This is a genomic window from Lutimaribacter marinistellae, assembly GCF_042648365.1.
GTDB classification, from domain to species: Bacteria; Pseudomonadota; Alphaproteobacteria; order Rhodobacterales; family Rhodobacteraceae; genus Lutimaribacter_A; species Lutimaribacter_A marinistellae.
In genome coordinates this window covers 69,633-110,403 of record NZ_JBHRXI010000016.1, presented here as the reverse complement: position 1 = coordinate 110,403, position 40,771 = coordinate 69,633, and the positions used below count along the sequence as shown (strand labels likewise).

General features: G+C 64.0%; 36 protein-coding genes and 1 tRNA gene. 16 read left to right on the top strand and 21 right to left on the bottom strand.

Annotated features, from left to right (window positions below):
• Positions 1-113: 113 nt before the first annotated feature.
• Positions 114-1,106, top strand: a complete 993-nt coding sequence (gene speB / locus ACFORG_RS14645) for an agmatinase (RefSeq protein ID WP_386736614.1) — start codon at positions 114-116, stop codon at positions 1,104-1,106.
• A gap of 60 nt (positions 1,107-1,166) precedes the next feature.
• Here the strand turns inward: speB and glnA are convergent, their stop codons facing one another.
• Together glnA and ACFORG_RS14635 are read right to left on the bottom strand one after the other, a co-directional pair.
• Complete coding sequence (gene glnA / locus ACFORG_RS14640; RefSeq protein ID WP_386736281.1) at positions 1,167-2,570, bottom strand: type I glutamate--ammonia ligase; 1,404 nt, start codon at positions 2,568-2,570, stop codon at positions 1,167-1,169.
• A 34-nt stretch (positions 2,571-2,604) separates the two neighbouring features.
• A complete protein-coding gene (locus tag ACFORG_RS14635) occupies positions 2,605-2,943 on the bottom strand; it encodes a P-II family nitrogen regulator (protein ID WP_386736280.1) in 339 nt (112 codons plus the stop codon).
• A 137-nt stretch (positions 2,944-3,080) separates the two neighbouring features.
• Between ACFORG_RS14635 and ACFORG_RS14630 the strand changes: the two genes are divergently transcribed.
• A complete protein-coding gene (locus tag ACFORG_RS14630; protein ID WP_386736279.1) occupies positions 3,081-4,676 on the top strand; it encodes an NAD(P)H-hydrate dehydratase in 1,596 nt (531 codons plus the stop codon).
• On the opposite strand, the gene ACFORG_RS14625 is transcribed toward ACFORG_RS14630, so the two are convergent.
• From ACFORG_RS14625 to ACFORG_RS14610, 4 genes are all read right to left on the bottom strand, one after another.
• Positions 4,613-5,092, bottom strand: coding sequence for a Hint domain-containing protein (locus ACFORG_RS14625; RefSeq protein WP_386736278.1), 480 nt, complete (start codon positions 5,090-5,092; stop codon positions 4,613-4,615). The genes ACFORG_RS14630 and ACFORG_RS14625 overlap by 64 nt on opposite strands.
• Before the next feature lie 116 nt (positions 5,093-5,208).
• Positions 5,209-5,673, bottom strand: coding sequence for a DUF1203 domain-containing protein (locus tag ACFORG_RS14620; protein WP_386736277.1), 465 nt, complete (start codon positions 5,671-5,673; stop codon positions 5,209-5,211).
• An 85-nt stretch (positions 5,674-5,758) separates the two neighbouring features.
• Positions 5,759-6,457: a GntR family transcriptional regulator gene (locus ACFORG_RS14615; RefSeq protein ID WP_386736276.1), complete on the bottom strand. Its 699-nt coding sequence runs from the start codon at positions 6,455-6,457 to the stop codon at positions 5,759-5,761.
• A complete protein-coding gene (locus ACFORG_RS14610) occupies positions 6,454-7,818 on the bottom strand; it encodes a formimidoylglutamate deiminase (RefSeq protein ID WP_386736275.1) in 1,365 nt (454 codons plus the stop codon). Before ACFORG_RS14610 ends, ACFORG_RS14615 begins: the two co-directional genes overlap by 4 nt.
• 117 nt (positions 7,819-7,935) lie before the next feature.
• Between ACFORG_RS14610 and hutI the strand changes: the two genes are divergently transcribed.
• Genes hutI through hutU form a run of 4 tightly spaced genes read left to right on the top strand, consistent with a single transcriptional unit; the run spans position 7,936 to position 13,062 of the window.
• Positions 7,936-9,090 carry an imidazolonepropionase gene (gene hutI / locus ACFORG_RS14605; protein ID WP_386736613.1) on the top strand — a complete coding sequence of 385 codons (1,155 nt, stop codon included), beginning with the start codon at positions 7,936-7,938 and terminating at the stop codon, positions 9,088-9,090.
• The gene (gene hutH, locus ACFORG_RS14600; protein WP_386736274.1) at positions 9,087-10,607 is read left to right on the top strand and encodes a histidine ammonia-lyase; all 1,521 of its coding nucleotides are present in this window, start codon (positions 9,087-9,089) and stop codon (positions 10,605-10,607) included. Before hutI ends, hutH begins: the two co-directional genes overlap by 4 nt.
• Positions 10,604-11,392 carry an N-formylglutamate deformylase gene (hutG, locus tag ACFORG_RS14595; protein ID WP_386736273.1) on the top strand — a complete coding sequence of 263 codons (789 nt, stop codon included), beginning with the start codon at positions 10,604-10,606 and terminating at the stop codon, positions 11,390-11,392. The genes hutH and hutG overlap by 4 nt, the downstream gene beginning before the upstream one ends.
• A complete protein-coding gene (hutU, locus tag ACFORG_RS14590; RefSeq protein WP_386736272.1) occupies positions 11,389-13,062 on the top strand; it encodes a urocanate hydratase in 1,674 nt (557 codons plus the stop codon). Before hutG ends, hutU begins: the two co-directional genes overlap by 4 nt.
• Positions 13,063-13,078: 16 nt before the next feature.
• Here hutU and betC read toward each other — a convergent pair whose 3' ends face one another.
• The 13 genes from betC to ACFORG_RS14525 all read right to left on the bottom strand — a co-directional run bounded on the left by betC (position 13,079) and on the right by ACFORG_RS14525 (position 27,521).
• On the bottom strand, positions 13,079-14,605 hold the full coding sequence (gene betC / locus ACFORG_RS14585; protein ID WP_386736271.1) for a choline-sulfatase: 1,527 nt from the start codon (positions 14,603-14,605) through the stop codon (positions 13,079-13,081).
• A gap of 167 nt (positions 14,606-14,772) precedes the next feature.
• Entirely contained in the window at positions 14,773-16,863 is a 2,091-nt protein-coding gene (locus ACFORG_RS14580; RefSeq protein WP_386736270.1) for a molybdopterin oxidoreductase family protein, read from the bottom strand.
• A gap of 64 nt (positions 16,864-16,927) precedes the next feature.
• Positions 16,928-18,091, bottom strand: a complete 1,164-nt coding sequence (locus ACFORG_RS14575; RefSeq protein ID WP_386736269.1) for an ABC transporter substrate-binding protein — start codon at positions 18,089-18,091, stop codon at positions 16,928-16,930.
• A gap of 27 nt (positions 18,092-18,118) precedes the next feature.
• Complete coding sequence (locus ACFORG_RS14570) at positions 18,119-20,002, bottom strand: AMP-dependent synthetase/ligase (protein WP_386736268.1); 1,884 nt, start codon at positions 20,000-20,002, stop codon at positions 18,119-18,121.
• Between the two features lie 15 nt (positions 20,003-20,017).
• Positions 20,018-20,791, bottom strand: coding sequence for an ABC transporter ATP-binding protein (locus ACFORG_RS14565; RefSeq protein WP_386736267.1), 774 nt, complete (start codon positions 20,789-20,791; stop codon positions 20,018-20,020).
• Positions 20,788-21,552, bottom strand: coding sequence for an ABC transporter ATP-binding protein (locus ACFORG_RS14560; protein WP_386736266.1), 765 nt, complete (start codon positions 21,550-21,552; stop codon positions 20,788-20,790). The genes ACFORG_RS14565 and ACFORG_RS14560 overlap by 4 nt, the downstream gene beginning before the upstream one ends.
• Complete coding sequence (locus tag ACFORG_RS14555; protein WP_386736265.1) at positions 21,549-22,646, bottom strand: branched-chain amino acid ABC transporter permease; 1,098 nt, start codon at positions 22,644-22,646, stop codon at positions 21,549-21,551. Before ACFORG_RS14555 ends, ACFORG_RS14560 begins: the two co-directional genes overlap by 4 nt.
• Before the next feature lie 4 nt (positions 22,647-22,650).
• The gene (locus ACFORG_RS14550) at positions 22,651-23,526 is read right to left on the bottom strand and encodes a branched-chain amino acid ABC transporter permease (protein ID WP_386736264.1); all 876 of its coding nucleotides are present in this window, start codon (positions 23,524-23,526) and stop codon (positions 22,651-22,653) included.
• Positions 23,527-23,613: 87 nt separating this feature from the next.
• Positions 23,614-24,642 (bottom strand): alcohol dehydrogenase catalytic domain-containing protein, encoded by a 1,029-nt coding sequence (locus ACFORG_RS14545; RefSeq protein ID WP_386736263.1) that lies wholly within the window; start codon positions 24,640-24,642, stop codon positions 23,614-23,616.
• Complete coding sequence (locus ACFORG_RS14540; RefSeq protein ID WP_386736262.1) at positions 24,639-25,307, bottom strand: TetR/AcrR family transcriptional regulator; 669 nt, start codon at positions 25,305-25,307, stop codon at positions 24,639-24,641. Before ACFORG_RS14540 ends, ACFORG_RS14545 begins: the two co-directional genes overlap by 4 nt.
• A 150-nt stretch (positions 25,308-25,457) precedes the next feature.
• Positions 25,458-26,255 (bottom strand): hypothetical protein, encoded by a 798-nt coding sequence (locus tag ACFORG_RS14535; protein WP_386736261.1) that lies wholly within the window; start codon positions 26,253-26,255, stop codon positions 25,458-25,460.
• A 209-nt stretch (positions 26,256-26,464) separates the two neighbouring features.
• A tRNA-Asn gene (locus ACFORG_RS14530) sits at positions 26,465-26,539 on the bottom strand.
• 67 nt (positions 26,540-26,606) lie between these two features.
• Entirely contained in the window at positions 26,607-27,521 is a 915-nt protein-coding gene (locus ACFORG_RS14525) for an MBL fold metallo-hydrolase (RefSeq protein ID WP_386736260.1), read from the bottom strand.
• Between the two features lie 41 nt (positions 27,522-27,562).
• On the opposite strand from ACFORG_RS14525, the gene ACFORG_RS14520 reads away from it, so the two are divergent.
• The gene (locus ACFORG_RS14520; RefSeq protein ID WP_386736259.1) at positions 27,563-28,882 is read left to right on the top strand and encodes an ATP-binding protein; all 1,320 of its coding nucleotides are present in this window, start codon (positions 27,563-27,565) and stop codon (positions 28,880-28,882) included.
• Between the two features lie 51 nt (positions 28,883-28,933).
• On the opposite strand, the gene ACFORG_RS14515 is transcribed toward ACFORG_RS14520, so the two are convergent.
• Together ACFORG_RS14515 and ACFORG_RS14510 are read right to left on the bottom strand one after the other, a co-directional pair.
• The gene (locus tag ACFORG_RS14515) at positions 28,934-29,950 is read right to left on the bottom strand and encodes a TRAP transporter substrate-binding protein (RefSeq protein WP_386736258.1); all 1,017 of its coding nucleotides are present in this window, start codon (positions 29,948-29,950) and stop codon (positions 28,934-28,936) included.
• 139 nt (positions 29,951-30,089) lie between these two features.
• Positions 30,090-30,881 carry a MarR family winged helix-turn-helix transcriptional regulator gene (locus ACFORG_RS14510; protein ID WP_386736257.1) on the bottom strand — a complete coding sequence of 264 codons (792 nt, stop codon included), beginning with the start codon at positions 30,879-30,881 and terminating at the stop codon, positions 30,090-30,092.
• On the opposite strand from ACFORG_RS14510, the gene ACFORG_RS14505 reads away from it, so the two are divergent.
• From ACFORG_RS14505 to ACFORG_RS14465, 9 genes are all read left to right on the top strand, one after another.
• On the top strand, positions 30,882-31,715 hold the full coding sequence (locus ACFORG_RS14505; protein WP_386736256.1) for a PDR/VanB family oxidoreductase: 834 nt from the start codon (positions 30,882-30,884) through the stop codon (positions 31,713-31,715).
• An 11-nt stretch (positions 31,716-31,726) separates the two neighbouring features.
• Complete coding sequence (locus tag ACFORG_RS14500) at positions 31,727-33,067, top strand: aromatic ring-hydroxylating dioxygenase subunit alpha (RefSeq protein ID WP_386736255.1); 1,341 nt, start codon at positions 31,727-31,729, stop codon at positions 33,065-33,067.
• Positions 33,064-33,543, top strand: a complete 480-nt coding sequence (locus tag ACFORG_RS14495) for an aromatic-ring-hydroxylating dioxygenase subunit beta (RefSeq protein WP_386736254.1) — start codon at positions 33,064-33,066, stop codon at positions 33,541-33,543. The genes ACFORG_RS14500 and ACFORG_RS14495 overlap by 4 nt, the downstream gene beginning before the upstream one ends.
• Positions 33,540-35,150 (top strand): AMP-binding protein, encoded by a 1,611-nt coding sequence (locus ACFORG_RS14490; RefSeq protein ID WP_386736253.1) that lies wholly within the window; start codon positions 33,540-33,542, stop codon positions 35,148-35,150. The genes ACFORG_RS14495 and ACFORG_RS14490 overlap by 4 nt, the downstream gene beginning before the upstream one ends.
• Positions 35,147-36,313: a thiolase family protein gene (locus tag ACFORG_RS14485; RefSeq protein WP_386736252.1), complete on the top strand. Its 1,167-nt coding sequence runs from the start codon at positions 35,147-35,149 to the stop codon at positions 36,311-36,313. The genes ACFORG_RS14490 and ACFORG_RS14485 overlap by 4 nt, the downstream gene beginning before the upstream one ends.
• Positions 36,313-37,551, top strand: coding sequence for an SDR family oxidoreductase (locus tag ACFORG_RS14480; RefSeq protein ID WP_386736251.1), 1,239 nt, complete (start codon positions 36,313-36,315; stop codon positions 37,549-37,551). The genes ACFORG_RS14485 and ACFORG_RS14480 overlap by 1 nt, the downstream gene beginning before the upstream one ends.
• A complete protein-coding gene (locus ACFORG_RS14475; protein WP_386736250.1) occupies positions 37,548-38,327 on the top strand; it encodes a cyclase family protein in 780 nt (259 codons plus the stop codon). Before ACFORG_RS14480 ends, ACFORG_RS14475 begins: the two co-directional genes overlap by 4 nt.
• Positions 38,324-39,049: an SDR family NAD(P)-dependent oxidoreductase gene (locus ACFORG_RS14470; protein ID WP_386736249.1), complete on the top strand. Its 726-nt coding sequence runs from the start codon at positions 38,324-38,326 to the stop codon at positions 39,047-39,049. Before ACFORG_RS14475 ends, ACFORG_RS14470 begins: the two co-directional genes overlap by 4 nt.
• 182 nt (positions 39,050-39,231) lie before the next feature.
• On the top strand, positions 39,232-40,771 hold a 1,540-nt coding region (locus ACFORG_RS14465; RefSeq protein WP_386736248.1), incomplete at its 3' end, for an arylsulfatase.

The window sequence follows — 40,771 nt, the reverse complement described above, 5'->3', positions numbered from 1 at the left end:
CCGGCTTGTCGAGCGGGCGCAACCGGTGGTCTGAGGCGCGCCCGGGCGTCGCCCCACCCACCCACCCGCGCCGCCCGGGCGCGGCACCAAGGATCCGGATACGAGAGGCTGCAATGGCTCTGGAAGATGCGAAACACAAGGTGGACGAGGCGTTCACCGACCGCGAATTGCGCGGCTTGTCATATGAAAACACATTTGGCGGCGCGGTCTCGTTCCTGCGGCGGCTCTATACCAAGGATCTGGCCGGGGTTGATATCGCCGTGACCGGCATTCCCTTTGACCAGGCGGTGACGAACCGGCCCGGCACGCGGCTGGGACCGCGTGCGATCCGCGAGGCAAGCACGCTGCAATCGCCCGACGAGCCCTATGGCTGGCCGTTCCGGCCGTTGAGCGAGTTGGCGATCGTGGATTATGGCGACCTGGCCTTTGATTATGCCGATGTGCCGTCCTTTCCCGGCGTGCTGACCGAGCATATTCGCGGGATCCTGGAGCATGACGTCGCCAGCGTGGCGCTGGGCGGGGATCACTACATCAGTTTCCCGATCCTGCGGGCCTATGCCGAGAAATACGGTCCGATGTCGCTGTTGCAGTTCGACGCCCATACCGACACCTGGCCGGACGACAACATGGAGCGCGTGGATCACGGCACCATGTTCTACAAGGCGGTGAAGGCGGGGATCGTGGACCCGGCCACCTCGGTGCAGGTGGGCATCCGCACCACGAACGAGGACACGCTGGGCGTCAACATCATCGACTCGCGCGAGGTCTACGAGGCGGGACCGGCGGCGGTGGCGCAGAAGATCAAGGCCATCATGGGCGACCGCCCGGTTTATCTGAGCTTCGATATCGACGGGCTGGACCCTGCATTCGCCCCCGGTACGGGCACGCCGGTCTGGGGTGGGCTGAGCTCGATCCAGGCGGCGATCATCCTGCGCGACATTGCGGGACTGAACATCAAGGGCGGGGACGTTGTCGAGGTGTCGCCGCCCTATGACACCTCGGGCGCGACAGCCATCGCGGGGGCGCATATCGCCACGCAGATCATCTGCCTGCTGGGCTACAAACGGCTGGGTCTTGGGCAGGGAGTGTCCGAAGGACCGGCGTGAACGGCTACGCCCCCGCGGTTTCCCGCGGGGGCGCGTCACGCTGGTACCTTTTTCAGGCGATCAGCAGCTGTAATACATGCCGTACTCGACCGGGTGCGGCGTGTGCTCGTAGGTTTCCACCTCTTCCATCTTCAATGCGATGTAGCCGGCGATCTGGTCCTTGGTGAACACGTCGCCCTGCAGCAGGAAGTCGTGATCGGCGGCCAGCGCCTCGAGCGCTTCGCGCAGCGAGCCGCAGACGGTCGGGATGCCGGCCAGCTCTTCGGCGGGCAGGTCGTAGAGGTTCTTGTCCATCGCCTCGCCCGGATCGATCTTGTTCTTGATCCCGTCGAGACCGGCCATCAGCAGCGCGGCAAAAGCCAGGTAGGGGTTTGCCGACGGGTCGGGGAAGCGGGCCTCGACGCGCTTTGCCTTGGGGCTTTCGGTCCACGGAATACGCACGCAGCCCGAGCGGTTACGCGCGGAGTAGGCGCGCAGAACGGGGGCTTCGAAGCCGGGGATCAGGCGCTTGTAGGAGTTGGTCGAGGGGTTGGTGAAGGCGTTCAGCGTCTTGGCATGCTTGAGGATGCCGCCGATGAACCACAGCGCCTCGTCCGACAGGTCGGCATACTTGTCGCCTGCAAAGAGCGGCTTGCCGTCTTTCCAGATCGACATGTTCACGTGCATGCCAGTGCCGTTGTCGCCGGCGATCGGCTTGGGCATGAAAGTTGCGGATTTGCCGTAGGCGTGGGCCACGTTGTGGATCACGTACTTGTATTTCTGCAATTCGTCGGCCTGCTTGGTCAGGCTGTCGAAGATCAGGCCCAGCTCGTGCTGGCACGACGCCACCTCGTGGTGGTGCTTGTCGACCTTCATGCCCAGACGCTTCATCGTCGAGAGCATTTCCGAGCGCAGGTCCTGTGCCTCGTCGATCGGGTTCACCGGGAAGTAGCCGCCCTTGACGCCCGGACGGTGGCCCATGTTGCCCATCTCGTACTCGGTATCGGTGTTCCACGAGGCGTCGGTCGCGTCGACCTCGTAGGAGACCTTGTTGATCGAGTTGGAGAAGCGGACGTCGTCGAACAGGAAGAATTCAGCCTCGGGGCCGAAGAAGGCAGAGTCGCCGATGCCGGAGGATTTCAGGTAGGCCTCGGCCTTTTGCGCGGTGCCGCGCGGGTCACGCTCATAGGCTTCGCCGGTGTCGGGTTCGACGACCGAGCAGTGCAGGCAGATGGTCTTTTCGGCATAGAACGGATCGACATAGGCACTGTCGAGGTCGGGCATCAGCTTCATGTCGGAGGCTTCGATCGACTTCCAGCCGGCGATCGAGGAACCATCGAACATGAAACCTTCTTCCAGGAAGTCCTCGTCGACCTGATCTGACATCACGGTCACGTGCTGCAGCTTGCCGCGCGGATCGGTGAAGCGGATGTCGACATAGGCCGCATCCTCGTCCTTGATCAGCTTCAGAACGTCATTGCTCATTCTCTTCAGTCCTCTTCTTGGAGAAATGTGTCGGTTACAGCGCGTCCGAACCGGTTTCGCCGGTACGGATGCGGATGGCTTGTTCGACGGTCGAGACAAAGATCTTGCCGTCGCCGATCTTGTCGGTCTTGGCCGCGCCGACGATCGCGTCGATGGCGCCATCGACCTGGTCATCATCGAGAACGACCTCGATCTTTACCTTGGGAAGGAAGTCGACCACGTATTCGGCACCCCGGTAGAGTTCGGTGTGGCCCTTCTGGCGACCGAAGCCCTTGACCTCGATCACGCTGAGGCCCTGGACGCCGACATCCTGCAGCGCCTCTTTCACCTCGTCGAGTTTGAAGGGCTTGATGATCGCTTCGATCTTTTTCATCGGGTGACTCCTCGCAACCTTGTCAGAAGGGGTGAGACCATGTCTGACTGAGGCGGACAATCGGATTGCGGAGCGGTCCGGGGAAGCACTGCCCGAAATCGGGCGTCAGGTCGAATTTTGGGCGACATGCACATAAAATGAGCGAAATTGAATCGGGTGCGATGAAAAAGGCGACGGAACTGCTGACCGCTGCCGAGATGCGGGCCATCGAAACGGCCGCGATGGACAGTGGCGCGGTCAGCGGGATCGAGTTGATGGAGCGCGCCGGGGCGGCCGTGGTCGCGGCGGTCGAAGAGGGGTGGCCGCAGCTGGCGCGCGGGGCGTTCCGGGTGGTCGTGCTGTGCGGTCCGGGCAACAATGGCGGCGATGGGTTCGTCATCGCGCGGCTGCTGCGCGAACGCGGCTGCGAGGTCGAACTGTACCTTCTGGGCGAGGCCGTAGGTTTGCCCCGCGATGCGCAAGCAAACTGCGACCGATGGCGCGAGATGGGAGCGGTACAGCCCTGGCCCGCAAAGCTGGATGGGCAGGCCGATCTTTATGTAGACGCGGTGTTCGGCGCGGGGTTGAGCCGTCCGGTCGGCGAAAGGGTCGTCGCGCCGCTGGCGGGGGTGCCGCCAGAGAGGATCGTGGCGGTGGATGCGCCCACCGGCCTGTGCATGGATAGCGGGCGGGTCTTGGGCTCGGCGGTGTCGGCCGCGGTGACGGTCACGTTTCACGCGCCGCGACCGGGCCATTACCTTGCAGACGGACCGGCACATTGCGGTCGGGTGATCTGTTCCTCGATCGGGTTGAGGGGCGAAGGTCCGCGTCGGGCTGTGAGGGTGGACGCGCCGCTGGTGCCGGTTCTGAAATCGGCGGACGGGCACAAATATTCGCATGGCCATGCGCTGGTCCTGTCGGGCGGCTCTGGCCGGACGGGGGCTGCGCGGTTGACGGCGCGCGGGGCGCTCAGGATCGGGGCGGGGCTGGTGACGCTGGGCGTGCCCGGCGCGGCGCAGTTGGAAGTGGCCGCGCAAAGCACCGGCGTGATGCTGACCCGCGTTGACGGTCCCGAAGCCTTCTCAAAAGTGCTGGAGGATGAGCGGATCAACGCACTGTGTCTTGGTCCGGGACTGGGGCGCGACCGGGCCCGTTCGCTGGTGCCCGTGGCGCTGGAAGCAGGCACGCGCCGTGCCGTGGTGCTGGATGCCGACGCGCTGAGCGCGTTTGCCGATGCGCCCGACGCATTGTTCGCGCGGCTTCATCCGGGCTGTGTGCTGACCCCGCATGGCGGAGAGTTCGCGCGTCTGTTTCCCGACCCGGCGAAACAGCTTGCCGAAGAACCGGCGCGTGGTCCGGCCCTGTCGCGGCTGGATGTCGCGCGGGCCGCGGCAGAGCGCGCAGGCTGTACTGTGCTGCTCAAGGGGCCGGATACGGTGATTGCGCGGCCCGACGGGATGTGCGCCGTGAATGCGGCGCGCTATGCGCGCTCGGTACCGTGGCTTGCCACCGCCGGGGCGGGCGACGTTCTGGCGGGGTTCATCGCGGGCCTCATGGCGCGCGGCGCGGACGCGTTCGGGGCCGCGGCAACGGCGGCCTGGCTGCATGTCGAATGCGCGCTGCAATTCGGCCCGGGCCTGATCGCCGAGGATCTGCCCGAAAGCCTGCCAGCGGTGTTACGGCAGCTTGATCAGGCGGCGGGGCGCATCCGGGCTGGCAGCGCAGCAGAGGAGAGTTCGACCCCGTTGCAATAGAGGATATGCGGGCTGTCGAAGTGCAACTGGACCAGGTCAAGCGTGCGGTGCCCGAGGTCACGGATGAATTCGCCATCCACAAGATCGCCCGCCATGACCCGTGCCTGTGGGCGCTTGAACATCGCCTTGGCGCGCCAGTCGCGCAGCAGAACCGGTTGCGCGGCGGGCAGGATGAGCCCGCAGGACAAGCGGATGGCCCTTGTGCGCAGCGTGACCCGCTGAAGGTCTTTCAGCGTCACGGCGCCGGCATCGCGGGTGATGACCCGGTCACCTGGGAACAGGTGTTCGGCCGGCATTTCGCCGTCCAGGGTAAGGACCGCCCCCATCGCGGGGCAGCCGATTTCGACATCTGGATACGCAGGGGGGAAAGGCAGGGGATCTCTCCCGCCTTCACGCCCGACCGTGTTCGGTTTCATGGCGTCGCTCGCTGTTGTTGCCTCGAATTTTTTGCAGCTAGAGTATTGCCAAACCTTTCCGTTGTCAGCGTTTTCCGCAGGTTTTTTGCCGAAGTGTGCCGTCTGTGCCGGAAAAGTCACCCGGCGCGATCCGCCCTCACATGGAAACAGTTGTTCGAGGCGGAACGGATATGCACGAAGGCGATGCCGGGGTCGGAGAGCAATTCGCGGCACCGGGCAAGGATATCGCCCGTAGCGGTCACCCCTCCGGTTCCGTAGACGATGCGCTCGTCTTCGTCGTAGCCGCGGGTGATGTAACTGTCCGAGGTGAGAAAGCCGGGCAATTGGCCATCGACCGTGCCGGAGGGGCAATCATCGGCGCAAATGAAGATCGGCCCCGTTTCAGCATAGGGCTGCGTCGTCGTGAAGGGGCTGTAAGCCAGTACAAGATAGGGCCCGGTGACCCGGTTCATGCAGTGGCGGCAGGGGATGTCTTCACTCGTCGCGACCTTGCGCTCGGGGCGCTGGCCATGGGCATCGGGCCCGCCGCGTCGCAACGCGGTGGCCCGGTCGGTCGGGATGGCTGTGAAGCGGACGGTCATGGCGGTTTCCCTTCAGGCTGCGAACTGCCTGAAAACATGGCTGTGACGGACCTGCGGATCGACCCGTTTCCTGCGCAACCGACCCTCAGCTACGGGTGATCATCTGGTAGCCGGGCGCCGTCACTGCCTTGACATGGGTGATCGGCGCGTCCTCGATCCAGGTGGTTCGTTCGAGCACGAAGAGCGCGGCGCCGGGCCTGGTGTCGAGATGGTCCGCCATGCGCGGGTCGGCGGTTTCGGCGTAAAGCCGCACCTCGAACCGGCTGTAGGGCTTGTTGAGGACGAGCCATTCGTTCGCGCTGTTGCGTGAGAGGTCGACGCTGCGGATCTCGGGCGCGGTTTCGAGACAGATCCAGCGATCCTCGAACATGTAGGGCTGGCCGTCGGAGAGGTGGAGCGCCTCGACCCGCAGCATCTTGCGCGGCTCGGCGAGGCCCAGACGGGCAAGGACGGGGCGCGGCGGCACGGCCGTTGCCTGCGAGATGCGCTGATAGCCATATTGGGCGCCTTTGGCTTCGACCTCGCGCCGGGTGATGGGGATGTCGAGCACCGCGCGGGTCACCGGGTCGGGGCGGACGCGGGTTCCGCCCTTGCGGCGGCGTTCTATGATGCCCGCGTCCGACAGGTCCTGCATGGCGCGTTGCACGGTTGAACGGGCGCATGCCATCTCCTTGGCGAGGTCCGCGTCACGGGGGAGCTTGTCGCCGGGCGCGTAGTGGCCCGAGAGGATCTGGTCGTGAATCCTGTCGCGGATCTCGCGCCAGCCTTGCCTTTGTGCGGTCATCCAATCTCCTGTCCAAGTTCATCGATCACCTTGCGATAGGCGCGGGTTATCCGGTCGCGAGCATGGTGGCGGCCATGGCTTACCACGTGACGACCTGCCGACCAGACATCGGTGACGCAATCGCGTCCGCGCCCGGTAAAGATAAGGCTGTCAAGCGCGGTGTCGCCGTGGCGGTTGCAGACCCATTCGTTATCGGTGGACAGGGCCACGAGATCGGCCCATGCGCCCGCTGCGATCCGGCCCGACGCGCGGCCAGCGGCCTGCGCGCCGCCCTGTGCCACGGCGTCGAAGAGCACGCGGCCCGTGGACCGGTCGGCGGTGGCCAGCGCGGCGCGGCTGCGGTCGCGCAGGCGCTGGGAATAGTCGAGCGTCGCCATCTCTTCGAACAGGGCGATGTGGATGTTGGAGTCGGAGCCGACGCCGAAGCGGCCCCCGGCGGCCGCATAATCGGTGCCGTTGAAGATGCCGTCGCCAAGGCTCGATTCCGTGATCGGGCAGAGGCCTGCCACCGCGCCGGTGCGCGCCAGCGCGCGGGTTTCGTCCGCGGTCATCTGGGTGCAGTGGATCAGGCACCAGCGGGGATCGACCGCGTGATTGTCGAGCAACCATTCGACGGGGCGCGCGCCGCGTGCGGCCTTGACCTCTTCGACTTCGGGCAGCTGTTCGGCAAGGTGCATGTGTATTGGGCCATCGGAGAGGGCGACAGCCTCGTCCAAGGCATCGGGATCGACTGCGCGCAGCGAGTGCGGAGCGATGCCGATTGCGTAATCCTGCGGTGCGTCGGCCAGGTGCGCGCGGCTGGATGCATGCAGGTCGGCAAAGCGCGCCATGTCATTGCCGAAACGCCGCTGTCCGCCCTCAAGCGCGCGCCGGTCGCAACCGCCATGCGTGTAGAGAACGGGCAGGAGGGTGAGGCCGATACCCGTCTGTTGCGCCGCCCGCGCGATGCGTCCTGCCATCTCGGCAAGGTCGGAATAAGGGACACCGCTGGGGGCGTGGTGGAGATAGTGAAACTCGGCCACCGCGCCGTAACCGGCCTCGAGCATTTCCATGAACACCAGCTGCGCGATTGCCTCGACATGGTCGGGCGTCAGCCGGTCGAGAAAGCGGTACATCAACTGCCGCCAGGTCCAGAAGCTGTCGCGCGGGTCAGGGCCACGGGTTTCGGTCAGCCCGGCCATAGCGCGTTGAAAGGCGTGACTGTGGAGGTTGGTGGGCGCGGGCAGGAGGAGTTCATGCACCGGACCCTTGGGAGCGGCATTCGCGTTGACCGAAACGATTCGACCGCAATCGATACCGATCGTGACATCCGATGCCCATCCGTCTGGCGTAAGTGCTTGGCGTGCATGGATATGGTGCATCACGCGCCTCTTGTTGACAAAATAAGTAGCTACATAATATTGATAAGCATGCACACAGGCAAGGGCGGGAAGGCCATGCGCAACAGGGCGGTCATCACCAATGTCACTGCGGCGACGATGCTGGGCGCGGGCTATGGGCTGATCGAGCGGGCCGCCATCGCCCTTGAGGGAGAGCGGATCGCCTGGGTCGGCGAGGAGGCCGAACTGCCGGTGGAATTCGCCGGTGCGGAGCGTGTGGACGGGCAGGGCGGCGTGGTCACACCGGCGCTGATCGACTGTCATACCCACGTCGTGCATGGCGGCCAGCGCGCCCGCGAGTTCGAGATGCGTCTTGAGGGCGCAAGCTATGAACAGATCGCGAGGGCAGGCGGCGGCATTGTCTCGACCGTGGCGGCGACGCGCGATGCGGAGTTCGACGATCTGCTGGCGCGCGCGCTGACCCGTGTCGATGCGCTGATCGCCGAGGGTATCGCGGTGATCGAGGTGAAATCCGGCTACGGGCTGGACCTTGAGACCGAGTTGAAGATGCTGCGCGTTGCCCGCGCACTGGGCGAGGATCGCCCGGTTCGTATCGTGACCACGTTCCTTGGCGCGCATGCCGTGCCGAAAGGGATGCAGGCGGACGCCTATATCGACGAGGTCTGCATTCCGGCGCTGGAGGCCGCCCATGCCGAGGGGCTTGTCGATGCGGTTGACGGGTTCTGCGAGGGGATCGCCTTTGACACGGTGCAGATCGGCCGCGTGTTTGACAGGGCGCGCGCGCTGGGCTTGCCGGTCAAGCTGCATGCCGAGCAATTGTCGAATATCGGTGGCACGAAACTGGCTGCGGATTACGGCGCGCTGTCTGCCGATCACGTCGAATACGCGACGGATGCGGATGCCCACGCGCTGGCGGCCTCGGGCAGCGTGGCCGTGCTGTTGCCCGGTGCGTTCTACACGCTGCACGAGACGCGCAAACCACCGATTGCAGCATTCCGGAAGCATGGTGTGCCGATGGCGGTCGCGACCGACTGGAACCCCGGCTCGTCACCCATGGGATCGCTCCTGCTGGCGATGAACATGGCCTGCACCCTGTTCGCGCTGACCCCGGCCGAGGCGCTGGCCGGCACCACGCGCGATGCGGCGCGTGCCCTTGGGTTGGAGGATCGCGGCGTGATCGCACCCGGCAAGCGGGCCGACCTTGCGATCTGGGATATCTCGGACCCGGCTGAACTGTCCTACGGCATCGGGATCAACCCGCTGCGCACCCGTATCTATGGAGGCCGCCCATGAGCGTCACGTTGACCCCTGGCACCACGACGCTTGCCACGCTGGAGGCGATCTGGCGCGAGGGTGGTGCTGCCCGGCTTGACCCGTCGGCGCGGCCGGCGGTCGAGGCCGCGGCGCAGGTCGTGACGCAGGCGGCACAGGGCGATGCGCCGGTTTATGGCGTCAACACAGGGTTCGGCAAGCTCGCCTCGGTCCGGATTGCGCCGGGCGATACGGCGACGCTGCAACGCAACCTGATCCTGAGCCATTGCTGCGGCGTGGGCGAGCCGCTGGACGCGGCGACCACCCGGCTGATGATGGTGCTGAAGCTTCTGTCGCTGGGGCGTGGCGCCTCGGGCGTGCGGTGGGAGATCTGCGCCCTGATCGAGGGGATGTTGGCGCAGGGTGTCACACCCGTGATCCCCTCGCAGGGTTCTGTGGGGGCGTCGGGCGACCTTGCGCCACTTGCGCATCTGGCCGCCGTCATGATCGGCGCAGGGGAGGCCTGGCTGGGCGGGGAGCGGATGCCCGGCGATGCGGCACTGGAACAGGCGGGGCTGGCGCCGGTGATCCTTGGCCCCAAGGAAGGGCTGGCGCTGATCAACGGAACGCAGTTCTCGACGGCCTGCGCGCTGACCGGGCTGTTCGATGCGTGGCGGTTGCTGGAGGGCGCGCTGGTCACCTCCTGCCTGTCGACGGATGCAATCATGGGCTCGACCCATCCGCTGAATCCCGACATTCACCGCCTGCGCGGCCAGCCGGGGCAGATCGACGTGGCCGAGGCCATGGCGCGCCTGATGAGCGGCAGCGAGATCCGCGAAAGCCATCGCGAGGGCGACACGCGGGTGCAGGACCCCTATTGCATTCGCTGCCAGCCGCAGGTGGCGGGCGCGGCTCTGGACCTGCTGCGATATGCCGGGCGTACGTTGGAGATCGAGGCCAACGCGGTGACGGACAACCCGCTGGTGACAAGCGCGGGCATCCTGTCCGGTGGCAACTTCCATGCCGAGCCCGTCGCCTTTGCCGCCGATCAGATTGCCCTGGCCGTGGCCGAGATCGGGGCGATTGCCCAGCGGCGCGTGGCGTTGATGGTGGACCCGGCATTGAGCCATGACCTGCCGCCTTTCCTGACGCCGGAACCGGGGCTGAACTCGGGCTACATGATCGCCGAGGTGACGACTGCTGCTTTGATGAGCGAGAACAAGCATCTGGCGAACCCGTGTTCCACCGACTCGACCCCGACATCGGCCAACCAGGAGGACCATGTCAGCATGGCCGCACATGGCGCGCGGCGGCTGGCGCGGATGATCGAGAACCTGTCTGTGATCCTGGGGGTCGAGGCGCTATGTGCCGCGCAAGGCATCGAGGCGCGCGCGCCGCTGCGAACTTCGCCGGGTCTGCTGGCCGTGATGGAGGCGATCCGCGGTGCGGTGCCGGCGCTGGCCGAAGATCGCTACATGGCACGGGACCTCGAAAGGGCGGCGGATCTGATCAAGGGGGGCGCATTGGTGCGCGCCGCGGGTCTGGAGATCGCGGCATGAGCCTTTTGGAGATCACCCGGGGCGAAAGCCCGCTGGTTCTGGGCCTTCCGCACACAGGGACCGACCTGCCGGACGACATCGCCGAGCGCCTGAACGAAACGGGGAATACCCTTGCCGACACGGATTGGCATATTCATCGTCTTTACAGTGGCTTGGGGGCGAATGTTACATCGGTTCGTACGACCATCCACCGTTATGCCATCGACGTGAACCGCGATCCCTCGGGCACGAGCCTCTATCCGGGTCAGAACACCACCGGGTTGTGCCCGCTGACGGATTTCGATGGGCAGGCGATCTATCGCGCCGGAGCCGAGCCGGATGCCGAAGAGGTCGAGCGGCGCAGGCTGGCCTATCACGCGCCCTACCATGCCGCGCTGGAAGCCGAGTTGGAGCGGGTGCGCGAAAAACACGGGTTTGCCATCCTCTACGACTGTCATTCGATCCGCTCGCAGATCCCGTTCCTGTTCGAAGGGAGGTTGCCCGATTTCAACATCGGCACCAATCACGGGATGACATGCGCCGCATCCATTCAGCGTGTGGTGTACGAAATCTGTTCTACTGCAAATGGTTACAGTTCGATCCTGAATGGACGCTTCAAGGGCGGCTGGACCACGCGGCATTACGGGCGACCCGCCGAGGGGCTGCACGCGATCCAGATGGAGCTGGCGCAAGCGACCTATATGCAGGAAGCCCCGCCCTGGACCTATGACGCCATGCGGGCCGAGCGCCTGCGCGTTCACCTCACGACCATTCTCGAAACCCTGATCCGCTGGAGGCCTGAATGAGCGACCCGCGCAAGAACACCCGCGACATCTATCCGCCCACCGGACCGGAGCTGAACGCCAAGAGCTGGCTGACCGAGGCGCCGCTGCGGATGCTGATGAACAACCTGCATCCCGACGTCGCGGAAAACCCGCATGAGCTGGTGGTTTACGGCGGGATCGGGCGCGCGGCGCGGACATGGGACGATTACGACCGGATCGTGGCCGGATTGAAGGATCTGGAGGCGGATGAAACGCTGGTGGTTCAGTCGGGCAAACCCGTGGCCATCGTGAAGACTCATCCGGATGCGCCGCGCGTGCTGATCGCAAACTCCAACATCGTGCCGCATTGGGCCAATTGGGACCATTTCAGCGAGCTCGATCGCAAGGGGCTGATGATGTACGGGCAGATGACGGCGGGCTCGTGGATCTATATCGGCACGCAAGGTATCGTTCAGGGCACGTACGAGACCTTCGCCGAGGCGGGTCGGCAGCATTACGGCGGCGACCTTGGCGGCAAGTGGATCCTGACCGGCGGCCTGGGCGGTATGGGCGGCGCGCAGCCGCTGGCCGCCGTGATGGCCGGAGCCTGCTGCCTTGCCGTCGAGTGCAACCCCGACAGCATCGATTTCCGCCTGCGCACCCGCTACCTCGACGAAAAGGCCGAGACGCTGGACGAGGCGTTGGAGATGATCGGACGCTGGACAAAGGCGGGCGAGGCGAAATCGGTGGGCCTTCTGGGCAATGCCGCCGATGTCTTTACCGAGATCCGCAGACGCGGCGTGCGTCCGGATATCGTGACCGACCAGACCAGCGCGCATGACCCGGTGAACGGCTACCTGCCGCAGGGCTGGACCATGGCGGAGTGGCGCGAGAAGCGCGAAAGCGACCCCAAGGCCGTCGAGAAGGCCGCGCGCGCGTCGATGAGGGTACATGTCGAGGCGATGGTGGGTTTCTGGAACGACGGGGTGCCGACGCTGGATTACGGCAATAACATCCGTCAGGTCGCAAAAGAGGAGGGGCTGGAGAATGCCTTTGCCTTTCCCGGTTTCGTTCCGGCTTATATCCGCCCGCTGTTCTGCAAGGGGATCGGACCGTTCCGTTGGTGCGCGCTGTCGGGCGATCCCGAGGATATCTACAAAACCGATCAGGCGATGAAAGAGCTGTTTCCCGAGAACGAACATCTGCACACCTGGCTGGACATGGCGCGCGAGCGGATCGCGTTCCAGGGCCTGCCGGCGCGGATCTGCTGGATTGGGCTGGGCGACCGGCACCGGGCGGGATTGAAGTTCAACGAGATGGTCGCCAATGGCGAGCTGAAGGCTCCCGTGGTGATCGGCCGCGATCACTTGGATTCAGGGTCCGTCGCCAGCCCCAACCGCGAGACCGAGGCAATGAAGGACGGGTCGGACGCGGTCAGCGACTGGCCGCTTCTCAACGCGCTGGTCAACACGGCGTCGGGCGCGACATGGGTGTCGCTGCATCACGGCGGCGGCGTCGGCATGGGCTTTTCGCAACATGCAGGTGTGGTCATCGTGGCCGACGGCACGCCCGAGGCCGCGAAACGGCTGGAGCGGGTTCTTTGGAACGATCCCGCATCCGGTGTCTGGCGGCACGCGGATGCGGGATATGACACGGCGATTGCCTGTGCGAGGGAACACGGCCTGCGGCTGCCGGGCATCCTCGGCTCCTGAGGCGCAGGCCGCCCGGTCAGACCGGCGGGAACCGATAGCGCGCGGCGACGACCGTCCAGTCCATGTGGTTGCGGACATATTCGTGGCTGGCGTCGCGTGGCGGGTTGTAATCCCAATGCTCGCCCGCGCCGGCCTGCATCGCCGCGTTGAGAGCCTGCCGCGACCGCTGGGTCGCGATCACGTCCTCGCGGATGCGGACGCTGTCCCAGCGGCGCGCGGCCTCGAGGGCGAAGGCCGCGGCGACCTCGGCATGCGCCGGATCGGTTGCGAGGTTGGTCCGCTCCATCGGGTCATTGGCGATATCGTAGAGCTGTGGCGGATCGACCTCGCAGTGGATGTATTTGTACGGCCCGCGCCTGATCATGAAGACCGGCCAGGGCGTCATCTCGGCACAGTATTCGCCGATCGCCTCGTCCACCGGGTCGGCGTCGCCGCGCGCAAGCGGCAGGAGCGAGCGGCCATCGACAGGGTCACCTGACAGCAGTGTGCCGTCCCCGCCGCCGATTTCAACGAAAGTCGGCAGAAGGTCCACCAGCGAGCAGGCATTTCCTGCAACGCCCTGCGCCACACCGGGGCCAGCCATGATCAGCGGCACGCGCGCAGAGTGTTCGAACCATGTCATCTTGTACCACAACCCGCGCTCTCCCAGCATGTCGCCGTGATCGGAGGTGACGATGACGATGGTGTTGTCGATCTCGCCCGTTTCTTCCAGCGTGCGGACGAGTTCGCCGACCTTGCTGTCGAAATAACTGGTATTGGCGAGATAGGCGCGCCGGGCCCGGATCACCTCTTCATCGGTGAGGGGAATGGTGCTGGCCTCGATCCCGTCCATGACGCGGCGCGCGAAGGGATCGTGCTGCTCGGGCGTCAGCGGCGCGTCCGGCAGCGCGATGTCGGCGTCATCGTAGAGATCCCACCATTCGGGGCGCGCCACGTAGGGATCATGCGGGTGAATGAAGCTGGCGACCAGCGCGAACGGTGCGGTGTCGCCCTGTGCCCTGTCGCGGGCGCGGTCGAACAACCAGCGCCGCGCAGCAAAGCCGACCTCGTCATCATAATCGATCTGGAACGTGGCCTGCGCCATGCCGCTTTCCTTGACGGTCGACATGTTGTGATACCACTTGTCGATCCGCTCTGCGGCGTTTTCCCAGTCGGGCGTCCAGGCGAAATCGGACGGGTAGATATCGGTCGTGACCCGATCCTGAAATCCATGTTTCTGGTCCGGGCCGACGAAATGCATCTTGCCGGACAGGCAGGTGCGGTATCCCAGAAGCTTGAGGTAATGCGCGAAGGTCGGCACCGAGGCAGCCAGTTCGGTTCCGTTGTCATAGGCGCGGGTGCGGGTCACCTGCTTGCCCGTCATGAAGGCCGCGCGCGACGGGGCGCAGAGGGGCGAGTTGCAATAGGCCGCATCGAACCGCATGCCGCGCGCGGCCAGCGCGTCTATATGCGGGGTCTTGGCAATCGGGTGGCCGTAGGCGCCCGTCCAATGCGGGGCGAGCTGATCGGCCATGATCAGCACGATATTCGGTGTGTTTGTCATCTTGTCCTGTCCTTGCGTGAGCTGTGCGAAAAGGGGCGCTCAGCAAGGTGGCGGATGGTATTGCATCACTTTCAGCGCCGTGCGGGCGATGCGGCGGAACATGGGCGCTCTCCGATAAGGTCGCGATGACGATGCGCCGGTTCGGCGCACCGGTCCAGCTTTTTCGTTCAGGCCGGGGCGAGCGCGACCGGGACGCCGTTGAAGGCCGCGTTGCCGCTGATCGGGTCGATCCGCGTCTCGTCGGTGAGGTCGTTGATCGAAACCGTCTGAACCCGCGTCGCCGCCGAGAGCCGCCCGTTCCGCTGCCCCCATCCCTGCGGAATCGAGACGGTTCCAGGGGCCATCGCGTCGGTCAGTTCGGCCGGCAGGGTCACGCTGCCGGTGCGGCCGGAGACGCGGACATCGGCACCATCGGCGATGCCCAGCCTGCCGGCATCGTCGGGATGGATTTCGACCGTGCAGCGATTGCGGCCCTTGACGAGGCGCGGGCTGTTCTGGGTCCAACTGTTGTGGCTGCGGACCTGTCGCCGTCCGACCAGCGCGAAAGGGTAGTCGGCGCTGCGCGCATCACCATGAGAAAGAAGCCGGGGCAGATCGTCGAGAAAGGCCTGCGGGGCAAGGTCGAGCAGACCGTCCGGCGTTTCCAGCCGCGCCGCGAGGTTGGGCACCATCGGCCCAAGGTCGACCGAGCCACCGGCATCCAGCAGCGCAGGAACCGAGACGGTATCGGCATGAAAGCCCGCGGCAAGCAGCATCGACAGGACCTGTTCGGGCGATGGGCCGATCTGGTTCGCTCCGGTCAGGCGCGCGGCGAGGGTGGCGATCACCTCCCATTCCTGCGGGTTGCCCTGCGGCGGGTCAAAGAGTGGGCGCGCATAGGCAGCGGTGTTGCGCACCGCGAAGCTGTGAAAGACCATGTCGTACATGGCCTCCTCCAGCGCGACGGTGCCGGGCAGGATCAGGTCGGCATGGCGCGTGGTGTCGTTGACATGGATGTCGATGGACATCATGAAATCGAGCCCCGTCAGCGCCCGCTCGATCCGGCGACCATTCGGCGCGGTCAGGACCGGGTTGCCCGCGACGGTCAGCAACCCGCGTATCTGGCCCTGTCCCGGTGTTTCCATCTCTTCGGCAAGGACCGAGACGGGAAACTCGCCATTGTAAAGCGGTTGGCCGGAGACGCGCGACCGGCGTTCAGGGTAACTGCGCTGGCGCCCCTTGCGCGAGGTCATGCCGACATAGTCGAGGGCGGGGGTGGTGAACATCGCGCCGCCCACCGCGTCGAAATTCCCCGTGATGGTGTTGAGCGCGTTGGTGGCCCATTGGCACAGCGTGCCGAAGCTTTGCGTCGAGGCGCCCATGCGGGAATAGGCGACCGCGTGGCGGGCCTTGGCGAAGTCGCGGGCAAGGCTGCGAATGTCGTCGGCCCCGATGCCGGTTGCCTCGGCGGCGCGCTCTGGCGTCAATTGAGAGACCGCCGTGCGCAGGCGATCAAGCCCGGTGACCGTGCTTGCGAGGTGGCCGAGCGTTTCCAGCCCCTCGTCGAGGATCACGTGGATCAGCGCGAGCAGCAGGAAGGCGTCTGTCTCGGGGCGGATGAAATGATGGGTGTCCGCCTTTTCGGCCGTCTCGGTGCGGCGCGGGTCGATTACGACGATACGGCCGCCGCGCGCCCGCAACTCCTCCATTCGGCGGCCAAAGCCGGGCGCGGTCATCATCGATCCGTTCGAAATGACGGGGTTGCCGCCGAGGATCAGCAGGAACTCGGTTCGGTCAATGTCTGGGATGGGCATCAGCATCGGGTGGCCCAGCATGTGGATCGAGGCAACGTGATGCGGGATCTGGTCGGCGGTGGCCGAGCTGTAGCGGTTGCGGCTGCCGATCGCCTTGAACAGGCCCGGCAGGTTCAGCATGTTTCCGAACTTGTGCGCGTTGGGATTGCCAAGGTAGATGCCCATCGCGTCGGCGCCGTGATCGGACTGAATGGCTCGGATGCGTTCGGCGGCCAGGTCGATCGCCTCGTCCCAGCCGATTTCAACGAAGTCATCACCCTGTTTGCGCAAAGGTTTCGTCACGCGGTCGGGGTCTGTGCGGAAATCCTGCAGGGCGACGGCCTTGGGGCAGATATGCCCGCGTGACAGCGGATCGTCGGTGTCGGGCTTGATCGACAGGACCTGTGCGCCGTCATGCGCGATGACAAGGCCGCACATGGCCTCGCAGATATTGCAGGTGCGATGATGGATCTGCTGGGTCGCCATGAGGGCCTCCTTGCATGAAAAAGGGCGCCCGGATGATCCGGACGCCCCAGTCGCGCTCAGGCGATCACTCTTCGTGGACCTTCTTCCACATGCCGTTCTCGACAATGCTGACATAGACCGAGTCGGCGCCTTGGTGGTCATCTGGCCCGTAGGTCATGTAGTTGCCTACTAGGTCATCCTGGTACTCCAGGCTTTCCATCGCGGCGATGAAGCTTTCATGCGTGAGGTCGGGACCGGCCTTTTCCAGCGCCATCACCAGCATCTTGGCGCCGGCATAGCCCAGCATGGCGAAGCCAACCGGGTCCTCGCCCGTGGCGGCCTTGTATTCCTCGATGAAGGCCTTGGGTGCGGGCTCTTCCGCGCGGGCCCAGAGATCCTGCCAGCTGGCCGCGGCATAGAACCCCTCGGTCACGCCGCCGGGAACCTGTGCCACCACGGTCAGGAAGCTGGCCGAGGTTCCGAGGAACTTCATGTCATTGAGGCCCATTTTCTTGGCGGTGCCGACGATGGTGATGGCCTGCCGTACGCCCAGCGCGATCGAGACGACGTCGCAGCCTTCCTCGTTGAGCTTGGAGAGCGAGCCCACGAAATCGGTTTCGTCGGGCTTGTGCGTGGTTTCGGCGACGAACTCGGCGCCGGCTTCCTTGGCGCCTTCCATGGTGCCTTCGAGGATCTCCTTGCCGAAATCGGTGGGCAGGTACATCGAGCAGACCTGCTCGCCGCCGAACTGCTCGACCAGGTATTTGGTGCCGACGATGGCCTGGTCGTAATAGCTGGAGAAGGAGGTGAACTTGTTGTTGACCGGTTCCATCAGCATCTGCCGCGCCGCCGAGAGCGGTGCGACGTTCGGGATGCCCTTGGGGTCGAGCAGCTTGAAGCCGGCGATGTTCATCGGCGTGCCCAGCGACTGATACATGGCAAAAACCTTGTCGCGGTTCAGCAGCTTGTTGTAGCCCTGCATCGCACGCGGCATCTGGTAGCCGTTATCCTCGACGATGTAGCGGATCTGCCGGCCGTGAACGCCCCCCTCGGCGTTAACCTTGTCGAAGTAGACATTCGCGCCCTTGACCGCCGGAACGCCCACCGCGGCGAAGATGCCGCTGAGGTCGTTGACCGAGCCGATCAGCACTTCGGTATCAGTGACGCCCTGCGTTTCGGCCTGCGCCGATAGCGTGGCGGCAGCGGTCAGCGCCGTCGCAGCGGCGAGCCGTTTGATCGTTGTCTTCATTCTGGTTCCTCCCTGTGAAGATCGTTGTCAGTACATGTCGTCGATGAGATGCGCGTGTTTCTTTTCGACATAGCTGCGCTTGAGTTTCATCGTCGCCGTCAATTCCTCGTCCTCGGCCGTCAGCAGAACGTCGATCAGGCGGAAATCCTTGATCTGTTCGACGCGGGCGAACTCCTTGTTGACCGCCTCGACCTCCTTGCCGATCAGCGCCTTGACCTCGGGGGCGGCGCAAAGCGAGGCGAAGTTCGAAAATGGCACCTTCTTTTCCTGAGCGTATTTCTCGACGTTCTCCTGATCAATCATTATCAGCGCCGTCAGGTACTTGCGCCGGTCGCCGATGATGACCGCGTCCGAGATGTAGTGGCTGAACTTGAGCCGGCTCTCGATCTCGGCGGGGGTGATGTTCTTGCCGCCCGCGGTGATGATGATGTCCTTGAGGCGTCCGGTGATCGTGACGTAACCCTCGTCGTCGATGCGGCCGACATCGCCCGTGCGCAGCCAGCCATCGGCGGTGAAGGTTTCCGCCGTCTTTTCGTTGTTGCGCCAGTAGCCCTGGAAGTTGTTGAGCCCGCGGGTCTGGATCTCGCCATCCTCTGCGATGCGCACCTCGATGCCGGGAACGGCCTTGCCGATCGTGCCGAGCTTGTTTTCCTCGAGCGTGTTGATGGTGGCGATCCCGGCGGTCTCGGTCATGCCGTAGCCTTCGACAAGCGGCACGCCGATGCCCCAGTACCATTTCAGAAGCTCGGGCGAGATCGGTGCCGCCCCGGTTCCGCCGCGGCGCATCTTGTCCATGCCGAGCATCCGCCGCAGGTTGCGCAGAACCAGCCGGTCCCAGAGCCAGAACTGCGCCTGCACTCTGGCGGGTACGGGTTTGCCCTCGACCATGTACTCGGCGCGTTTCATGCCCGCCTTGATCGCCATGGCAAACGCCGCGCGCCCCGAAGGTGTCGCCTCCTGCACCATGATGAGGACCTGCGAATAGATCTTTTCCCAGACGCGCGGCACGGCGGTGAAGGTCGCGGGCGAAACCTCCTGCAGGTTGGCAAAGACGGTTTCGGGGCTTTCGGCGAAGTTCACCGTGCTTTTCGAGGCGAGCGGGAAATAGATCGACACGTCGCGTTCAAGGATGTGGCAGAGCGGCAGGAAGCAGAGCTGTTCATCCTCGGGCAGGGTGGGCAGGCGATGTCCGCCCGCCTCGATCGCGGCCATGATGTTCTCGTTCGACAGCATCGCGCCCTTTGGCATGCCGGTGGTGCCCGAGGTGTAGACGATCAGCGCCGTATCGCCGGGGGCGGAGCGGTCGATCTCGGCCTCGAAAGCGCCGGGTTCGTCCTTTTCGGCCTGTCGCCCGATCTCGTAGAGATCCTGAATGAAGATGCAGCGGTCGTGGTTGAGATCGTGCAGCCCCTCGTCTTCGAGAATGATGACGTTGAGCAGTCCAGGAACCTCGTCCTGCACCTGCAGGAACTTGTCGAGCTGTTCGTCATCCTCGACGATCAGGAAGCGGCTGTCGCTGTCATTGACGAGATAGGCCAGCTGTTTGGCCGAGTCGGTGGTGTAGACGCCCGACGCGATGCCGCCGACGCATTGGATGCCCATGTCGAAATAGGCCCATTCCTTGCGGTCCTCGGACAGGATCGAGACGACCTCGCCCCGTTGCAGGCCGAGCTTGCGCAAGGCCAGCCCGATCCACTTGGCATGCTGCCAGTAATCGGCCCAGCTGTAGGAGTGCCAGATGCCGAAATCCTTTTCGCGGTGGGCGGTCCGGTTACCGAGATCCTCGCAGCGTTTTCGGAACAGTTGCGCAATGGTGGTGCAGCCATCGACATAGACCGGTCGCTGGCCCGGCGTGGCGTTGAAGCTGACGCCGTTGATGACGGTCTGGGCAGGCATGTTGGTCGCGTTCATGTCTCGCACCTCCTTTTATCGCCACGTCTTCTTGCGTTTCCAGCGGCGGTTTTCGCGCACGCCTTCTTCCTGGACGCCAAGGTAGAAGTTCTGGATATCCTCGGATTCCATCAGTTCGGAGGCCGGCCCGTCCATCACGATGCGGCCCACCTCCATCACGTAGCCATGATGCGCCAGTTCCAGCGCGGCGCTGGCGTTCTGTTCCACCAGCATCATGGTCATGTTCTGCTCTTCGTTGAGGCGCCGCAGGATGCCGAAGATCTCCTGCACCAGCAGCGGCGACAGGCCGAGGCTGGGCTCGTCCAGCAGCATGATGCGCGGGTTGGCCATCAGTCCGCGCCCGATGGCCAGCATCTGCTGCTGACCGCCGGACAGGGTGCCCGCCTCCTGGTTGCGGCGCTCCTTGAGGATCGGGAAGTAGCTGAACACCAGCTCGCGGTCGCGTTCGATCTGCGCCTTGTCCTTGAGCGTATAGGCCCCAAGGCTGAGATTTTCGTTGACGGTGAGCAGGGGAAAGACCTCGCGCCCCTCGGGGATGTGGACGATGCCGCGGTTCACGATGGTGTGCGGCTCCATCCCCTGGATCTGTTCGCCTTCGAATTCGATGGTGCCCTTTTCCGGGTCCATCACGCCCGAGACGGTTTTCATCAGCGTGGTCTTGCCCGCGCCATTGGCGCCGAGGATCGAGACGACCTGGCCCTGGCGTACGTCAAGCGAGACGCCCCTGATGGCCATGATAGGGCCATAGAAGCTTTCGATATTGCGGATTTTCAGGACGGCTTCGCTCATGCTGCATGCCCCAGGTAAGCTTCGATCACATCGGGGTGGGACTGCACTTCGGCCGGGGTTCCCATGGCGAGTTTCGCGCCATCGGCCATCGCCAGCACGCGGTCGGACACGCCCGAGACAAGGCCCATGTCATGTTCGACCATCAGCACCGTAATGCCCATCTGGCGGCGGATGTCGTCGATCCACCAGCGCATGTCGGTCGTCTCTTCGACCGACAGGCCCGAGGCGGGTTCGTCCAGCAACAACAGCTTGGGATCGGTCGAGAGAGCGCGCGCGACCTCGACCACCTTGCGCACACCGTAGGGCAAGCCAGCGATCATCTTGTCGCGATAGGCTTGCAGGTCGAGGAAATCGATCACCTCCTCGACCTTTTCGCGGTTCTCGATCTCCTGACGTTTGGCCGAGGGGGCGAAGAAGATCTCGGACAGGATGTTGGTGCGGCGATGGCGGTGCCGTCCGACCAGCAGGTTTTGCAACACGGTGGCGTGTTCGAAGAGTTCGATATTCTGGAAGGTTCGCGCGACGCCATAGGCCGCGACCCCGCTGGGCTTGACCTGCAACAGGTCGTGCCCGTCGAACCGGATCGCGCCGGCATAGGGATCGTAGAACCGCGAGATCAGGTTGAACACGGTCGACTTGCCCGCGCCGTTGGGGCCGACGATGGCAAAGACTTCGCCCTCTTCGACCGAGAAGGACAGGTTGTCCACCGCGGTGAGCCCGCCGAATTTCAGGGTGACGTTTTCGATCTCGAGCAGGCTCATCTCAGGCGCTCCGTCTTCAGGTAGGATTTCTGCCGCTTGAACATGTCCTTGCGGTAGAAGGGGAACAGCTCGAAATAGGTGCGGATCTTGAGCCATCGGCCGTAGATGCCCATTGGTTCGAACAGGATGAACAGGATCAGGATCATCCCGAAGATGCCGAATTCCAGCCCCGGAATGGCAACCGAGCCGCCGCCAAAGACCGCGCCCACGTATTCCTTGGAGATCGACAGGAACTGCGGCAGGAAGCCGATCACCACCGCGCCGAAGAAGGCGCCGTGGATCGACCCCAATCCGCCGATCACGATCATCATCAGAAGCTGGATAGAGATCACGACGCTGAAGGTTTCGTTGTTGAAGGCAACGGCATAAAGCCCCATCAGCGCACCGGCCCAACCCGTAACCATGCAGCTGACGCCGAACGAGACGGTCTTGGTCCGCGCGATGTCTACGCCCATCGCCTGTGCCGAAACCTCGCTGTCACGGACGGCGATGAAGCTGCGGCCGAGAGGCGTGCGTAGAAGGTTGATGTAACCCAGCGTGACCAGCACGACGACCGCCAGCGTCAGCCAGTAGAACAGGTCGGGCGTGCCCCAGCGGTCGATCTGCAGGCCAAAGACGCCTACGGGGGGCGCATATTTGCCCGCGACGCCACCGGTGAGCGGTTCACTCAGCACGATGAGGTCGTCGGTCAGGATCGACAGGGCCAGCGTGAAGATCGCGAGGTAGACACCATGCAGCCGCAGCGCGGGAATGGCGATCACCGCGCCGACGATACCGGTCAGGATGCCTGCGACCGGGAAGGCGATGAGGAAGGGAATGCCCTGTTCGATCAGGATGATGTTGGCATAGCAGCCAAAGGCGAGAAAGGCCGCGTGACCTAGGCTGGCCTGCCCGGTGTGACCGGTCAGCACCATCAGCCCCAGCCCCGCGATGGCCCAGATCAGAACGTTGGTTAGTTCGCCGATGTAGAAGGTATCGAGCAGGAAGGGCGCGACGACGGCCAGCGCCAGTAGCAGCATGTAGAGACTGAGCTGGAATCCGTCCTTCCAAGGGCGGATGTCCTGCATGTAGTCGGTCTTGAAAACAATACGCATCGGCTCAGACCTTTTTCACGCGCACTTGGCTGAACAGCCCGTGCGGACGGAAGATGAGTACGGCCAGAAGGAGCGCGTAGGGCGCGACCTGGCTGTAGCCGGCGGCGATGTAACGGCTGGCGAAGGGTTCGATGACACCGACGATCAGCCCGCCCATCAATGCGCCGGGCAGGCTGCCGAAGCCGCCGATCACCGCGGCGGCAAAGGCCTTGATGCCCATCAGGCCGGTATTGGGATCGACCGCCCCCTTGGCGGCAAAGAGGATGCCGGCGATGCAGGCAACCGCGCCCGCAAGCGCCCAGATGAAGCCCTGAACGCGCTTGACCGGGATGCCCATGTAATAGGCGGCCAGCTGGTTCTGGGAGGAGGCCTGCATCGCGAGGCCCAGCTTGGTGCGGCTGAAAAAGGCGAAAAGTGCAGCGGTCAGCAGGACGGTGACGATGATGACGGCCACGTCCTCCATTCCCAGTACGAGCCCGCCGAACGTGACATCGCGGCCTGCCAGCGGGTTTTGCAGCGTCTGGGGTTCGTGCCCCCAGATCAGGCCCGCGATGAAACGGATGACGAAGCCGAGGGCGATGGTCAGAATCACCACTGCCGTCTGGCTTTCCCCGAACATCTGCCGGATCACGAAACGATCAAGCAGGTAGCCGAGGACCGCCATAAGCCCGATGGAGATCGGCAGCGCCACCCAGAAGGGCAGATCCATGTACTCGGTATTAGTGAGGCCGATGGTCACGAAGGCGCCCAGCATCATGAAATCGCCCTGGGCGAAATTCACCGCCTCCGTCGCCTTGTAGATCAGCACGAAGCCCAGTGCGATCAGACCGTATACACAGCCGTTCGCAAGGCCGCTGATCAGCAGCTGCAAGTTCTCCAAATTGTCCTCCCTTGCGCGTCTTCGCGCTTGTTTTTTTGTGCGGCGCCTGCGGAACTCCTCCTTTTTCCGCGAACGCCTGCAGTGACTTTATGCCGTGATCATCACCTTTCCATCCGTTTTCTTCACCGCCGCGGCCAATCCTGACACAACGTCACGAAGGGGAAGGTGGGTGGAAACGTCGGTGCGCCAGCGCCCGTCGGCAAAACGTGCCTGAACCTCTTGCACGGCGCGCATCTGGTCGGCGGGCGGGGTCGACATCATCCAGGCGGTCAGCCAGAACCCCTCGATCCGTTTGCCCATGAAGATGAATTGGCCCATCTGCGTCAGCCGGGGCTCGTCTGCGCCCAGCTTGCCATAGGTGATCCAGCGTGCCTTGTTCGGCATCAGGGTAAAGACCGTCTCCGATATCTGGTCCGAGACGGCGTCGAGAAAGACGCGGGGTTTCAGTTTCCGGCTGGCCTCTGTCATCTGCATCGCGAATGTCTCGCCTGTGACGTCGAGCACCTCTTCGGCGCCCAGTTCCATCAGGGTGGGCGCGGTCTCGGCCCGACGGACGAGGGCAATGGGTTTCAAGCCCATGTCGCGGCCCAGCGAAATCATCAGCTTGCCCAACTGGCTGGTCGCGGCGGACAGGATGAAGGCCTCGCCCTCGGATTTGGCGATATCTACCATGGCCATCGCGGTCATGGGGTTGACGATCTGTGCCGCACCATCCTCGTCGCTGATGTCAGGGCGCAACGGGATGCACATCTGGGCCTGTGTCATGGCGTATTCCGCCCAGACGCCCGAGCCGGAGGCCACGAAGGCCACGCGCTGACCGACCAGCCCCTCGGCACCGGCGCCGGCAGCGACCACGTCACCGCAGCCCTCGAAACCCGCCGGGGCACCCTTGACGCGCGGCTGGCCGTATTCGCCTTTGATAAAGTGAAGGTCGGACGGGTTGACCGAGGCCATGCGTACGCGGATCAGCACCTCGCCGTCGCCCGGAGTGGGCACGTCGATCTCGGCCGCTTCCAGCCAGTCGGCAGCATCCTCGATCGCCGGGCCGGTCGCCTTGCCGGAATATCCGTCGCCGGTCTGGAGTACGGCAAACATCGTTTTGGGCAGGTCGGTCATGCTGTTTCCTTGGAGCGTGGGGCAGGGGTGGGCATCTGGGTCACGCCGAGCCCGCGCAGGGCAAAGCGGACCACGTCTTCGGCCAGGCGGTCGAGCTTGGCCGGGCTGTCATCGGGGCGCGCGCGATACCAGAAGACCGGGCCGTTGAGCGCGCTGAAGAAGGTCTGGATGGTCAGCGCAAGGCTTTCACCCGTGGTAAAGCTGCCATCGGCAAGGCCTTGTTCGATCACGTCGTGGAACAGTTTTTCGTAGGCGTCGCGGCGCTGCAGGTGACGGGCGAGGGTTTCGCGCTGGAAATCCGTGGTGGTCGAGTAGCGATGCATCTGCAACCCGTCCATCAGGACCTGCATGTAGGGGTGATGGTGGAACATCGCGCGCGCGTGGCCCCGCGCCATTTCGGCCATGCGCTGCGCCGCGGTGCCCGAGGCGGCGCGCCCCGGTTCGATGGCCTCGAAGACGATATCCATCGCCCTGTCGCGCACCGCGTCGAACAGATCCATCTTGGAGGGGAAATAGTGGTAGACGCGGCCCTTGGTGGCACCGAGATGCCGAGCGACGGTGTCGATGGAGGTGGCCGAGAACCCGCGTGTGCGAAAGCACTCGGCAGCCGCATCGAGCAGCTCATCGTAGCGGTCGGTCCGGGTCGCTGTGGCGGTTTGGGTCACGGGCGTCACGCAGTCATTTCAGATGAGCCGAGGCAAACATACTGCTCGGTATGCTGTCAATTCGGTTGCAAGCTGACGTAGCGGAACAACCTTCCGCACAGCAAAAGGCCGCCCCGAGAGGGCGGCCCTGTGTCCGTTCTGATGGTGTGGTCAGTTCGACAGGATCTCGCGCAGTTCGGCGGACTTGTCGAGGAAGGTGCCGGGGTTCTCGCGGATATCGCGCAACACGCTCATGACCTCCTCTTTCGTCTCGTCGGCAAGGCTGCTGCGCTCCACCGCGTTGGCCATGCGATCAAAATCGAAACCTTGGACCGTCAGCAGGTCTTCTTGGCGAAAGGCCTGCAGCAACGCGCCGCCATCCGCGTCTTCGGTGGCGGGAACCGCATCTGACTGGACATCGGTGGAGGGTTGCGTCTCGTTTTCGACTGCACCGGCTGCGGGTTCGGACCCGTCATTTTCGAGGATCGACGCGAGCGAATTCGTCTCTGCGGCAATTTCATCGGCGGCATCGTTGAGCGCGGTTTCGGTCTCGGCCAGTGCTTCACGCCCTTGCTGGGCGGCGCGCTCCGTTGCGTTCTCGGCGGCCTCGAGGGAGTTCTGCGCTGCCTGCTCGGTCTCTGACGCGACGCGTTCAGCGCTTTCTTCGGCCTGCGTGGCAGCGTTCTCGATCTCGGCGGCGGCTTGTTCGGCGGCACGTTCCGAAGCTGCGGCGATTTCTTCGGCGTTGCGCTCCGCCTCGGCGGCGACGCTTTCGGCGGCCTGCTCGGTTTCGGCGGTGGCTTCACCGATTTCGGTGGCCGCGTTGTCCACGGCCTCGGCAAGGTCGCTCGAAAGGGTTTCGGTGGTCGTGTCGGTCTCGGCGGTTGTCGTGGCCGTTTCGTCCAGCGCGTAAAACACGCCAATCCCGACAAGTGCGACGAAGGCGACGATAAGCAACAAGCGAGTCATCTGTTTCTCCGATCTGCAGGGTAGGGCGGCGAATGCACGGTCCACCCGGACCACGTTTCGCCTGCCGTCGGGAGTGCAACGCGCCAAGCCACGTTGCGTTCCGGCATCGCAGGGTTGCGGGCGGTTGGATCAGCCCACAGAGAGTATGGAAAGGGGCAGGGTCAAAAGCAAAAGGGCCTAGCGAACCATCGCTAAGCCCTTGTATTCTTTGGCTCCGGCGGTAGGGATCGAACCTACGACCAATTGATTAACAGTCAACTGCTCTACCGCTGAGCTACGCCGGAACGGTTCGCGTCGTATAGCAATCCCGATTCAGGGCGTCCAGCGGAAATTCACTCCTTGGAAGCGGTTCTAGCCGGCATCGTGAAAGACCGCGTCAACCGCCAGTTTCGGATCGGCCGTAACGACGTTTCGCCCGTGCAGATCGACCAGATGTGCGAACACGTTGCGCGTCGCGGCGGGCAGGAGGGCCGCGGGCGTGTCGGTGTAGATTCGGCCCGCCAACCCCTCGGCGGTGTCGGAGGCGGCGGCCAGCGCGCTGCGGATCTGGGCCTCGCGCGCCTCGCGATGTTCGATAAGCCAGTCGAGGCGTCCGCCGGGATCATCGATCTGGGCACCGTGGCCGGGGTGAAACACGTCCCAATCGCGCGCTCGCAGGCGGCGGCAGGCAGCCATGAAATCGGTCAGGTCACCGTCGGGAGGTGAAACCAGCGAGCTTGCCCAGCCCATGACGTGATCAGCGGTGAAACAGTGCCGCCCCCAGCCGAGCGCGATGTGATTGCCGAGATGGCCCGGCGTGTGGATCACTTCCAGTGTCCAGCCCGCGCCCTCGATAAGGTCTCCATCTCCCACCGCGATATCGGGGGCAAAGGCGGTATCGATACCTTCACCGCCACCGGCGAGCCCCTTGGCGGCCAGTTGCTGCATGACGGCGCTGCGGCCGGCCTCGGACCCGCCGAATGCGTATATCGGCGCGTCGGTGCGCTCGGCCAAGGGACGGGCGAGCGGGGAATGGTCGACATGGCTGTGGGTGACGACGATATGGCTGATGCGCTGATCCGGGCCGAGCGCGGCCAGTATCGCCTCGAGGTGGTCGGGGCTGGCGGGGCCTGGGTCGATCACGGCAAGATCGGTTTCGCCCAACAGATAGGTGTTGGTGCCGCGATAAGTCATGGGGGAGGGGTTCGGCGCAAGGATGCGGCGCAGACCGGGGGCAAGCGCGATCGGCTCTCCCGGTGTGGGGTCGAAATCGTCGGGTGGCAACATGCTCGCTTCCTCTCCTGTCTGCAGCCCGCTAGGCTTAGCGCATGTTCTTCCGGTGGCTCAAACGATATATGCCGCGCAGCCTTTACGCACGGGCGGCGCTGATCCTGGCGGTCCCGATGATCGTGGTGCTTCTGGCCGTGAGCGTCGCCTTTCTGCAACGGCATCTGGAGGATGTGACCAAGCAGATGACGCTGACCGTGATCCGCGAACTGCAGTTGATCGCGAGCGTCGCGGAGCGCGCGGAAACGCAGCAGGAGTTCATTGCCCGCGCCCGGCCATTGCTGGGCGCATTGCAGATCCGGGTGCGGTTCGTGGATGCGGATCGTGTTCCGGCCGAGGACCGCAGAAGCCGCGTCGATTACACCGGGCATGTGGTGATCGAAACTCTGCACGAGTCGCTGCCTGCGACGCGGGCGGTCGTGCTGGAAAACACGCGTGAGGCCACGATCTATGTCACGACCGGGCTGGGGCCGGTCGAATTGCTTTTCGACCGGCGGCGCCTGTCGCCTGCGGCGCCGCACCAGTTGATCGTGACGATGCTGTTCTTTGCCGTCCTGATGACGTGGATCTCGTTTCTTTACATGCGCAACCAGTTGCGCCCCATCATGCGGCTGGCGGCTGCGGCCGATGCGTTCGGGCATGGCAACGCGGTTCCCTACACCCCGTCCGGTGCGACCGAGGTGCGTGTTGCGGGGCATGCGTTCCTGGATATGCGAAACCGGATTGAACGCCAGATCGAACAGCGCACGCTGATGCTGTCGGGGGTTAGCCACGACATGCGCACCCCGCTGACGCGCATGCGGTTGACATTGGCGATGATGGACGAGGACGAAGCCGCCCCGCTGCTGCAGGACGTGGACGAGATGCAGGGGCTTCTCGATGCCTTCCTCGATTTCGCGCGGAATGCGTCCGAGGGCGTGCCGGAACGGGTGGATCCTGTCGCACTCGTCACGCAGGCCGTGGCAGATGCGCAGCGGGCTGGCCATGCGGTCGAGCTGGTCGACTCCGAGGGTGAAGGTGAAATGATGCTGAGACCCCTGGATATTCGCCGCGCGGTCGAGAACCTGATCGGCAATGCTGTGCGCTATGGCAATCGGGCCGAGGTCAGCCTTGCGCTGACGCCACGCTTTCTCCGGATCCGGGTCGAGGATGACGGGCCCGGCATCCCTGCCGATCAACGAACGGAGGCGGTGAAACCTTTCTCACGGCTTGATCCTGCACGGAACCAGAACAGGGGCAGCGGTGTGGGGCTGGGTCTGGCCATTGTCGCAGATACCGCGCGGGCGCATGGCGGCGCGTTGAGGCTGGGCGAAAGCGGACGGTTGGGCGGGCTCTGCGCGGATATCGTGATCGGGCGATAAGGGCGCAGCATCGCGGTCGGGACCTGCGCCCCGACCGCAGTGGCGTCGGGCTCAGCTGCCCGCGGCGCTCATTTCGTCCTGCACCATCTTGTGCGCGGCCTGCGCGTCGATGCCGGCGTCTTCAAGCTCTTTCAGAACCTTTTCCTGCACCATTTTCGAGATTTCGGCAAAGCGCTGCTGATCGGCTTCGGGCGCGGTCACGATCACGTTGTCGCCCGCTTCCATCGTCGCCTTGCGCGCGCGCTCGTCGCTGGCATCCCAGACTTGGCCCATCTTGCGGCTGAACGGCTCGCCGAACACCTGTTCCTCGAGCGCGGTCTGCGCCTCTGCGGGCAGGCTGTCGAACACGTCCTCGTTCATGATGACCGCAAACGACCCGCGATAAAGTCCGCCGGGCATCTCATAGACGTTCTTGGCGACTTCGTTGAGCTTGAAGCTGATGCGTTCGCCCATATTCATGGTGACGGCGTCGGCCGCGCCGGAGTCGAGCGTCTCATAAACCTTCGGCGCGGGCACCTGGATGCCGATCATGCCAAGCTCGGCCCCGACATCGGCGGCGACACCGCCCGGCAGTCTCGTCTTGAGCCCGTCCAGGGCGTCGAGCGACGATACCTCCTGGTTGGAATGGACCTGCGCCGGGCCATGCGTGCTCAGGCCGATGACCTTGACGCCGCGATGCTCGTCGAGCGCCTCCAGATGTTCCTTGAAGACGCGCCAATAGGCGACGCTTGCCTGTTCGGCATTGCCGTCGAAACCGGGCAGCTCAATCAGTTTGGTGCCCACGAACCGGCCGGGCTGGTAGCCGTGAAAGATGATGCTGATATCGGCGGCCTGATCCATGATCATGTCCATCTGCGCCGGCGGCGGGGCAAGACCCATCTTGATCTCGGCGGTGACTTCGCCTCCTGTCGCTTCTTCCATGTCGGCGATCAACCCTTCGAGCATCTCGGTATTGATCGGGTGGCTGGGTGGCAGCCAGCTGGAGATGGTCAGAGTTTCAGCGGCAAACGCCACGGTGCCGGCACAGAGCGCCGCAGCCGTTGTCGCCATCAATCTTGCGAATGTCATCGGTTATCCTCCCTGATGAAACCCGGTCGGTCTCCCGGCCGAATTTATATGCAATTTCATGATTCACAAATTTGGCCGCTTGTGAACCACCTTTTGCATTCGATCCGAAGAGAAAGCGGTGAAATCGCGCCGGAGCCTGTCAGGACGGGTCGGTTGCCACCGTGGCGGGCATTTTTTGCTGTTCGGCCGGATCGGCCTGCGAGAGGTTCTGTAGAATGGCGCGCAGGGCAGGCTTGATTCGCGCACCATCACTGCCGCGCAGTCTCTGCAAAAGGTCTGCCTCATGATGCCTCGCGTCTGCCACCAAGCGGTCGGCAAGCTCTCGGCCCGCAGGCGTCAAGAAGACCCGGACGCGTCGGCGGTCCTTCGAATCACCGCGACGGGTGACAAGGCCGCGATCCTCCATCTGGGCGATGATCTTGGTCAGCCGGGATTGTTCGATTAAGGCATATCCGGCCAGCCGCGTCACCATCTGGCCATCCTGATCGTGCAGGCAGGCCAGGATCCGCCATTCAGGCACGCGCACGCCCTGTTCGCGGACATGCGCGTGAAATTGCGCCGAGGCAGCCTCACTGGCGGCAGCCAGCAGGTAGAGCAGGTAATCATTGACGAAATCGCCGGAGCTCATGTCCTCTTCCCCTGCATTCGTCATGTTCGGTGGCTCCGGCCTGTTCACCGCGGTGTCTCCTCGAAACTGGCTTATCAAAAAGCGGTCTGGGCGCGGGAAAGTCAATGATGGCACGTCGGAGGAGGGCGCGAAAACCTCTTGACCAATAATGTATGAAATTTCATACTTCTTGCGAAAGGGAGGAACATCGTGAGCGATCTGCGTCTGAAACTGGTTGGAAAGCGCGCCCTGACCGAGCGCATTGCCGAGCTTTGTTTTGAGCCCGTGACAGGCACCATCAGCGGTTGGCAGGCCGGGGCGCATATGCGGTTCAAGTTGGCCGATGGTGGAGATCGCGCCTACTCGTTGATCTCCTTCGATCCGGTGCCGGACCAGCCCAAGGACATTCGGGTTGCCGTACAATTGGAACCCGAAAGCACCGGCGGGTCGCGTTTCATGCATGAATTACACGTTGGCGACGAGGTCACGGCCACCCGGCCGAAATGCGATTTTCCCGTAACCCCCGGTGCGCCTGCCGTGATGCTGGCGGGCGGTATCGGGATCACGCCGATCATTTCCATGACCTCCGCGCTGCAGGCGGCGGGCGTGCCGGTCGAACTGCATTATGCCGTGCGGTCCCGCAGGCTGATGGCCTATGGCGCCGAACTGGCCGAACGGTACGGCGAGAGCCTTCACGTCCATTGCGACGATGATGAAACCGCGCTCGATTTGGATGCCCTGATCGCCGGGGTGGAAGAACGCCATTTCTACATCTGCGGTCCGCGCGGTCTGATCGACGCGGCGCGGGCCAAGGCCGAGGCCGCTGGCGTGCCCATGGACCGTGTGCATGTCGAACTGTTCGATAACGCCAGCGCTGGCGGGGCAGGCGACACGGCATTCGAGGTCGAGATCGCCTCGACGGGCGAGGTGATCGTGGTGCCTGCCGACAAGACGATCATTGAGGCGCTGGAAGAGGCCGGGCAAGACCTGATCTATGATTGCCAGCGCGGCGATTGCGGCATCTGCCAGACCGATGTTCTGGAAGGTATCCCCGACCATCGCGATGTCGTTCTGTCCGAGGACGAGCGCGCAAGCGGCAAAATCATGCAAATCTGTGTCAGTCGGGCGAAAACACCCCGGCTGAAGCTGGACCTGTAAGGGAGGACAGGATGGGACGTTACACCGACAGCCCCGCGGCCATAGCCGGGTTAGTCCGCGGCGGCGAAGTGCATCGCGATGCCTATATCGATCCTGAGATCTACCGGTTGGAGATGAAGCATCTCTTTGCCAATGCCTGGGTCTTCGTCGGCCATGACAGCCAGACGCCGAACAAGGGCGATTATTTTACCACCCAAGTCGGCGACCAGCCGGTGATCCAGGTCCGTCACAGCGACGGCGAGATCAAGGTTCTGTACAACCGCTGCCCCCACAAGGGCACCAAGATCGCCATTGACCGCACTGGCAACACCGGCAAATTCTTTCGCTGCCCCTATCATGCGTGGTCTTTCAAGACCGACGGCTGCCTTTTGGCTATCCCGCTGAAAAAGGGATATGCCGATACCGATTTCGACCAGTCCGAGGCCAAACCCGGCATGCGCGCCGTCGGCGCGGTCACGAACTATCGCGGGTTCATCTTTGCCCGGCTGGCCGAAGAGGGGATCTCGTTCGAAGAGTTCTTTGGTGACGCGCTCTCCTCTCTCGACAACATGGTGGATCGGTCGCCTGCAGGCCGGCTCGAGGTTGCCGGTCCGCCTCTGCGCTACATGCATCGCTGCAACTGGAAAATGCTGGTCGAGAACCAGACCGACACGTGCCACCCGATGGTCGCGCATGAATCGAGCGCGGGTACAGCGGTACAAATCTGGAAGGACCTTGGCTACACCGAGGATGATCCGAAGCCGCCCGCGATGGAGATCATCGCGCCGTTCATGAGCCCCTACGAGTTCTTCGAGAACATGGGCATCCGCACTTGGCCCAACGGCCATGGCCACACGGGCGTGACGGAATCGATTCATTCGAAATATTCCGACATTCCGGGTTACATGGAGGCGATGAACGAAGCTTATGGCGCGGAAAAGGCCAAGGCGATCCTGTCGGAGAACCGTCACAACACGGTCTATTTCCCGAACATCATGATCAAGGGGCCGATCCAGCAGTTGCGGGTGTTCATCCCGCTCGCAGCCGACAAGACGCTCGTTGAAAGCTATATCTATCGGCTGGTCGATGCGCCCGACGAGCTTGTGGCGCGCAACGCCATGTACAACCGGATGATCAACGCGCCCACCTCGATCGTGGGTCACGACGATCTGGAAATGTACGAGCGCGCGCAGGAAGGGCTGCACGCCGACGGGCTGGAATGGGTGAATGTCCAGCGCCTCTATACCGAGGCCGAGGATTACTCGGAGGAGAAGGTCGAGAACGGCACCACCGAGCGCCAGATGCGCAACCAGTTCGATGCATGGGTGCGCTTCATGACCGCGGACATGACAGCACGGGAGGCTGCGGAATGAGCGTGACCCGCGAAGACCTGATCGATTTCATCTATGCCGAGGCACGGATGCTGGACGAAGGGCGCTATGACGAGTGGCTCGATCTCTGGCTGCCGGACGGTCATTACTGGATGCCGCTCGATTACAAGCAGGAGGATCCGCTGCATGTAACCTCGTTGCTTTACGAGGACATCTTCATGCTCAAGCTGCGGGTCGAACGGCTGAACGGCGCGCGCACCTTCTCGCAGAAACCCAAGAGTCGTTGCCACCATGTCATCCAGCGCCCCTTCGTGGATGAAATGGATGATGAGGCGGGCCGCTATGTGACCAATACCTCGATGCATTATGTCGAGACGCGGCTGGACGAACAGCAGCTTCTTGCCCTGACTGCGGTGCATGAGCTGAAGCTGGTCGATGGGAAACTGCGTATCGCCAACAAGCGCGTCGACCTGCTGAACTGCGATGCCGCGTTTGGCAACATCCAGCTGCTGCCATGATCGATGCACAGACCAAGACCGTCTGGGCGGCGTTCGACGCTGCCGCTGATCGCTGGTCCGACAGGCCGTTCCTGAACGTGCTGCCGGAAACGGCGGATGTTTACGGGATCGACGCCGGAGAGATCACCTACAGCGCTGCACGCGACGAGGTGCATCGCCTCTCTGCTGCGCTGGAGACTGCAGGCATAGGTACGGGGCATCGCGTGATGATGCTGCTCGAGAACCGGCCTGCCTTCTTCCTGTGGGTGCTGGCGTTGAACCGGTTGGGTGCGGCTGCGGTGCCGGTCAACCCGGATCTGAGAGCAGCCGAGCTTTCCTACATGATCGGTCATGCCGAGCCGGTGCTGGCCGTGGCCATCGAGTCACGCTGCGAGGAACTCAGGACCGCCGCCGATGACGCAGGCGTACAGATGGCGGTGATCGCGCCGCGTGAGGGTATCCCCGCACCAAGGCCGGATTCCCGCATTGCGTTGCGCGACGGTCCGGCAGAGGCCGCTCTGCTCTATACCTCGGGCACCACGGGCAAGCCCAAGGGCTGCGTGCTGACCAACACCTATTTCCTTGAAGCAGGGCGCTGGTACGCGACGGCCGGGGGGCTGTGCACCCTGACAGACTCCGGCGAACGGATGCTGACGCCATTGCCGATCTTTCACATGAACGCGCTGGCCTATTCTTTCATGGCGATGATAGCTGTCGGCGGGTGTCTGACGGCACTGGACCGGTTCCACCCGCGCACATGGTGGAACAGCGTTCGTGCGTCCAGGGCGACCTGCCTGCATTACCTCGGCGTCATGCCATCGATGCTGATGGGGGCTGACCCGTCCGACGACGACCGGCATCACGACGTGCGCTTCGGTTTCGGCGCGGGTGTCGACCCCAAGCTGCACGAGGCGTTCGAAGAGCGGTTCGGCTTCCCGCTGGTCGAAGCCTGGGCAATGACCGAGACCGGGGCCGGCGCGGTGATCTGCGCCAACGATGTTCCGCGGCGGGTCGGCGAAAGCTGCCTAGGCAAGCCGGGATCCGAGCTTGAAATGCGGATCATCGATGAGGCCGGGGCGGATACCGGGGGCGAACCGGGCGAGTTGCTGGTCCGCCATTCCGGGGCAGACCCGCGACACGGCTTCTTTGCCGAGTATTTTCGCAACCCCGAGGCCACGGCCGAGGCGTGGGAGGATGGCTGGTTCCACACCGGTGACATCGTGCGGCAGGAGGCGGACGGATCGGTCTTCTTCGTCGATCGCAAGAAGAACGTGATCCGCAGGTCGGGCGAAAACATCGCTGCGGTCGAGGTCGAAAGCGCGCTGATGCGACACCCGCAGGTGGTCTCGGTCGCGGTGGCTGCCGTGCCGGATGCCGTCCGGGGTGACGAGGTATTCGCGCTGATCGTACCCAGGGTGGGGGGCGATGCCTCACTGGCCGAGGACATCACGCGTTGGTGCCTGACACAGCTTGCCTATTACAAGGCGCCGGGATTCATCGCGTTTGTCGACGGCTTGCCGTTGACCGCCACGCAAAAGATCCAGCGCGCGGTGCTCAAGGATATGGCCGCCGAACTGGTCGGCGCAGCGTATGACCTGCGCCATCTCAAGAAACGGACCGCGGCATGAGCCGGACGCCTTATGACGGCGTCGTACTCGCCGCGCCCTATACCGCGCCATATGAACGCTACAGCCAGAAGACCGCGCATTGGTGGCTGGCCAAGGGGTTGCGTGGGACATTGGATGCCGCCGGGCTGAAGCCCGGTGATCTGGACGGACTGTCGGTGTCGAGCTTCACGCTCTTCCCCGATACGCCGGTCGGGCTGACGCAACATCTGGGACTGTGCCTGCGCTGGCTCGACTCGATCCCGATGGGGGGTGCGTCGGGCGTTGTCGCTGCGCGGCGCGCGGCCCGCGCCGTTCAGGCGGGCGATGCCGAAATTGTGGCCTGCGTCGCGGGCGACATGAACCGGATCGACAGTTTCCGGCGCCTGCTCTCCGCCTTTTCGCGATTTGCGATGGATGCGGCTTACCCCTACGGGTATGGCGGGCCGAACGCGAATTTTGCCCTGCTCACTGATGCCTATATGGCGGAGTACGGTGCGACCCGAGAGGATTTCGGCCGAATTGCCGTTGCGCAACGTGACAATGCCCTGCGCAATCCGCAGGCGTTGATGAAATCGCCGCTGACGCTGGAGCAATACATGGCTGCGCGGCCCATCGCCGATCCTCTTGCGCTGTTCGATTGCGTGATGCCCTGCGCCGGGGCCGAGGCGTTTCTGGTGATGCGCGAGGAGGAGGCGCTGCGTCGCGGGCTGCGTTTTGCGCGACTGTCCGGCACGATCGAAAGGCACAACGCCTTTGCCGACGATCCGGTGCAATTGCGCGGCGGCTGGGTGATGGATCGCGACGAACTGTACGGGATGGCAGGCTGCGAGCCGGACGATATCGATCTGCTACAGACTTACGACGATTACCCGGTGATCTCGATGATGCAGATCGAGGATCTCGGCTTTTGCGCAAAGGGTGCCGGGCCGGATTTCGTGCGCGACCACGACCTGACAGTCGCGGGTGATTTTCCGCACAACACTTCGGGCGGCCAATTGTCGGTTGGCCAGGCTGGCGCCGCCGGTGGATACCTTGGACTGGTCGAGGCGCTGCGGCAGGTAACAGGGCAGGCGGGTCCGACGCAAGTGGCCGGAGCGAAGCGCGCGCTCGTCTCGGGCTTCGGCATGATCAATTACGATCGCGGGGTCTGCACCTCTGCCGCGATCCTGACGGGAGGTGCGTGATGGTTCTGCCCAAACCCAGGCGCAAGGATCCGCGCCGCCGGTCGCCCGTGCCAACCCTGCCGCCGATGACCCGCTCGCGCGCGGCGCTGGGCCTTGGCGTCGCCGCTGCCGAGGGGCGGTTCGCCCTGCAGCATTGCGCCGATTGCGGCGCGGTCCAGTACCCGCCGCGCGATTTCTGTGGCGCGTGCCTCGGTGAAACGCTTGATTGGCGTGAGACGGCCCCCGCGGGCAAGGTGCTGGCCGAGACGCAGGTGCGCGCCTCTCCCGACCCTTATTTTCGCGAACGGCTGCCTTGGGCCATGGGCAGCGTGAAACTCGCCGCAGGGCCGGTCGTACTAGCGCATCTGGTGGGGGTCGGACGTGGCGAGTCCTGTCGGATGGAACTGCGCCTGGACCGGGCCGGTCAGGGTGTGATGGTCGCCCTGCCCAAGGAAAGGACCGAAAAGATGGACGAGCATCCCGCGCTGCGCGCCATGGGCACGCAGGTGAAACACCGGCGCGTGCTGATTTCCGACGCCCGCGCGCCCGAGGCGCTGCCGCTTGCCGAGGCTCTGCTCAATGCCGGGGCCGCGCATGTCTATATGGGCGAGCCCGAGGCATGGCTGCGATGGGACGGTCGCGCGGCGCTTGAGGGTATGGAGGGCGTGACGCTCTTGCCGCTCGATGTCACCGATGCCGACAGCCTGAAGACGCTCGCCGCCGAGATTGGCGGAAAGGTCGATATCCTTGTAAATACGGCCCGCTTCGTGAGGCCCGGCGGCGTGCTGGGACAGGACACCATTCATGCCGCCCGCGAGATGGAGGTGAACGCGCTGGGCCTGATGCGTTTGGCACAGGCTTTCGGGCCGGGAATGGCGGCACGTACGGCAGATGGCGTCAACTCGGCCGCGGCCTTTGTCACCGTGCTGTCGGCCCATGCTTTGTCCCCCGACCCGGCCTTTGGCGCGTTCAATGCAAGCCAGGCGGCGGCGCGGTCGGTTGCTCAGAGCTTGCGCGCGGAATTCGCAAGCGCCGGGCTGCGGGTTGCCTGCATCTATACCGGTCCGGTCGATGACGAATGGCACCAGCCCTTGCCGCCGCCCAAGGTGGCACCCAAGGCACTGGCGCGCGGGATCGTCGAGGCGCTGGAACGCGGGCTGGAGGATCATTTCGTGGGCGATGTGGCCCGCGACATTGCGGAGCGCTGGCGCGAAAGCCCCGGCACCTTGGAGCGCGAGATCACGGGGGGCGGCGCATGAGTATCCTGAACGACATGGCCACGGCGCTGGCCACCGGAGAGGTCGAGGTGATCGACCTGACCCATACGCTCGATCCGGATTTTCCGGTCATCGTGCTGCCGCCCGAATTCGGCCAGTGCGCGCGGTTCCGGATGGAGGAGGTCAGCGCGTATGACCATCGCGGGCCAGCGTGGAAATGGCACAATATCTCGATGAACGAACACACCGGGACGCATTTCGATGCGCCGGTCCACTGGGTTTCGGGACGGGATGTGCCGGGCGGTGCGGTGGACGAGGTGCCCGCAGATGCGCTTGTCGGTCCGGTTGTCGTGATCGATTGTTCCGAAGGCGCCGCGCAGGACGAGGATTTCGAACTGACACCCGAGGTGATCGAAGCCTGGGAGGCCGAACATGGCCGTATACCGGTCGGGGCATGGGTGCTGATGCGTACCGACTGGTCTCAGCGACGCGGGGCGGAGTACCTGAACATGCGCGAGGACGGTCCGCACTCGCCCGGGCCGACGCCGGATGCCGTCAAGCTGTTGGTCTCACGTGATATTCGTGGCTTCGGAACCGAAACGGTCGGCACGGATGCAGGGCAGGGTGCACATTACGATCCGCCTTTTCCAGCCCATTTCTACCTGCATGGTGCGGGGAAATACGGGCTGCAATGCCTGCGCGGGCTGGACCGTTTGCCGCCGACCGGGGCCTTGCTGATCGCGCCGCCGCTCAAGATCAAGGGGGGGACCGGCAGCCCGCTGCGCGTCCTTGCGCTTGTTCCGAAGGAGGAGACATGACCGACTATACCGCGCTCATAACGGGGGGCTCCAAGGGCATCGGTGCCGACCTGGCGGTGAAGCTTGCCGACCGGGGCTACAGGGTGCTGTCGCTCGCGCGCGGGGTGCCGGACTGGAGCCATGACGGGGTCGAGCATCACGCGGTCGATCTGCTGGACCCCGAGGCCGTCAGGCACGTCGCGGGTGAGCTGTCTGCGCGCCACGAGATCACGCATATCGTCAACAATGCAGGGCTTATCTGGCCGAACCTGGTCGAGGAGGCACAGCCAGAGGACATCGCCGGTTTGGCGCAGCTACACCTTGGCGCGCCGCTGGCATTGCTGCAGGCGGCCTTGCCGGCGATGAAGGCGCGCGGCTTTGGCCGGGTGCTGTTCAACGGCTCGCGCGCGGCGCTGGGAGTGCCCACGCGGACGGCCTATTCGGCGACCAAGGCCGGGCTGGTCGGCATGGCTCGGACATGGGCGCTGGAGCTTGCGCCAAAGGGCATTACGGTCAACGTGGTGGCGCCGGGGCCGGTGCAAACCGACAATTTCTGGGGCATCATTCCGAAGGGGTCGGAGCGCGAAGCGCAGCTGGCCGAACGGATCCCTGTGGGGCGGCTGGGACAGGTCGAGGACGTGTCGAACGCCTTTCTGTTCTTTTGCGATCCGGCGAGCGGATTCGTGACGGGGCAGGTGCTCTATGTCTGTGGCGGCACAAGTGTGGGGTCGGTCACGCTCTGACCCCCTGGTACCGGGTTTTGACCGTTTTGTACTCCGGTTCGGGCCGGTTTTGACCGTTTTGTACAAAAATTCCGTCTTGCAATCACAGGTTGTACCTCGCCATCCGGGGGCGTTCCCTTTACCTGACGGCTTTCGCGGCTATCCTTTACCTTAGGGAGGGCCAACATGGGAGAATTAGGTAAATGTTAAGAAAGACATTGCTGGGTCTGTCTCTTGCCGTGGTCCCGTTCGCGGCCATCGCGCAGGAGAGTGACAGGCCGAACATCCTGGTGATCTGGGGTGACGATGTCGGCTGGGGCAACCTGTCGGCCTACAACCATGCGGTGATGGGATATTCGACCCCGAATATCGACCGGCTGGCCCAAGAGGGCATCCTGTTCACCGACCACTATGCGCAACCAAGCTGCACGGCCGGTCGCGCGGCGTTCATCACGGGGCAGTATCCCATCCGTTCGGGGATGACGACGGTGGGGCAGCCGGGCTCGCCCCTTGGCCTGCAGGTAGAGTCGCCCACGCTGGCAGAAGTACTGAAGACCGAAGGGTATCGCACCGGCCAGTTCGGCAAGAACCACCTTGGCGACCGGAACGAGCATCTGCCGACCAATCACGGGTTCGACGAGTTCTTTGGCAATCTGTATCACCTCAACACGCAGGAAGAGGCCGAACAGCGCGATTATCAGCGGTTCGGCGCGGCCTTCTCGGGGTCGCTGGAAGCGTATGAAGAGCGTTTCGGAACGCGGGGCGTGCTGCATACCTTTGCCACAGACACGTTCGACGAGACCGAAAGCGAACGGTTCGGCGTTGTCGGCAACCAGACCATCGAGGATACCGGGCCGCTGACACAGGAGCGGATGAAGACCTTTGATACCGAAGAGGTCATTCCCCGCGCCCTCGATTTCATGGAGGCGTCGCAGGAGGCGGGCGATCCTTTCTTTGTCTGGCTCAACACAAGCCGGATGCATCTTTACACCCGCTTGCGCGACGAGAGCCGTTACCTTGCCGAGGAGTACACATCGGAATACGATTTCTATGGGTCGGGCATCATCGAGCACGACAACGATATCGGTACGGTGCTCGACTGGCTTGATGAACAGGGGCTGAGCGACAACACGATCGTCTGGTACTCGACCGATAACGGCCCCGAGCATTCCTCATGGCCGCATGGCGGGACGACACCCTTCCGCGGCGAGAAGATGACGACCTACGAAGGCGGGATCCGCGTGCCGTCGTTGATCCGCTGGCCGGGTGCACTGCCCGAAGGGGAGGTGCGCAACGGCATCCAGGCGCATGAAGACATGTTCACCTCGCTTGCTGTCGCTGCCGGTGTCGAAGATCCGGTCACGCAAGTTCGCGAAGAGATGGACCAGTACATCGACGGTGTGAACAACCTGCCTTACTGGCTGGGAGAGCAAGAGCAATCGGCGCGCAACTACATCTTCCACTATTACGAAAGCCGGATGATGGCGGTGCGCATGGGACCGTGGAAAATGCACTTCTCCACCAAGGAGGATTACTATGCCCCGATCCAGCCGCAGACCATGCCGATGATGTACAACCTCCGTGCCGATCCTTACGAGAGCTATGATGACATCAGCGCGCAGGCGCATCTGTTGCAGAAGATTTCATGGCTGTTTCAGCCGATGAATGTTCTGATGGCAGAGCACCTTCAGAGCCTTGTGGAGTATCCCCCGGTGCAGGGCGGCGCGTCGTTCGACATGTCGA

Bases quoted from the DNA above. Each gene is read 5' to 3' on its own strand.
- speB (WP_386736614.1), top strand. From the start codon at position 114: ATGGCTCTGGAAGATGCGAAACACAAGGTGGACGAGGCGTTCACCGAC.
- glnA (WP_386736281.1), bottom strand. From the start codon at position 2,570: ATGAGCAATGACGTTCTGAAGCTGATCAAGGACGAGGATGCGGCCTAT.
- ACFORG_RS14635 (WP_386736280.1), bottom strand. From the start codon at position 2,943: ATGAAAAAGATCGAAGCGATCATCAAGCCCTTCAAACTCGACGAGGTG.
- ACFORG_RS14630 (WP_386736279.1), top strand. From the start codon at position 3,081: ATGAGCGAAATTGAATCGGGTGCGATGAAAAAGGCGACGGAACTGCTG.
- ACFORG_RS14625 (WP_386736278.1), bottom strand. From the start codon at position 5,092: ATGAAACCGAACACGGTCGGGCGTGAAGGCGGGAGAGATCCCCTGCCT.
- ACFORG_RS14620 (WP_386736277.1), bottom strand. From the start codon at position 5,673: ATGACCGTCCGCTTCACAGCCATCCCGACCGACCGGGCCACCGCGTTG.
- ACFORG_RS14615 (WP_386736276.1), bottom strand. From the start codon at position 6,457: ATGACCGCACAAAGGCAAGGCTGGCGCGAGATCCGCGACAGGATTCAC.
- ACFORG_RS14610 (WP_386736275.1), bottom strand. From the start codon at position 7,818: ATGCACCATATCCATGCACGCCAAGCACTTACGCCAGACGGATGGGCA.
- hutI (WP_386736613.1), top strand. From the start codon at position 7,936: ATGCTGGGCGCGGGCTATGGGCTGATCGAGCGGGCCGCCATCGCCCTT.
- hutH (WP_386736274.1), top strand. From the start codon at position 9,087: ATGAGCGTCACGTTGACCCCTGGCACCACGACGCTTGCCACGCTGGAG.
- hutG (WP_386736273.1), top strand. From the start codon at position 10,604: ATGAGCCTTTTGGAGATCACCCGGGGCGAAAGCCCGCTGGTTCTGGGC.
- hutU (WP_386736272.1), top strand. From the start codon at position 11,389: ATGAGCGACCCGCGCAAGAACACCCGCGACATCTATCCGCCCACCGGA.
- betC (WP_386736271.1), bottom strand. From the start codon at position 14,605: ATGACAAACACACCGAATATCGTGCTGATCATGGCCGATCAGCTCGCC.
- ACFORG_RS14580 (WP_386736270.1), bottom strand. From the start codon at position 16,863: ATGGCGACCCAGCAGATCCATCATCGCACCTGCAATATCTGCGAGGCC.
- ACFORG_RS14575 (WP_386736269.1), bottom strand. From the start codon at position 18,091: ATGAAGACAACGATCAAACGGCTCGCCGCTGCGACGGCGCTGACCGCT.
- ACFORG_RS14570 (WP_386736268.1), bottom strand. From the start codon at position 20,002: ATGAACGCGACCAACATGCCTGCCCAGACCGTCATCAACGGCGTCAGC.
- ACFORG_RS14565 (WP_386736267.1), bottom strand. From the start codon at position 20,791: ATGAGCGAAGCCGTCCTGAAAATCCGCAATATCGAAAGCTTCTATGGC.
- ACFORG_RS14560 (WP_386736266.1), bottom strand. From the start codon at position 21,552: ATGAGCCTGCTCGAGATCGAAAACGTCACCCTGAAATTCGGCGGGCTC.
- ACFORG_RS14555 (WP_386736265.1), bottom strand. From the start codon at position 22,646: ATGCGTATTGTTTTCAAGACCGACTACATGCAGGACATCCGCCCTTGG.
- ACFORG_RS14545 (WP_386736263.1), bottom strand. From the start codon at position 24,642: ATGACCGACCTGCCCAAAACGATGTTTGCCGTACTCCAGACCGGCGAC.
- ACFORG_RS14535 (WP_386736261.1), bottom strand. From the start codon at position 26,255: ATGACTCGCTTGTTGCTTATCGTCGCCTTCGTCGCACTTGTCGGGATT.
- ACFORG_RS14525 (WP_386736260.1), bottom strand. From the start codon at position 27,521: ATGTTGCCACCCGACGATTTCGACCCCACACCGGGAGAGCCGATCGCG.
- ACFORG_RS14520 (WP_386736259.1), top strand. From the start codon at position 27,563: ATGTTCTTCCGGTGGCTCAAACGATATATGCCGCGCAGCCTTTACGCA.
- ACFORG_RS14515 (WP_386736258.1), bottom strand. From the start codon at position 29,950: ATGACATTCGCAAGATTGATGGCGACAACGGCTGCGGCGCTCTGTGCC.
- ACFORG_RS14510 (WP_386736257.1), bottom strand. From the start codon at position 30,881: ATGCGCCCCGGCCTGCCAACCGCTGATGGTGCCTGTCACGGGCTCAAA.
- ACFORG_RS14505 (WP_386736256.1), top strand. From the start codon at position 30,882: ATGCGGTTCAAGTTGGCCGATGGTGGAGATCGCGCCTACTCGTTGATC.
- ACFORG_RS14500 (WP_386736255.1), top strand. From the start codon at position 31,727: ATGGGACGTTACACCGACAGCCCCGCGGCCATAGCCGGGTTAGTCCGC.
- ACFORG_RS14495 (WP_386736254.1), top strand. From the start codon at position 33,064: ATGAGCGTGACCCGCGAAGACCTGATCGATTTCATCTATGCCGAGGCA.
- ACFORG_RS14490 (WP_386736253.1), top strand. From the start codon at position 33,540: ATGATCGATGCACAGACCAAGACCGTCTGGGCGGCGTTCGACGCTGCC.
- ACFORG_RS14485 (WP_386736252.1), top strand. From the start codon at position 35,147: ATGAGCCGGACGCCTTATGACGGCGTCGTACTCGCCGCGCCCTATACC.
- ACFORG_RS14480 (WP_386736251.1), top strand. From the start codon at position 36,313: ATGGTTCTGCCCAAACCCAGGCGCAAGGATCCGCGCCGCCGGTCGCCC.
- ACFORG_RS14475 (WP_386736250.1), top strand. From the start codon at position 37,548: ATGAGTATCCTGAACGACATGGCCACGGCGCTGGCCACCGGAGAGGTC.
- ACFORG_RS14470 (WP_386736249.1), top strand. From the start codon at position 38,324: ATGACCGACTATACCGCGCTCATAACGGGGGGCTCCAAGGGCATCGGT.